We start from the raw sequence: 56,615 nt of genomic DNA on the forward strand, positions 1-56,615 counted from the left end.
TTGATGAATTTAGATTATCTGTTCACCCTGTTATTTTGGGAGAAGGAAAACCGTTATTTATTGATATAAAGCAAAGCTTGAATTTAAAAATGGTTAATACAAGAACGTTCTCCTCTGGCGTTGTGCAACTAATCTATCGTTTGAATAGAAATTAATAATATTTCACATTCCAAAGATAAAATACAATATATATCATTAAAGATGGTATCATTAACACTTCATCCCCGATGGAATTTGGTTGGGTTAATAAAAAACACTCATGACCATACCAACTAAAAGCATTTTATGTGGACAAAAATAGGGACAAAGTGAAAGAACTTCCGAAAATAATCTTCCTTTAATTATCATCTTTTATATAACCACTCAATCCTTCACGGAACTGTAAAGTAAATATGCGGATGTTTAAAAAATTATGATATTCCCTTTTTAATAATCGGGCGCTTTAATTGAGCAAGGATCACAAAGTTATCAAACTTTTTTAAAAAAAGATAATTCAATTGAATGTAGAAAAAGCGTGTTTTGATCAATCTTTTTTCAAAACACGCTTTTTCTATTTGTTCCTTTATCAAGGTTTATTAAGTAAATTTAATCAAACTTATTTTAAATCTACACTTGAAATATTTACCAAGAGGTGTTATACTCTTATATAACACCAGTATACAATAACACTATAAATGAAAGGAGGGCGTCATGAAGTCAGATCTGGATAGTAACCGTCCCATTTATCTGCAAATCAAAGAGGCCATTGAGGAGGATATTCTTAACGGGCGGCTGGCACCTGAAGAACAGATACCCTCAAACAGCCAGCTTGTCAGCCATTACAACATAAATCCCGTCACCGTACTGAAAGGGATTAACCTTCTGGTGGATGAGGGAATAATTTTTAAAAAGCGCGGGCTTGGAATGTATGTGAGCCCCGATGCACCTGAAAAGCTTAAAAGACGATTTTCACAGGCATTTTTCCAGGAACAGGTAGAGCCTCTTACGGCCCTGGCAAAGCCCCTGGGTTTTACCCTTCGGGAGATTCATGAAATGATCGATAGTGCGTGGAAAGGAGAAAAAAAATGATTAATCTTGAAAATGTATCACTTAAATACGGAAATACCCTTGCATTGAATAATATAAGTTTAAACCTTCCCGAGCAGGCAATCTGCGGGCTGATTGGCAGGAACGGTGCAGGAAAGACCTCACTTTTGTCGCTGCTCAGCGCCTACCGCAGACCAACCTCAGGAACAATAACCATATCCGGCGAAAATCCTTATGAAAACAGGAACATAATGCCACAAATCGCCTATATTTATGACAATCAGAATGAAACAGAAAATGCCTTACATGTAAAAGACCTGTTTAAAATAACGGCTGCGCTCCGTCCTAACTGGGATGCCGCCTATGCAGAAAAACTTATAAAGCTGTTTGAAATACCGATGAAGAAAACAATGGGAGCCTTAAGTCACGGTATGCGTTCAGCAGTACATGTGATTATCGGGCTAGCCGGACAGACGCCGATTACCATTTATGACGAAGCATATCTCGGCATGGATGCCGCCGTACGCAAGTTGTTTATTAGCGAACTTTTATCAGACTATACCCAGAGGCCAAAGCTTATTTTGTTTTCAACACATTTTATCAATGAGATGGAGGGGCTTTTCAGCGAAGCTATAATTATTAATAAGGGACAGGTAATTGCCCACGACGACTGTGATACCCTGCGTTCAAAAGGAACAGCCGTAACAGGATTTAGCGAAGCCGTAGACAGCTTCGTTAACGGTCGTGAAAGCTTGTTGCAGCGAACCTTAGGCCGGCAGAAAGAGGCTGTATTGTTCGGGGAATTGTCAGAACAGGACCGTCTTGACGCCGCAAAAGTAGGTCTTGAATTCTCTCAGCCCTCGCTGCAGGATTTATTCATCTACATGACCGAAAAAGGAGGAAAAGAGTAATGATGAAAAAAGCTTTGAAGCTTCTACTATCAACACAGGCTAAGGCCACATGTTGGTTTATAGGCATCTATGCCTTGACAATGGCTATAGTTCTTATAGTATTTTCTTATGTAAAAATCGATGATACTTTATGGATACGGGATTCCATCATATATGCCCCTAAAATATACCTTCTGGTAATGGGAATTGTATATCCACTGGTTGCAACAAAACTATATGTGTCACGGGGCCTGACCAGAAAACAGTTCTTTTGGGCCTATACTGGAGCCATAAGCATTACATCACTGTTTCTGCTCATACCGATTTTAGCTTCAATCATATACTTTGAAAACATTTCACTGTTGTCTGCAATTACACATTATCTGCATATGCCGCTGTTTTTTCTCATAGGCTGGAGTTCTGTGGTGGGTTTTCAACTCCGAAAATGGCACATGGCGATATTTGGGATTTTAGGTGCTGTAGTGATGTTTCATGCCATGACTACTGTACCTGGAATTCTTGCCTTATCGGAACTGGCAGTATTAGGCTCTGAGTTACTGTTATTAGCTGCAGTGTTACTAATTCTGCCGCGCATCATTTCTCAAATTCCGTTGAAAGTCTGAGCGGTCTTGAGTCAGCCATATAATTCAGAATAAAATGAGACGGAAGATGCCACCCGCCTCGTGGAAACGTGCCAAAAAAACGCTAACGTTCGCCGCTTCGCGTTGAACGTTTAGGTGTCTGCCCATACTCATATTGTATGCCGTGGACACCTCTATATTTTCAGGACTTTTGTGTCACTTTTATGGTTACGTCGCCTCTTAAGTCTCAGTTGCTGGTTCTACCGCCTATCAAAGAATAATTGTTAACCATCCATATTCCAAAAAAGAAAAAATTATGAAATAATGATTTATTAGCCTTGACCATTACGCAACGTAATGGTTTATTATGGAAATACCGGTAATAAATGCGCGCGAAACGAGGTGATGATTATTTCTAAGAACAATAACTGGAAAGTTGGAGAACTTGCTAAGTTGACAGGATTAACGATTCGGACTTTGCGTTATTATGACCAAATTGGTTTGTATTCTCCGTCAGACTATTCAAATGGAGGATACAGGCTATATAATGAGTCAGATCTTTCACGATTGCAGCAAATTCTTGCCTTAAAGGAATTAGGATTATCATTAGAGGAAGTCAAATTTGTTTTAGATAATCAGGATTATAATCCAACAGAAGTGATATCTCTTCAAATAAGTCGTTTGAAGGAAAATATCAGTATGCAGCAAAAATTATTAAAAGAACTACAAAATATCTCAAGTCTTATGCAAATAAATAAACCTGTAACGGTTGAAGATTTTACAAAGTTGCTTGGTATGATGAAAAAGAGTCATCAATCCTATTTTATTGGAAGACAAAAGAACGTAGAGCACCATTTAGACAGACTCGGCAATTTTCTTGTCAGATATCCGAATGATTCGGAAAAAGGAGGAACAAATAATGAATAATCGATTTGCTACGCATGATACCTTTGTTGTGGAAAGAGTATATTATACCAATCGTGATCGTGTTTTTGAGGCATGGTCCGACCCAACTATTAAGTCCCAATGGTTTCAGAAGGCCGAAGAATTTGACTTTCGTGTAGGAGGACGGGAGAGTAACCAAGGAGGGCCACCAGGGGGACCTGTTTACAGATTTAACGCACGATATGAAGAAATTGTACCGAATCAACGCATTGTCTATACTTACACCATGGATATGGGTGAAACACGTATCTCTGTATCGGTGGCCACTGTTGAATTTAAACAAGAGGAATCAGAGACTCGGTTGATATTTACTGAACAGGGCGCTTTCCTCGATGGTCATGATTCGCCAGAAGCCCGAGAACATGGTACGAAGATCATGTTGGATAAGCTGGGTGAAGTGTTGAAACACGAGTCTATGACGGAGCAAAATCAATGACAGTGATTCAAAAGAAGGCAGACGCAAAGGATTGGCTTGGTCTTGCTGTCTTGGTCTTTGCCAGTTTGCTTGTGTCCATCGATTTATTTGTACTTGTTCTAGCGCTACCATACCTTAGTATAGACTTAAAGGCTAGCAGCGTTGAACAAATTTGGATCATGGATATATATGGATTCATGCTTGCAGGATTCCTAATTACAATGGGCACACTTGGAGACCGCATCGGCAGGCGCAAGTTGCTATTGATTGGGGCATCGGCATTCGGTTTGGCCTCCGTTCTGTCAGCTTTTTCAATAAATCCTGTGATGTTAATTATGTCTAGAGCTTTGCTCGGAATTGCTGGGGCTACCATTGCTCCTTCCACGTTAGCTCTGATTAGCACCATGTTCTCCGATTCTAAACAACGTGGAATTGCTATTAGTATCTGGATGGCCGGATTCATGGGAGGGGCCGCAATAGGGCCGTTGATTGGAGGCGTTCTACTGGCGAAATATTGGTGGGGGTCGGTATTTTTGCTTGGTGTACCTGCTATGATCGTGTTAGTTTTGCTAGGTCCAGTACTTCTACCTGAATACCGAAATACAAATGCAGGTCGGCTTGACTTATTTAGCGTTTTTCTATCTTTGGCTTCTATTTTACCTTTAATTTATGGTTTCAAGGAGATAGCTAATTATGGGTGGAATCTGTTGAACTTCTTGTTAATCATGGCAGGATTGGGGATCATTGTCGTTTTTGTAAAGCGACAACGTACGTTAACAAACCCATTGCTCGATCTGAGACTATTTTCAGATCGAACCTTAAGCACAGCGGTTGGAGGACAACTGGCGGGGACCATGCTCATGGGTATCATTATGCTGCTTGTCACGCAGTACCTTCAATTAGTTAAAGGGCTTCCTCCCTTACAAACAGCTTTATGGATGCTTCCTGCAGTGAGCTCACAAATGATTAGTTTTCTTGTATCCCCTATAATTGCACAAAAAATTCGTCCTGCCTATCTGATTGGGGGAGGACTTGCGGCTTCTGTAACAGGTCTCTTATTGCTTTCCCAGGTGGAAATGAATACTGGCTTGACTTTATTAGTAGTCGGTTATGCTCTCACCAGCTTTGGCTCAGGTCCATTGATGACCTTATCTCCTAATATGATTATTGGATCAGCGCCACCTGAGAGGGCAGGATCAGCTGGTGGGCTGTCGCAGACTAGCGCCGAATTTGGTTTTGCCTTGGGACTCGCTGTTTTAGGTAGTATCAGTACTGCAGTATATAGAAATCGAATGGCCGACTTAATTCCACAAGAACTACCGAATAGAGCATCACAAATAGCACGGGACAACATCGCAGGAGCAATAGAAGTTGCACAAGATATTCCAAATTCATTAGGCCATTCACTGCTGACCATAGCACGGGAAGCCTTCACAATTGGTATGAATACTGTTGCAGGAGTAAGTGCAGTCCTACTGCTTGTTGTAGCAGTAATCATTGTGACCATGCTTAGACACGTAAATCTAAGCAAAGGATCTACGGATAACTAGAATAGCAGTTAATAAATTAACTAAAGCCTAATTTCTCGAGAAATTAGGCTTTTAAATATATTTGGATTTCCATAACGTTGTTAATCGCGTTTTCCTGACACTACCCCTTAATGAAAATAGTGAAATATGGATGTTGAAAAAAGTAAATGACCGAGAGGAAGGAAGGGTAAATACAAGCGATCATTCTTGACCGCTTGTATTTCGCTTATTTATCTATTTTAATTTTCTACTCTTTGACCACTCTTTTCGCACCGACATAACGATCCTTCCAATATTTTGTGTTTAATGATTGGATCGAAACGCCTTTGCTAACGGTAACGGCAAGAAATTGATTTTTATTTAGGTAGATTCCTACAAATGATACTCCTTTTCCATCCGTGTTAAAGAAAACTAAATCGCCTTCTTTGAGATTTTTCTTTCCTATAGCTTTACCAAGTTTATATTGTTCTTTAGAGGAATGAGGAAGATTCATTTTTGCAGGAGAGTTTTTAAAAACATATTGGGTATAACCAGATGCGTCGAAGCCCTTAGGAGTATTTCCACCCCATTTATAATCTTTCCCTATGAATCGCTCGGCCACGGTAGTTACTTCCTGACCCCAGGACACGGATGCTTCAGCTCTTTGTAAAAATGGTGAAAACAACAATGCAATTGCCAATGCCAAAGTAATAAGACCTGCCAAAAATCCTTTTGATAACCGTAAACTTTGATTCATTTTATTACCCCCTAAAAATGAATTTTATTTTGTAATAACATAATAGTCGTATGGAGGAGAGTATTAGTTTCAGTTATTGGCTTAAATTAAATCGACAATATATTCTTGTTTGATTCGACAAAATCATAGACCAAATGGAAGTGTTTAAGAAATTTTTTGAAGAAATCAAAAAAGAATTAAGCGAAGATTTTTCATCTATCTAAGAGGCATATTAAATAGCAAAAAAAATCATTCTTTGCCCCATTGTTTTTACCAATCCATCATTTGAATTATTAGTTATTGATTGAGAACCTTGATTCAGTTTTAGTGGATGTTTTTTGTTCATATATTCGAGAGCATTACATACATTTAGAATAGGTGATTGAATAAGTAAGCAACTTGTAGTTGGAAATTAAAGGGGACAAGCTGTACTAGTGTAACAGATCAGGAAATTTTTTTAGGTAGATTGTGCACATTGGTTAGATGGTTTTTCTTACTTTGGCTCCGATGTTAATGGATACATCGAAATGAAAATTCACTAGACGTGGAAGAGGAGGTGAGTAAAGAGAAGTTAATAACCAATTGAAGGGAAGAAAGAAGAACCGATGGAATTCCTCCAAGAAATCATAAGAAGCTATAGTACATTTTTTTCACTGGAAACTTTAGAAAATGTTGTGACTAACCCTGCTAACTGGGGAGTGATTGGTACCCTTATTATTCTAGAAGGATTATTATCTGCAGATAATGCTCTCGTTTTGGCTGTTATGGTGAAGCATTTACCAAAGCAACAACGGAAGAAAGCTCTCTTCTATGGAATTATTGGTGCCTATTTTTTTCGGATTTTGGCCATTGGTTTAGGGGTCTCGTTAATCAACATTCCTTGGATTAAAATTGTGTGTGGTCATTATCTTCTTTGGATTGTCTTTCAAAACTTTATTAAGAAAAATGAAGACGAAGATGAAGTGTCATCCAAGAAAATGGGATTTTGGAGAACCGTTTTAACTGTAGAGCTGATGGATATTGCTTTTAGCTTTGATAGTGTCATCGCGGCATTTGGTGTGTCTAATCAAGAATGGGTCTTATTTCTAGGGGGAGTGTTAGGTATTTTAATGATGCGTGGGGTAGCCCAATTATTCCTAACATTAATTGAAAAAGTCCCTGAATTTGAAATAACGGCGTTTGTCCTAATTGCTATTATTGGAGTAAAAATGATTATCTCTGCTTTCGGATTCCGTATGGATGAATTACTATTCTTTAGTATTTTAATTGCTGTATTCTTGGGAACGTTCATTGTTCATTTATTTAAGGGGAATTCTGGTAAGAAAACTCCGATATAGAACTACTACTTCAAATCTTTCATAAACGATCAGACGGCGAAAAAACGACACATAAAATGGCATCAAAAAAGCTTGAGGAAAAATGTCCTCAAGCTTTTTGGTTATATTAGATTCTATTATCCAATTTATATAACCTAACTGTTTAAATTGGAAGTTTTTATCATTGGAGAATATTACTGCTTTAATAAAGGAAATCCGCCGTAATAAAGCGGGGAAATCAATCAAATGCCTTTCTATTTAATAGGTAGAGTCATAAGGAATGAATGTTTTCTGAGAACATGGTATAACATGAAGGAAAGAAAAAGAATTTGCCTGAAAGGAATCCTTTACCTACTATGAATATCCTATTATCTTTTTTACATATCCTGCTTGTAAGCTTGATTGAGTTGTTGTACCTTTTTGGTATTTTGATGGCAGTCGGCTTCATTTTGGGAGTCCTTGAACGATACGCTAGTACTTTCTTAGTCCGAACGTTTGGACCGCGTGCGGTATTAGTAACCGCGTGGATAGGTACTCCCATCCACGAAATCGGCCATCTTATCCAATGTTTTATTTGGGGGCATCGGGTAACAAGGGTAAAGTTGCTACAAGTTAACAGCCCTACTGGTGTGCTTGGGTATGTCGAGCACTCTTATAACAGAAATAGTATGTTTCAGAAGATGGGGAATTTTTTTATCGGAATGGGGCCTATTTTTAGTGGCATCGGGGCGTTGGTCTTAGGAATGTATTTACTGGTGCCCAAATCCTATATAGTTTTTAACGCCTACATTCATCAACATGTTTCTTTAGAAATACTGGATGTGAATGTAGTTAAGATGGCTGGGGGAGCTGTGTTTGCGTTAACCAAAGGTCTCTTTACCGTTGAAAATCTAATCAATCCACTTTTTTGGCTTTTTTTGGTGCTGGCCATCAGTATTTCTTCCCATATTGCCTTAAGCAAAGCGGATATTCAAGGGTCTGCCCGTGGGCTTCTAATGATTTTCTTCGTGCTGGTGTTATTTAACATCGTTTCGGGGGTTCTTCAGTTGGATAGTTATCGGATGATTGTAAAACTCGCCGAATATAATGCCTATATCCTAGCTTTTTCAAGCATTGCGTTATTCTTTTCGCTGATTAATCTTGCGTTAAGTTTTCTTTTTTACCTAATGAAAAAATACATCAACCCGAGGATTTAATTTAACAGAGTGAGTGATTAAAGTGGATAAGAAACGGATGAATGAGCAGCCATATTCAAATAGTGGACCTATTTGAGGGAGCTATACTTCCGGACCCAACATGTTGTAGGATGTTGGGTCTTTTTTATTCATTGACAACATGCAAACTTTAAATTAACATATTTATAAATATACAAACAAATTAAAAATACGTTTGTAAAAGAACAAACGAAAATGGCAGGTGTTTGAAGTATGGAGCTTTCGGAAATATTTTGGAATGCTTCAATTGAAGAACTTAAGCGTGGGTATATGGACAACTCAGATTCGTTTATATGCCTTCTATGCGGCGAGATAATAGAAAAGGGGATTGTTTATCCTAATGACGGGATTCTATACGAAGCTGAACGTTTTATGAGGGTCCATATTAACCATACTCATCATTCGGTTTTTGCCTATTTGCTCGAACTTGATAAGAAATTAACAGGGCTCACGGATCATCAGAATCAGCTTCTTCGTTTGTTTTATCAGGGAAAAAACGATACAGAAGTTCAAGAAGAAATGGGTATTGGCAGTGCCTCGACCATAAGGCATCATCGGTTCTCCTTAAAAGAAAAAGAACGTCAGGCCCGGACTTTTCTAACGATAATGGAATTGTTAAAGGAAAAAGACAAACATGCCCCAGCTTTTGTTTCGATTCCGAAAACAGCTAGGTTGTTGGATGAGCGCTATAATCTTACAAAAGAAGAACAAGAGGAAATTGTGAAGAAATTTTTTCCGGAAGGATTAGAAGGTCGGGTAAAAAAGTTCCCACTGAAAGAAAAGCAAAAACTCGTTGTACTTAGAGAGATTGTTAACCAGCTAGATAGGGAAAGAACGTATGATGAACAGGAAATAAATCAGATTTTGAACTTCTTTTATGATGATTATGTCCTTATAAGAAGATATTTAATAGAGTACGGATTTTTAGACCGAAAACCTGACGGCAGCCAATATTGGGTAAAAAAATAATGAGTGAAAGGTGGTAAATAAAATGGATCGAAAAAAAGAATTAAAGCAGCAGTATAAGGAAACGGCAATTGAAGCAGGAATCTTTCAAATCAAGAATACCAAAAATCAAAAGATTTATATTGGAAGCACCAGGAATTTGAAAACCCTAAATGGAGTTAAGTTCATGCTGGATATGGACGGATACAAGAATAAAGAGTTGCAAAAAGAATGGTTGGAATATGGTAAGGACTCCTTTGAATTTGAGGTGCTGGAAATTCTTAAAAAGAAAGAAACAGCATATTTCAACGAGAAAGAAGAGTTACAAAAGCTAGAAGAAAAGTGGCTAGATCATCTTCAGCCATATGGAGAAAGTGGCTATCATTCCCGAAAATAAAAGAAAGTTGCTGATCTTTACTATAAGAATCGATATATTACCTTCATATTCGCTTTTTGTGTGAAGTGTTAAAAAAAGGGAGGTTGCCATGCGGAGGAGAATCATTGTCGCTGGTTATGGGACTGTACCGTACCGGCGGTGCTTCCAATACGGTAGGGGCTGCTGCAGCTAGTTAAAAGATGTCATTAATCTTTATCGAACATAAGAACGATCATCCAGATTTGATTCAAGCTGGATGATTTTTTTAGTTAGAATACTTTGATTTCTTTCGATTTTATGGTCATTAAGTTTTGGCACTATACGATTGGTTTCCAACAAAGGAAAGAATGGAAGAAAGTATTTCATTAATTCCAAAAAAACTGTATATTAAATGAAGATTAAGTCCAAACCAAAAGGATTGAACTACCGATTGAATGCATTTCAATATCACTTGGACAAAAAATTTACATAAGGGAGAAATCATTATGCATGTGGATGGCTACATCGAGGTAACCGGGGGTAAGGTTTGGTATCAAAAATTTGATAACGGGACAGGGGAGACTCCTGTTATTATTTTGCACGGAGGACCGGGTTCGTCCGGTTATTCTCTACAAGGACTGAAGGAGCTTGCAGCGGAGCGCCCGGTTATCCTTTATGATCAGTTAGGGTGTGGGAAGTCGGAAAGGCCAACCGATAAATCGTTGTGGCGGATTGAGCGGTTTGTGGAGGAATTAGCTCAGGTAAGACAAGCACTGAACCTTGATGAAGTACATATTCTCGGCCATTCATGGGGGACAACGCTTGCGGCTGCCTATTGCTTAACAAGGCCAAGCGGGGTGAAAAGTGTTATTTTTTCAAGCCCATGCCTTAGCGCTCCTTTATGGGAACAAGACCAAAAACGCAATCTGCAAAAGCTACCCATCGAAATTCAAGAAACCATTCAAAGATGTGAAGAAAATGGTACAACCGATTCTGCGGAATTTACAGAGGCGATTGAGGTATTTAACAAACATTTCGTTTGTCGAATTCCAAAACCAGAACACTTGAGACAAGGGGCACAATTTAGAAATCCTGAAATTTACAATATTATGTGGGGTCCTTCGGAATTCATTGTGAAGGGTAATCTGAAGACTTTTGATTGTACCTCACGGTTAAAGGAAATCACTTGTCCAACTCTCTATACATGTGGGCGTTTTGATGAGGCTACTCCGGAAACAACCGAGTATTACAGCAATCAGACCCCTAATTCGCAATTACATGTGTTTGAGAATAGTGCCCATATGCCTTATTTAGAAGAAGAGGAAGAGTATTTGCGGGTAATTGGTAGCTTTTTAAGAGAAAATTGATTCCTAGCAATCTGGAAATAAAATTCGTACTCATTCGAGACTTAATAAGAAATAATCCACCCCTAGCGGTGGATTATTTCTTATTTAGTTGGATGGCACCGATAGGAAAAATTCCTAATTAAGGTTAGCAGCAAGGGTGATGCATTGGAAAGCAGCAAGGATTAGGCAGCGGCGGTGGACAACATGGGTTAAACATCGGTGGTGGACAACATGGGTTAAACATCGGTGGCGGACAACATGGGTCATGCATCAGCGGCGGACAACATGGGTCATGCATCAGCGGCGGACAACATGGGTCATGCATCAGCGGTGGACAACATGGGTCATGCATCAGCGGTGGACAACATGGGTCATGCATTGGATAACAACAATCATGATAAGCTGGGTAACAAGTTTGTTGCGGATAAACCTGTGGAGCTATATAGGGTATATTTGGTAAAACATTTGTTGGCATTGTTGGCTGGGTGGGCATTATATTCGCACTTACCATCGGTTGGTTGGGCATTAGATTTGAACTTACAAAGTGCTTTTTTTCCACAAATATCTCTCCTCGTCAATTTTTTAATACGAGATAGTGTATGTGTCTATAGGAATGTGTGTATAGACATTTCCCCATTCCTCCTCCACAATACCTCTATTCTATGCTTTCATCATTTATTTTCCATAAATTACAGAAAAATAGAAATGAGTGAAGGGAAATATAGGAACATGTCGAATTAATAAAAGTAACTATTCCTAATATGAGGACAAAGAAATGAAAAAATCAGGACAAATTATTCTTCTGGTCATTTCCATCCTATTTACTTCCTACCAGCTCTATTTTCATAAAAAGCCATTTTTTACGGTAGACTTTTTTATTTTTTCACTTATTGCTTGGGCGGTGGGATGGCAATTTGATAAGGCTCGCTACTATGAAAAAAAAGCACGTGCTAGTGAAGAAAGCTATAAGAAATTGATAGATTCATTGCCTGAGCCGGTTTATATCTCCGAGGAACATAAGATTATTTTTGCGAATAATGCAGCTGTTTTCATGGTTGGAGCTACCCAAAAAGATGAAGTAATCGGTAAATCTATTTTTGATTTTATTGTTCCTGAGTATGAAAATCGCTTATTGGAACGATTTAAGCAGATAAAGAAAGCAAAACAGCCGATAAACACGATTGAATACAAAGCCAAGCGTTTGGATGGAACATTGTGTTTCTATGAGGTTTCTTCTTTGTTTATCGTTTTTGGTGGAAAAGAGGCCATACTTTCCATCGGGAAGGATATAACGGAAAGAAGAGAACAAACGGAACGGCTGCTGCAAAAGTCTGAAAAACTGGCATTGTTGGGTCAAATGGCTGCAGGTATTGCCCATGAAATCCGTAATCCGCTAACTTCTATTAAAGGATTTATTCAGTTATTCAAGTCTAACCAGCTCCAGGATGAATATTATGATATTGTTCTGTCTGAGCTTGAAAGGATAAACGACATTGTTGGTGAATTCCTAGTTCTTGCCAAACCGACGGCTGCTGTGTTTGTAGAACAAGATGTAAAGGTATTAATAAAAGATGTAGTAACGTTAATTAATACCCAATCTATATTGAACAATGTACAGATTTTCGTCGAATATGAAAGTGATTTACCAATGATAAGCTGCGAAGAAAATCAGCTAAAACAGGTTTTTCTAAACCTTCTTAAGAATGCGATTGAGGCTATGCCGGGCGGAGGAAATATAGAGGTTAAGGTAATGGCAAAGCGAGAAGGGAATGTTTCTATTCAAATTGTCGATCAGGGCGTGGGGATTCCGAAAGAACGTATTCACACACTTGGGGAGCCATTCTATACCACGAAGGAAAAGGGGACGGGTCTCGGTCTTATGACCTGCTTTAAAATTATCGAAAGTCATAACGGTGAGTTAACCATTCACAGTAAGGAAAAGGAAGGAACCACCGTAGAAATTATGCTGCCAACGATTACTCAGAAGTTATTGAGTAAGGAATTGAGCTTTAAACATTAAAAAAAAATAATAATTGAGGACTCTAACGCATTGTTGGGGTCTTTTGTTGTTGGGGCTTACTTAAGATTTCATAAATAGTTAAATATATTTTGAGAAATTTTGTTATAATGGTTGAAGTGTAAAAAAATTTATGTAAAAAAGAGGAAATAATCATCTTGTTTTATCTACTTAGGAGGTTTCTATGGGGAAAAATAAATTTGTATTTTGGGGGCTTGTGATTACAACCCTCATTTCGGCACTGGATGCCAATATTATGCAAACGGCGAGTCCAACAATTGTAAAACAACTTGGAGGAATGGAGCTATTTGCCTGGATTTTTGTTGTCTATATGTTAGCAAGTACGGTGACGGTCCCGCTTTATGGGAAACTATCTGATATGTATGGACGAAAAAGGCTATTAATAATATCTGTTGGAATTTTCACTGTTGGCTCGATCCTTTGTGGAATGGCGAACTCAATGGTTATGCTCGTTATTTACAGGGGCGTTCAAGGGTTGGGAGCAGGTGGCATGGTTCCGCTCTCGATGATCATCGTAGGTGACTTGTTTACGATTGAAAAGCGCGGCAGGATCCAAGCAGTATTTAGCAGTATTTGGGCCCTATCTTCGATTGTCGGTCCTGTATTGGGCTCGTTTTTTGTAGAAGCATTGACATGGAGATGGATTTTCTTTATCAATATTCCGATTGGCATTGCCACTGTGCTTTGCTTGCTTCCATATAAGGAACAAATTGAATTTAAAAAGACTCATATCGATTTTAAAGGTTTCTTCTTATTCGGAGCTTCCATTACGCTCTTATTGTTAGCAACGAACATGAGTAATTCCATTTGGTACGTTATCATTGGTTTTATTGGTTTGATTGTATTTGCATTAGTGGAAAGGAAAGAAGCACATCCATTCCTTCCAGTAGCGCTGTTTAAAAATAAAGGTATTCTGATGACCAACCTTTTCATGTTAGTTTATTGCCTGTCCTTTTTCGGAACGTCGAATTTTATTCCGTTGTTTCTTCAGGAAGGCGCTCATATGAGTATTTATAAAAGCGGCTTGATTCTCTTAAGTATTGCCGTGGGGTGGATGTTTGGCAGTACTCCTGCAGGAAATTGGATTCTCCGTTTTGGTTATAAACCTTTGTTTATCACTGGAAGCTTAATTACAGCTATTTCCGGACTGGCATTATTTATATTCATAAAGGATCTATCCTATACTAATTTGTTTATCATTTTGACTATACAGGGATTTTCCTTTGGTTTATTATTTGCGGTTGGAACGATTGCTTCTCAAGAATTTGCTGATTCTTCCATCAAAGGGGTGTCGACTTCACTGCAAATGTTCTTGAGAAATATTGGAACCTCTATCGGTGTTACGGTAATGGGACTGATTCTTAACCATGCAGCGAACATTGTCATCGGGATGCAAAACGTGTTTCTTTACGCACTATGTTTGAGTCTCGTTACCGTAGTGTTGAGTTTCCTCATCCCGGCTAAAACGGGGGCTTTGAGTGAAAGTCCATCCTAGATCATAAATCAGAAAACAGACCGGACGAGTGTTCGGTCTGTTTTATTTGGTGCCTGACACCGTTACATATACTCACCGAACCTTTTATCTTTCTTTCGTTTTCCAGCCATCGGCTTTCTTGCGACTAAGAATAATGAAAAAATAAAGGAAATGCTTAAGAGCGATAATAGGATCCAAATAAAGATTTCAAGTGCATCCAACATAATAACCCCCTAATTTTAGGTTATTAAATAGCTTTATGCTCTGAAGTCCTTATTTATTCGTATAACCTGAATCCATTCGAAGGTTCAAGTGAAATATAAAGTGTTAATCTAATAGTGATTTTTTTAACGACTCTAGATTTTTTTTCATCACATCTATATAGTTCATCCCTTTTTGTTGCTCTTCTTTCGTTAAGCCCTCCAATGGATTTAAGACTTCTGTTTTTGCTCCAATTTCATTGGCTAATGTCTGAGCCACTTTAGACGAAGTAAGTCCTTCAAAATAAATAATCTTTACATTTTTCTTCTTTGTTAAATCCGTTAATTCTTTCAATTTTCCAAGAGATGGTTCAACGTCAGGGGATAGTCCAGCAATCGCAATTTGCGTTAAGCCATATTGTTTCGCCAAATAGCCAAATGCAGCGTGTTGTGTAACAAATTCCTTGTTCTTTGCCTGAACAACGGTTGCTTTGTATAAGCGATCTAATTCAGAAAGTTGAGACTTAAAAGCTTCGGCATTCTTTTGATACAATTCCTTATTTTTGGGGTCTCTCTTTTCTAATGCTTGAGCAATAGTATCAACTTCTTGCCCTGCCAATACAGGAGACAGCCAGACATGAGGATCTTTAGAAGCGCTTTGTTCGGAATGATGGTCTTGCTCTTCCGAGTCTGAATTTATCAATTCTATCCCTTTGGAAGCCTCAATAACCTTTAAGTTTGATTGATTAATACTTTTTAGTACTTTTTCCGCCCATGTTTCAAAGTACCGACTGTTATAGATAAATAGATCTGCGTCTTGGATTTTAGCCAAATCCTTTGCAGTTGGATCCCAGTCGTGGGGTTCAACACCATTTGGGATTAATAATTCAACGTTTGCAGCGCTGCCAGCCACTTGTTGGGTAAAATAATAAATTGGATAGAAGGTGGTTACGATATGTAGTTTTTTTGTTTTTTCATTCGCATTTTCTCCTTTAGTCTGAACAGCATTGGAGCAGCCGCTTAAGATTAATACAAAAATTATCAATGGAAAAAAAAGTCTTTTCAATTGTCTACATCCCTTTCTTTCATTTTTATAAATTAGAATAGTTACGATTTAGTGTAGATATTTATTGGTAAAGTAAAAGATTGATAGATTCTTTAAATCGTAATTGTTACGTTTTGTATCTTATAATGATTCTTTACTTTTGTCAATCCCCATGAATGTTCCATTTATTTTTTTGGTGATTCCTTTTATTATCTTAGGGATATACTTGCAGCATGTTTTGACCCTTTTAAACGGAAATATTTTGTTGTTATTTCAAGTACTGTGAAATTGCATATACTGGTTGAAATGTAGTCAGAGGTGAGGAAATGGATTTTAAATTTTCAAAGACAAAAATGACCGAAGCAGAAGCGTTGTTAAAAATCCAAAAGGAAGCATTTCAATCTGATTTGAAAAAGTATCGGGATTATGATACTAGCCCAGCTGCCGAATCCTTGGATTTTTTCAAGTATAAAATCAACCATTCCTTTCATTACACCATATTTGTTGATGGTAAAATAGCTGGTGGTGCCTGCATAGTGAAAATATCGGATACCCATTATCGATTGTTTCGGATTTTTCTAAGTCCAGGCTGTCAAAATAGGGGTTTAGGGAGCACAATTGTTTCAACCATCGAAAAGAAATTTCCACAAGTAAAGAATTGGAGTCTTGACACGCCAAAGGATAATGCTCGAAATCGTCATTTTTATGAAAAATTTGGTTATAAAAAAACCAGGGAATATGTCATTAATGATCGATTAACTCTTATTGAATATGAAAAGAAGATTTATTAAAAAGTGATACCCTTCAATAGAGAACAACGTTTATAGGGGAAGATGCATTAGCCCTCCATTAATTTTGGCTATTATTAAAAATAAAAGTACAATATAATAATGGATGTAAATAATTTAATGAGTGGGGAAAAACGATGATTGCAAAAACAGAAGCAGATTTTAATGGTTTAAAGGAAATTGGCAGGATTGTTGCCTCTATAAGGGATGAGTTGGTTCAAAGGGCGATACCTGGCGTAACGACTAAAGAACTTGATACACTTGCTGGAGAGCTTTTTGAAAAGGCTGGGGCCGTTTCAGCTCCTATGGGTGAATACGATTTTCCAGGGTACACTTGCATTAGTGTGAATGAAGAAGTGGCCCATGGAATTCCGGGAGACCGGGTTATCCAGGAAGGGGATTTAGTAAATATTGATGTTTCAGGGTCCAAGAATGGCTATTTCGCAGATACAGGGATCTCTATCGTTGTCGGTGAAGGAGATGAATTGTTAACCAAAATATGCGAAGTTGCTAAATTGGCCTTTGAAGAAGGGCTTAAGAAATGCAAGCCGGGTTCTAAGAAAAGCGGGATCGGAAAAGTCGTATACCAAACGGCAAAGCAGCATGGATTAACAGTAATCAAGAACCTAACAGGGCATGGGATTGGCCGTTCCATCCATGAATCACCTGATTATGTATATAATTATTTTGAGCCATGGGATGATGAATTGCTTAAGGAGGGTATGGTTATCGCTTTTGAACCATTTATCTCAACACTTGAAGAGGAAGTAATTCAATTGGATGACGAATGGACCTATGCTACTGAAAAAAGCTTTGTCGCCCAGTATGAACATACTATGATTCTCACTAAAGAAGGCCCGATTATTGTGACACTATAAATACTGGATGAATTCTTTGGAAAAAGAGGTGCTTCGTTCAGCATCTCTTTTTCCTGTTATATAGATGGTTTTAGGTGTGCTGTTATTTTAGCAATTCTTTAAATTCTCGTCCTTTTTGGACATAATGATCACTGGACATTTGCAGCATTTGTAAGTCTTTTTCGGTCAATTCACGCACGACTTTCCCCGGTGAACCAAGAACGAGAGAGCGGGGCGGGATTTTGATTCCTCCGGCAAGCAGAGTATTTGCCCCAATGATACATTCCATACCAACTTCTACATTGTCTAAAAGTGTTGATCCCATACCAATAATGGATCTCCTGCCAATTTTACAACCATGTAAAATGACATTATGACCGACTGTCACATCATCTTCTATGATACATGCTTCAAACATATGTATCGTGGTATTATCCTGAATACTGCATCTTTCCCCAATAACAATTGGTCCATCATCGGCCCGCAAAACCGCATTAAACCAGACTGACGAATCCTTCCCGATTTTAACATCACCAATGATATAAGCACCTGGGGCCACAAATACTGATTCATGGATGGAGGGGGAAATGCCATTGTAAGGAATAATCATTTCTTTCACTCCTTCTAAATTTCCGAATTATTACTCTATTTAAAGTGATTATAACACAAATGGTGTCAGGCACCATTTGATGAAAGCGCTTTATAATTTACAAAATAGTTAAAATAATCAAAAAATATTGACGACTAACTTTTCTCGTGTTACCCTTATTTTTATAATTTAAGATGAATCGATGACGAGAAGAGTAGGGTATGTCCGTGTACCAAAGAGAGTCGACGTTGGTGGGAGTCGATGGCAGGAATATCTGAAGATCAGCTCCGAGATGCTTAGCCGAGAGTAAAGGTAAGCTAGGCCGGTAAAGTCCGCCGTTAAAATGGAACGCGTACAATTTATTTGTGCGTCGATCGAGAGCCGCAGCGAATTATTTGTTGCGGAAGTAGGGTGGTATCGCGAGTTAACTCGTCCCTATACACTGGGGCGGGTTTTTTGTCGTTTAAAAAGGACATTGCTATAATTTATTCGTTTTTTCAATCAACTGGAACTACAAAAACTGGGAGGGAAAAAGGAAAATGAATCAAAAAGTCGAAAAAAAACCATTTAATGTGGAGAATATTATCATTGCCAGTCATATGATTAAGGATGTAATTTCGCCAACTCCCCTGCAATATAATCATTTATTGTCCGAACGATATGGCTGCCATGTCTATTTAAAGCGAGAGGACATGCAAAGCGTTCGTTCGTTTAAAATTCGCGGGGCCTATAACCGAATCAAAAAACTTAGTTCAGAAGAGCTAGAAAACGGTATTATTTGTGCAAGTGCCGGTAATCATGCCCAAGGGGTGGCCTATTCTTGCCAGCTGTTAAATATTAATGGAAAAATCTTCATGCCAAGTACCACTCCAAAGCAAAAGGTAAATCAGGTCAAATTTTGGGGTAAAGACAGTGTCGAGATTGTCTTAGTAGGCGACACCTTTGACGATGCTTATGAAAATGCTATGGTTTGTAGCCAGGCCGAAAACCGTACATTTATTCACCCTTTTGATGATTTTGATGTGATTGCCGGACAAGGGACAGTAGCCGTGGAGCTGCTCTCTGATTGTCCTGAAAGAATTGATTATCTGTTTGCGGCAATTGGCGGTGGCGGCCTCCTCGCTGGGGTCGGAACTTACTTAAGACACTTTTCTCCGCAAACGCTATTAATTGGTGTCGAGCCTGAAGGGGCAGCAGGGATGAAGGAATCGATTTTAAAAGGAGAAGTAACTTCGCTTGAAAAAATTGATCCATTTGTTGATGGTGCCGCCGTAAAAACAGTCGGCTCAAAGACCTTTAGCATCTGTAAGGAAATCGTTGACGATATTATTGTTGTACCAGAAGGTAAGGTGTGCACCACGCTTTTATCGCTATACAATGAAAATGCCATAGTTGTTGAGCCGACGGGAGCCCTCTCCGTTGCTGCTTTGGATACATATGCAGATGAAATTAAGGGCAAAACAATCGTTTGTATCGTAAGCGGCGGTAATAATGATATTGGCAGAATGCAGGAAATTAAAGAGCGTTCCAAGCTTTATGAAGGACTACAGCATTATTTTATTGTTCAATTCCCACAGCGGCCTGGGGCCCTACGTGAATTTTTATTTGACGTCCTAGGTCCAAATGATGATATTAGTCATTTCGAATATACGAAAAAAAATAATCGAGAAACAGGACCAGCATTAGTTGGTATCGAACTGAAGGATAAAGAGGACTACTTTTCATTAATTGATCGGATTAAGACGAAAGGCTTCATATATAGGGAGGTAAATAAGGATAGCACCTTGTTTCAGATGCTAGTGTAATAAAATAAAGTCTAAATGGACGGCGATATGAAGGATTTCGTCCTCCTATCCTTGTCGATTTGTCCTTTTTGTTTCTAACTCTAGAATTTCTTGTCCTTTTTGAATTATTACACACTTAACAAATGATGCAATTAAGGTATAATATTATCTGTGAAAGTTTGCAACGTCTTCAACAATAGAATTATGCAACGAACTCCTGATTGTTATTTTGAAAAAGTATTGAAATGGAAGCTTTTTTCATTATAATTATTTTGTGTAGATTCAAAGCGGAAAGAGAGTGTTCATATGGGACGTAAATGGAACAATATTAAGGAAAAGAAAGCTTCAAAGGATGCAAATACAAGTCGTATCTATGCAAAATTTGGTGTTGAAATTTATGTAGCCGCTAAGCAGGGTGAACCAAATCCTGAATCAAATCAGGCTCTAAGATTCGTTCTAGAGCGGGCAAAAACGTACAATGTACCAAGACACATTATTGACCGGGCGATCGAAAAAGCCAAGGGTGGTTCAGAAGAGAGCTATACTGAACTTCGTTATGAAGGCTTCGGTCCCAATGGATCCATGGTTATTGTTGACGCACTGACGAACAACGTGAATCGTACTGCCTCTGATGTACGAGCTGCCTTTGGCAAAAACGGCGGGAACATGGGTGTGAGTGGTTCCGTTGCTTATATGTTTGATGCAACGGCGGTTATCGGTGTGGAAGGGAAAACAGCCGATGAGGTGCTTGAACTATTAATGGAAGCAGATGTGGACGTACGCGACATTTTAGAGGAGGAAGATTCAGTTATCGTTTATGCTGAGCCTGACCAGTTCCATGCCGTGCAGGAAGCATTTAGGAATGCGGGTGTTACTGAATTTACCGTTGCTGAATTAACGATGCTTGCGCAAAATGAAATCACACTTCCAGAAGATGCACTAGCAAAATTTGAAAGAATGATTGATGTCATCGAAGATCTTGATGATGTGCAGCAAGTGTACCACAATGTCGATTTAGGTGAATAATCATCTTGGAAAGCAGACCTTTGATTCATCAAAAAGGGTCTGCTTTTTGTAAAAAATAAGATTGTACAAAAATTTGAACTTTGAAATTTGTCTAGCACCTGCGTTCACAGTTAGGGGATATCAAGCAACTCCCTAGGATAAGTTATCCTCAAATCACTCTCCGCATTTTCAATAATCAATCCAAGCTCTCCAGTCCATACGAGGTGTAAATCAAGCTGCCGCTGTTATTTCGTAACTGTTTTGTGGGTTAAACAATAGATCATATAAATAAAACAAAAATAATAGTATTATTGAGGAATTGTTTTTTAAGTAATTATCAATAGAACAGAGAAAGTCCTAATTTTAATGAGATTATATCTTTGGAGGTTTTTTAGAAGCAATATGAAAGAGCTAGATTAATTGGCGCTCGTGGTTATCACTTATATATCACTTTGCTAGCTTTTTGATAGCTAGCGATATCTTTATCATTTTTTTATAATGGAATAGGTTTCTAATTAAAAAGCAAAACGCTTGGGGTCAATATCCCAAGCGTTTTATTGAACAATTTAGTGGCTACAGGAACATTGATTACCATTTATCTTGGCGTTAACGGTTTTACCAAAATTGCGGGTGAGTAAGTCGTAATGATGCATCCTTCCAGATGATTGGGATTTAATAATCCGAGATTAAGAGCAGATTTAATTTTTACATCATCCGGCTTTTTAACTACTTGAATTAGGTCATTCATCTGTAACTCTTCTAATCTTTTAATCGTTTCGTCATCATTATATTTTTCTGATTTTCGAATTTGTCTTTGGAGCTTGTAGCCGCTGATCGTAATTTCCCCTTTCTGTTCAGAACCAACCAAGTTATTAAAATAAGTTTGAAAAACATCCTTTAATTGATTCATCTCAACTTCAATTTCCTTTTTCTTCTTATTCAGTTCGTAATACTTGACCAACATTTCACCTGTAATGAAGGACTCATTATTTTTTATCAAAATCCTCGCCTCCTTACGAACGTATATTCCATTTTATGTTGGTTAATCTAAAATAGTACATTTTTTATCCGTAATAAGGATATAATAATTTGTTGTTTTTGTTGTTTATTTTAAAATCCGCAAATTACCATAATTTACAAATTCGTGTCAGGCACCATGAATTTTAAAAAAAAATTTGCTTTCTTCCTTATTTACTGGCAATCTTAAGAAGATAAAAAATCTTCTAATGAAAGAATTTATAGGTGATTAACATGATTGAGGTAAAGACTTCGAAATTGAGTGATGGAGAGTTAAATAGAGGGGTATTTGCAACTCGTGATATTGCAAAAGGTGAGCTAATTCATGAGGCTCCTGTTATTCCTTATCCCAATCGGGAACATGTTCATATTGAGAAAACATTACTAGCTGATTATGCTTTTGAGTATGGCCAAAACCATACAGCGTTCCTCTTAGGCTATGGAATGTTGTTTAATCATTCCTATCAGCCCAATGCTATTTATGAAATTAACTTTCCGAACCACACGTTTGACTTCTTTGCTTATAAGGATATTAAAGCAGGGGAAGAGATTCTAATCAACTATAATGGAGAAGTCGATGACGAAGAACCACTATGGTTCAATAAAGATAAAATGGAGAACGAATAATTCTTTAATATCAATCCATATGAAAAAATATAGGGTAGACGGAAGCTGTAGTTGCGGCTTCCATCTATCCTTTTTTATGTTTTCTGAGTAACGATGCATTAATATTTAACAAGATAATCTGCTCCTCTGTACAGTGATTCTTACGACGAGATTGATTCATGAATGATTGAGGAACCTTAACATTTAATCGAGAAAAAAACATATAGTCGGTACCAGGATTGCTCAACAAGGTTGTAGGACAATGTGAACATTCAATTCCATACCTGAAGCCACCCAATTTGTTTCGTAAAAACAGGACATCTGCCTATGCCTTTTCGTAGTTTCAACATAGTCTAGACTGTAACCTAAATAAAGGAGAGATGCTTGAATGAATGATATGAGACAATTAATGGGTGGCTATGGTGGCATGGGAGGATACCCAGGAATGGGTGGCTACGGAGGAATGGGTGGCTATGGTGGTATGGGAGGATACCCAGGAATGGGTGGCTATGGTGGCATGGGAGGATACCCAGGAATGGGTGGCTATGGTGGCATGGGAGGATACCCGGGAATGGGTGGCTATGGTGGTATGGGAGGATACCTAGGACATGGCTGGCACGGGGGCTGGCATGGAGGATGTCACGGAGGCTGGCACGGATATCACGGTCATGGAGGAATGGGCGGTTTTCCAGGCCAGTATTGATGGAGGCTTTAAGTTTCCTCAGTTACAATAAATAATATTCTAATCAAACAGTTTGTAAATCTGACCTCTTTTATGATTTCAACAGTAATGAAAAAACCTTGAATAAAATCAAGGTTTTTTCATTGATAACGTATAAGTATCAACTCCTTTTAGTAAAACGAAAAGTACTTTTCGCATAGTCTGGTTATGAGTATGAATCAAGTTCTTATAGAAAATGGACACAGGCAATATTTTGAAAATAATAGAGGAATATGGAATGTGCAGAACAGTTTGCTATGTGATTTTTTATAATATCAATAATTATAAATATATAAAATGGCCGTTATGGAATTTATTCCTAATAAACTTGGTTTAAGAAGGAATTTAATGAAAGATAAAGAATATAAAATGTAGAATACTGAATTTTGGATGTTGATCTCAATTATATGTAGTGATGCTATTTAAATGATTATCATTCAAAAATTGGTTAAATGGATAATTTCATAGGAAAAGCCAAATAAAAAGGGAGATTTTCAAAATGATTATACATAAAGCAACATTAAATGACCTTGATTCTTTAACGGAATTATTTGATTTGTACAGAATCTTTTATGAACAACCGTCTGACATGGAGGGGGCAAAGGAGTTTTTGAAAGCTAGGTTCGCAAACAAAGAATCGGTAGTATTCATTGCCTATGATGATGTTAATCCGGTTGGTTTTGTTCAGCTATATCCATCGTTTTCCTCAGTGAGTATGAAGCGGTCTTGGGTATTAAACGATTTATATGTAAAGGAACATGTCCGTGGAAAGGGTTTAGGAGAGAAATTAATAAAAAACGCGATTCACTTTGCAGAAGAAACGTGCGCAAAAGGAGTTTTGCTTGAAACAGCCATCGATAACATAACAGCCCAAAGATTATATGAAAAAATGGGATTCATAAAAGTTTCCAATTCCTTTTATTATTTTTCCATTTGAATAAATGGCGGGATGCCATCGCTGCATCCCATTATTGGATAGAATTTGAGTTTAATGATGGATGGTTTCTTTATGGAGTGTAGTCACCGAAACCAACCGTAGCAAGTGTTGTCAAAACCCAATAAACAGAGGTTAGATATGATTCAAACGTTTTTGGCTTTATTAAATAAACACCCAACACGACCATTTAAATGTACAATATAGCAAACGGAGTAAAGACCTTGTCCCTAAGTTATAACAGGTAATAGAGCCATTTTTTTACCTTCATCCCCACGAGCAATCGTTCCTACCTTCCAAATTTTCGATTATGCTTATATTTCCTAAATTTTGCTGATTAATGAACTTCTGTTTAATGATGGTGTCAGTCACCTTGAGTATTTTTATTTTTCGGGGGTTGTTATTTATCAATGAATTCGTGCATAAATGAACAATTAGTAAGGATCCGAGTGAAGCTGATAGAAAGGGGGCTAAACACATGAGGAAGAGCACAGTATATTTAGTCTTTTGTATTATGTTAATGGTTTTAAGTATTATGGGATTTATTTTGATTGACATGAGTACGATTGAACCCTCTCAAATTTCGGGAAATGGAAATATTGCCATCCTGTTCATGATGCCAACTGTTTTATTTTATCTCCTATTTCTCTTTAATCTTTTTCGATGGTTTATCGTGGTAGCATGTAAGATAAAACTCAAGCACCGTCTTCATCTGATAATATTATTGGTTATTGTCCTTATTATTTTAATCTTCGTTGAAGTGGACTTTATTAACAATCTGGTCCATCTGTTGGGTGGAGGACCAGAGGAACCTAAATCGAGAATTTATCGTTTTGGCTGGTACAACCAGTATACGAATACGATTTATTTTAATTGGATTACTTTCTGTATGGGAATGGTACTAAGTGCATTCTTTGCACTTTGCTTTGGTCTCTTAAAAAAACAAATAGCCGCGAAATCCAATCTACGGAAGCTGTCGAAATGACTGCTTCATATTATCTTTTAATAGATCGAAAGTTGTCCTTTTCAAATAAAGATGAAGGAAGGATAATAATAGGTGATGATTATCGATTTTTTTGGAAGTAGAGTTATACCCGTTAGGTTAACCTGTAAATTTATTAATTTTCAAAATCCGTTCAAATTTTTTTCAGTCCTGAAGGTTGAAATCTGTTAATGTGATAATAAAGTAGTTTAAGGGGATGATTGTCTATGAAAAATTTGCGGCTAACTAATGAGGTTTTGAGTGGAAAGGTATATATGGTTGAAATGCAGGATGGGGAAATCAGTTCCTTTCGGATTCTAAGTGAAACACCGTCCCATTATATTCTTTCCTATTCGACTGATGAAACAGTAGAAGTATTTGAAAAAGCAAAAAGGGAAGTAAGTGGTATTTTTGAAGTAAGAGATTGGTGGGATACTCATAAAGAGAGTTGAAATCGATAGGAAAAAAAGGAGGACATAAATGGATAGATCTTTTATTTCAAACGAAATCACCCGTTTAGAATTTTATCATTCTGAGATTCGTCCTCAATTAAAACATTATTTTTTATCAGACGAGCAACTACAATATACTGCACACCCTTTGGATGCTATTGCAGCATGTGAAAATGTTACTGACCGCTTCCCGGTAATGATTCTTTATGATGAAAAACCAGCGGGCTTTTTTGTCCTGCATGGATGGGAAGGTGTTAAAGAGTATACAGATAATAAAAAGGCTCTTCTTCTTAGGGCCTATTCAGTAGATTCATCTTTTCAGGGGAAAGGGATCGCACAAAGGTCATTACAATTGCTGCCCGATTTTGTAAACAAACATTTTCCAGAAATAAATGAAGTTATATTAACTGTAAATCAACAAAATACATTGGCACAGCATGTATATAAAAAAGGAGGATTTATCGATAAAGGGGCGCGGGAGATGGGGAGTAAGGGGCTGTTGTTCATTTATCATTTGAATTTGTGAGCATTTCAAGCCAGATTGTTCAAGCCAAAAAATATTAATTAATTTTAGCCTGTTAATAGCCTTGGTCTATTGAAGGAGAAGGAATTCTAAAATGCAGTATTTGTTTGAAATAATCGTTGATTTCATCGTTGAAGTGGTTTTTGAAGGATTTTTTCACTTTCTTGGTTCTGTATTTAAGCTTTTTAAAAGATTTTTTCAAAAGTTGTTTAAGATTTTTACCGGGAAAATTAAATGAGCATTTTTTACATAACATAACTCCATTTCACAGAAATGGGGTATTTTTTCGTACGGCTTTTCTTTAAAAGATAGGTGCTTTTGGAATTAGCTGACACTCAATTTTAGATTCGCTGAAAAACATTTAAAAATCCGCTGATAAAAGCGACATATTCGTTGATAAACAATAAAAAATCGCTGATAAGTTGCATTTTATCAGATTTTTCCACCTGATTGTTGAAGTACACCACAATGAAGGGAGTACAAAAAAAAAGCGGCCAGAGCCACTTTTGAAAGAAGGAAAATCTTTATGGGTTAGTACAGCATATGATGTAGCTTGTACCTGCATGTAGTTAACTTGTCCATGTTGAAAAAGTATTTTTAACAAATCTTTTGAATAAGATTAACTGAGTTATTCTTAGGTGAGTTCACAAGAGAAGATACTTCGTACGTCTCCATTAAATTGTCATCGAAAGGGACAAGGAATTGATGTAGAAAATTGGTATCAGAAATGGATGGATCTAGCCAAATTTTTTCATCCTCCGGCTTTAAAATGACTGGCATTCGATCATGTATACCTTTCATCAGGTCATTGGGACCGGTTGTGATTACCGAGCATGTGTAAAGCGTTTTTCCCTCCGGTGATTTCCATCCCTCCCAAATGCCGGCCATGGCAAACATTTCATCTGACTTTAGTTTAATGCGCATGGGGGTTTTCGTTTTATCCTCATGGCGTTTCCACTCATAAAAGCTATCGGCAATGACTAAACAACGTTTCTTTTTGAATGCATTACGGAAGCTGGGCTTTTCAGTTAATGACTCGGACCGGGCGTTGATCATTTTATTGCCAATGGCCCTATCTTTTGCCCAAGGGGGAACGAGACCCCAATTTAGAAACCCCATTCGGTTCGATTTTCCGTCATTAATAACGGCTAGGACTGCTTGAGACGGGGCAATATTATAGCTGGGCGAATAAAGTTCTTCCTCCATAAAGGATTGAATATCGAAACGATCGATTATTTCTTCGAATGTTGCTGTTAAAGTAAATCGGCCACACATAGAAATCACCTCAATCATTGGTATTCTCATTGTAGCAAAATTCCCTACGTTTTTCCTCAAGACTAGATGGGAAAATTTCCAAAATGATAGACATAAGTGAATAAATTAGAGAAATAACTCCTGAAGTATTAGTAAAGTAAATAGTTTTTGCACAGATTGCAATGGTTGAAAATGTTCAAAATAAAACATTTAACGTAAAAAGATTGGTTGAATATTACGACGGACATGAACAGATGGATCGCGCATTTAACTGGGGGATGAGTTGGAGAGCAGGAAGTAAATAGGTATTTTGAAGATAGAAAAGAGGGGACCCAAAATCAACGTGAAAATAGGTCTCCTCTTTTTTTGGGCATTGATGAAGTTAGCGTGTTCTCCGTGCAAAGTCGACAAAGCGAAACTTATCAGGACGATGCCTCGATTCTGTATATTGGAAGAGGGTAGCATCATCTAAATATACATAATTTTTGATAACCACTACATTGTGAAATCCCTCCAGATCCAGCAGGGTCCGGTCTTCTTCAGAAGGTTCCTCTACAACAATTTCCTTTTTAGCGAAGCTAATCGTCAGATTTAATTCATTTTCAAGGTACTGATAAATCGAATCGGCACAAATTTCTTCTGTTAGGTTTGGAACGTATTTTTTATATAAGAAATCCTTATCTAAAATAATTTTTTCTCCGCCCATTTCCCGTGTGCGAATAACCTTCCAGACGAGGTCTTTACTAGAAAGTTGTAGCTGCTTTCTAATAACGACATCTGGTTTGATTAACTCAAGCTCGGTGACAATCGTTTTTGGTTTGCTGCCCATTTTTTTCGCTAATTCTTTAAAGCTGACCAGTCCGGAAACAGGAAAATCAAATTTACTGATGTCAATGACTATCGAACCTTTTCCTCTAACTTTTTGAATATAGCCATTTTGTGAGAGCAGGTTTAGCGCCTTACGTATCGTTTCCCTCGAGGTATCGAATTGATCCTTTAACTCGTTTTCGGAGGGGAGAAGCGTCTGAGGTAGAATTTCTCCGCTTTTAATTTGCTCGACAATGTTGTTATAGATCGTTAGGTACTTGTTTGTCATAAAGACAACTCCGTTCATTTTTTCAGGTGATACACAATCGACTCATATGGCCGTAAGAGAATTTCCTGTTCAATTGGAGCAGAATCCTCATAGTTAGAGATTAACACCTTACTATCATAATCATCAAGACGTAAATGAGCAGGGAGGACAAATACCTTGTCTTTTTCATAAAAATTATTGATGACAAGCAATTTTTCCTTTTCGCTCGTCCGTAAATAGGCGAATACTTCCGCATCATTTTCTAAAATAAGTTCGAAATCACCGGCTGTAATGATATCATAGTCTTTCCTTAATTGGATTAACTTTTGATAGTAATAAAAAATAGAGTCTACATCCTGAGTGGCTTTTTCAGCATTAATTTCCTTATAATTCGCAGCTGTGCCAATCCAAGGGGTTCCGGTTGTGAATCCTGCGTTTTTTCCCGCATTCCATTGTACAGGTGTCCTGGAATTGTCCCGCGATTTTTGTTTCAGTATTTCAATAATCTCTTGCTCGTCCAACCCGTCATTTTTCTTGATGTTAAAAATATTCAATGTCTCGACATCGCGATACTCATCAATCGAATCGAATTTCGGATTGGTCATCCCGATTTCTTCCCCTTGGTAAATATATGGAGTGCCCTGCATCAAATGCATTGCTGTTGCTAGCATTTTTCCAGATTCCTTATGATACTTTATATCGTTTCCGAAACGGGAGACTACACGGGGCTGGTCATGATTACACCAAAAAAGGGCATTCCAGCCGCCTCCTTGATTCATTTCCACCTGCCATTGAGACAAAATCTGTTTCAAGGATGGAAAATCAAAATCTGCTTTGGTCCATTTATCGCCATTAGGATAATCAACTTTCAGGTGATGGAAGCTGAAGGTCATATTTAACTCTTCTTGGCTAGGGTTGGTGTATTTAATACAGTTATTAATGGATGTAGACGACATTTCGCCGACAGTCATGATATCGTATTTTGAAAAAACCTTTTCATTCATCTCATGTAGAAACTCATGGATGCGCGGCCCATCTGTATAATATTTGCGTCCGTCACTATTATCCTGAGGGAACTGCTGATGTTTGGAAATGAGATTAATAACATCAAGACGGAAACCGTCCACACCTTTATTTAGCCAGAAATGCATCATTTCATATAAAGCCGCACGGACCTTTTCATTCTCCCAGTTTAAGTCTGCTTGACTGACATCGAACAAATGAAGGTAATATTGTTCAGTGGTTTCATCATATTCCCAAGCAGAACCACTAAACTTGGATTCCCAGTTTGTCGGAGGTTCGCCATTTCTGCCATCCTTCCAGATATAAAAGTCACGGTAGGGATTCTCTTTAGAAGACCTGGCTTGCTTAAACCACTCGTGTTCTGTTGAAGTGTGGTTGATGACGATGTCCATGATGATTTTCATGTCCCGTTTATGTGCTTCATCCAAAAGCATTTTAAAGTCATTCATGGTCCCATACTCTTCATGAATAGAATAATAATCACTTATATCGTACCCGTTATCACGTTGAGGAGATTGATAGATCGGAGTGAGCCAGAGGACATCAACACCGAGTTTTTTTAAATAGTCGAGTTTTTCAATAATACCTTGAATGTCGCCAATCCCATTTCCCGTCGTGTCATTAAAGCTTTTTGGATAGATTTGATAGACGACTGCTTTTTTCCACCATGCGTTTTTCAATTAATAACACCTGCCTGATTTTTTTGCTATTTTCGTAAACATTGTTGTTTTTAACCAAGTTTATAAGCTAAAAAGTCTTTTTTTAATGAAAAAATAAACTTTATCAGCGATTTTTAGTGATATATCAGCGAATAATTAGTTTTATCAGCGAGTTCAAGTCATTTATCAGCGAATTTACGTGTTATATCAGCGTTTCAAAGATAGCAACAATCTTTTAGAATTGAGTCTTTTATTTTAATGAGAAAAAAGGAGGGAGGCATCTCCCTCCATTACTGGAGTTTTATTTATTTTTTAAAAGAAAATTTATTCATTCCTGTTTTTGCAAATACAATGGTCAAAATGAAGGGAACGGCTATCGCAACGACCATGCAAATGGCGAACATCATCATATGCTGCGGCTGAATCGATAGGAATCCAGGAAGACCGCCGACCCCGATGGAGTTAGCCATCACATTGCTCCCCACTGAAATAACGGCAGCAATCATTGAACCAATCATTGCTGCTAAGAATGGGAATCCATATTTTAAGTTGATTCCAAACATGGCTGGTTCTGTAACGCCAAGGTAACAAGAGATAGCAGCCGGAATCGATACTTGCTTTTCTTCTTCATTTTTTCGATTAATAAAAATCATCGCTAGAACCGCAGAACCTTGGGCAATATTTGATAGGGCAATCATTGGCCATAGGTTAGTTCCATCTAGCTCACTCATAAGCTGAAGGTCAATCGCATTTGTCATATGGTGCAACCCTGTAATAACCAGGGGGGCATAAGCAAAACCAAAGATTGCTGCAAATAACCAGCCAAATGAAGATGTTAAGCTAGAATAAACAACATCTGAAATTCCAGAACCAATGCTCCAGCCGATAGGACCTAATACAGTATGAGCGATTAATACTGTTGGAAGTAAGGCAAAGAACGGTACAACAATCATCGAAATTGAATTTGGAACAATTTTACGAAGTCTGGTTTCTAAGAAAGCTAACAGTAATCCGGCTAAAATGGCAGGAATAACCTGTGCTTGATAACCAATCATCTTTATTTGGGCAAAACCGAAATCCCAAACTGGAATATCCTTTGCATCCGCAACACCATAGGCATTTAGCAATTGTGGAGAAACGAGTGTGATACCCAGAACGATACCAAGAATTTGTGAACCACCCATTTTCTTCGTCACCGACCAGGTAATTCCGACTGGAAGGAAGTGGAATACCGCTTCACCAATCAGCCAAAGGAATGAATGAACACCCGCCCAAAACTGGGATACTTCAATTATCGTTTTAGTCCCATCATCAAGTAATTTGATGTCCCCAATAACATTTCTGAAACCGAGGATCAAACCTCCGACAACAAGGGCAGGGATTAATGGTGTGAAGATATCAGCAAGATGGGCAATCATTCTTTGCAGCCAGTTCATATTTTGCTTCGCTGCTACTTTGGCTTCTTCTTTGGAGGTCCCGTCTACACCGGCAATTTTGACAAAGTCGTTGTAAAAGCTTGAGACTTCATTGCCGATGATTACTTGAAATTGTCCCGCTTGGGTAAAGGTACCTTTTACAAGTTTTATTGATTCAATTTCTTTAATATCTGCCTTGGATGGATCGTTTAAAACAAACCGCATTCTCGTCACACAATGGGTAACGGCTGCAATGTTTTCTTTACCGCCAATGTGCTTCAGTAACTCTTTTGAAGTATCTGCGTACTTACTCATTTGTCTTTCCCCCTGTTTTAATGGGTTAACCCCAATTTTCTATCTCTTTTTTTTATCCTTTTTATATACAGGCATGTGTGAGTTTTTAAAATCCAATTAGCTTGTATATACAAGTTTTGATTACGTTTTCATTTTAACTTGTATATACATGTATGTCAACAACGAAATTTTTTAAGCATTTGGCTTGTAACAATTGTAAACCATTCGAACTAACTTTTACTCTTTACAGCTTTAAACTATTGAATGAATATTCCGATAATGATAAAATGAAGGTGTTTAAATTCTTCTGAGTTTAGACCTCCTATTTGGGAACTTAGTCATGACTACTTAGTTCTCCTTTGAACCTTTGACTATTGATCAAAGGTTCTTTTTTCTGATATATGAACCTTGCTATATGCTTTAGTGGTACAATTTGGTTTTATTGTGAAAATGGAAAGATTATTGGAGGAATGAGGATGGGTTGGGCAGAATTCAAGAGTGTACGAAATGACTATAATGATACTATTAAAGGTATGGAGATTATTTAATTGTTCAGACATTCAATCGTTTGTGAAGGCATGTTTATTCAACAGAATCAAGAAATACCAATCCCAAAAAGAGGGTGAAACTACTAATTCCCCCCTTTTTTTTATGAGCAAAATGGAACAAATCTACATTGCCATTTTCTCAGGATCCATTGTTTGTAAAGCTTTTATCTGATACTTATTTATTAATCGAATTAGAATTTTATAAATAAGGTATCCGATACTAGCACCTATAACATTACAAATTACATCATCCACATCAACTGTACGACCATAACCGCCTGCAACTATTTCAATAAACTGAATAGATTCAATGCTGATTGATATCAAAAAACCTAGTTTCACGATATTTTTAAAATGTATATACTTATTAGATATTAGGGGTGCTAATACACCTAAAGGCATTAATAATAAAATATTTCCGCCTACATTTCTAATGATTAGTCCAATCATAAACGCAGCATCACCATCATAAGCTGTGCCAATATTACTGATATCTTTTATGATTGAAACAAGAGGAATCAGATTTAATCCAAATTTAATATGCTCGATATTAAAATCTATCCATAATGCCAGTGGAAATAGTGTCACTGACACAACCAAAAGTAGGTATAAAACAAAAAGAAAGTTGATGACTTCCATTAACCAATATATCGGATTATTGTTTTTAAGCTTTACTCCAATAAGAATACTTCTTACAACAAGATAACCTATTATTCCGAGAATAATAAGTAATCTTCCATTAATCAAGTACAATGTATTATTCACATCTCTTCCCAAGGTTCTCTGTTTGCCATTATGAGGAACATGGTGAATTATTGGGGAAAACAGTCTAGTTACAAATCAAATTCTTCCTCCGATAAATGCTCAGTGCTATTCCGATTACCAAACTGTTTATCAAGATCGGGACGGTGCCATAGCTAATAAATGGCAGCGACATACGGATAATTGGCAGGAATCCAAATATCATGCCAATGTTGTAAAGCAGCTGGGCTGAATAGATGGTTAGACCGCCGATGATTAGCAGCTTACCAAACTCGTCCTTTATCTTTGCCGTCATAAGGGCCATTTTTATAAAGATTACTGTTAATATTGCTAAAAGGAACAGCGAGAAACCCCAGCCATAAGAATAAGTTAATGTTAGAAAAACAAAATCCGTATGGAGTTCAGGATATAGCGCGTTTTTCGGTATCGCTTGAAATCCCCATGTCACTTCCTTGAGAATTTTTTCAATTTGAATGGGAATATACCCAGTAGTTGAAGAGTAGCTTTGTGGATCCAAAAAAGCGTAAATTCGTTCTTTTTGAAAAGGGTACATTCTTTGCCATATTACAGTTAACCCTATTAGCCCCGCAATACTGGTTAGAATGGTTGTTTTAAAAATATGTTTTCTGCCGCTAAAACAATACATAGTCAGCACCATTATGAGATAAATGCTAACTGCAGGAAAATTTATGGTGCCAAAAAACAAGAGTAAAGTACCAATAAATAGAATCCCAAGCAGCCATATTTTCAGTTTGTGATTCTTAAAAAATGAGGCCCAGGCTACAAGATAAAAGGGAAGTACTATAGTTGTGTCGGTTATAAATGGCCCAATGTGAAAATGGGGACGACCATTAATACTAACTAGTAAAGGAGGCGTAATGGCATTACCGGCAATGAAAAGAATTATAGTTCCAATTGTAAATAAGATCCAGCCTTTTCGTTCCCATTTTTTATAATCAAAACATAGTAATATAGCGACGATTAGGATTCCAAGTGAAATGCCATATACTTTTGGCCCCCAGTATATTGGTAAGTCTGTGTTTTTAAGGGCGATTAATGGAAGGGTTCCAAGTCCTAAAACAGTTAAAAATAAAAGAACTAATCCCCAGTCCAGCTTAGGTTTGTATATCTTATTAAATTTTGTCCCGATTGCCAGCGGACTGCCCATTTGCTCGACAGCTTTTTGTTCTGCCACTTCCTCTGAGTATCCTTCCTTTATGTAATGTTCTATGTTTACTTTAATATGCTGTTCAAGCTCTTTGGTAACTATTTTTTTGATATCTTTTGAACGAACGTGGGTCATAACTGAATCGAGGAATTCTTTTTTCATCATGAGCTTTCACCTTCAACTAGTTTTTTGAGAGAAGGCAGTTCAAAACCCCTTTTTTCTTCGAGCTTTTTCAATGATTTTCTACCCTTTTGAGTTATGACATAATACTTAAAAGGTTCATTCCAGCGGCTTGTTAACAAGGCATCCTGTTCCAATTGGTGCAGCATCGTGTAGATCAATCCTTCTTGACCCTCAAATTTTGAAAGATTTCTTGCTCTTAATAGCTGGACCAATTCTATTCCTGTTTTTTCAGTACCGAGAAGCTGAAGGACGGCTTCGATTACATTTTCCTGTTTTTTATTTCGTTGAATAGTTTCTTGGTGCTTTTCGGTAAACACTAAATCTTTAAAAACAGTGTTCTTCATCGATTGTTTAAGATTTCTTAGTTTATTTTCCACCATCTAAGTCCTCCAGTTCTTCTTTTAATAAGGATTTTGCCCGCTTTAATCTTGATTTAACCGTATTTTGATTCACATCCAAGACGGATTCAATTTCTTTCAACGACATATCTTCAAAATAGAAAAGGTAGATGACTTCACGATACTTCATTGGTAATTTCAAAACGGCATTAGCAATTGTTTGTTCCTCTTCATGTTCAAGGACAGCTTGTTCAACATTTTGGCCGGATGAAACCGTCATTTCAGCCATCTTTTCGGTTGCGATTACTTTTCGGAAATACCAGCTTCGTAAATAATCCTTGCAATGATTAGAGGCAATTTTAAATAGCCAGGTTTTCAGTTTGGCGTTTTGTTTGTATGTATGAAGCGCTTTGTAGCATTTTACAAATATATCCTGCGTCAAATCCTCGGCCAATTGTTTATTTCGTACATATGAAAATACAAGCTGTAAAATATCTTGACCGTATCTTGTCATGATTTCATTAAAAAGTATTTCGTCATCTTCCAATTTGATTAAGTCGGCAACAAACTCTTCCAGGATGAGCCACTCCTTTCTAGTCTTAATAATAGACGAGGCACCATAGTTAAAAGTTTATTTTTTCTTTATTATTGTCACATTTTGCGGGGAAGAGAGGAAGAGTAAAAATATCTAATAACTTCTTAAACTAGAAAAAGGAGATAGGACTTAACTTAAGATGGGTTTGCGATAGCACTCATCTTTTTTGTTCTTCAACTAAAGGTCAGGTTAGTAAAACAAAGAATATTGTAAATAACATTAATTTTTGAAATAATTGTTATTAAATTAATAAGGAGAATAGTTGATTTACCAATATATTATTGTTGGGGTGTAGTCTAAAATAAGCATATACGGGGGGATTAATTTTGATTTATGATAGCCAAAATAAAACAATTACTACTAAAAGGTTATTGTTAAGACTGTTTCAAACATCAGATGCATCAGATGTTACTAAACTTTGTAATAATTATAATATTTTTAAGAATACTTTATATCTACCATATCCGTATTCCAAAGAGGATGCTTTATCCTGGATAGAAAATCATCTTGATAATTTTAATAATAATAAGTCATATGAATTTGCTATTACAGATAAGGTTACAGGGAAATTATATGGAGCAATCGCATTATCTAACAATCAAAATTTTAATAATGGTGAAATTGCTTATTGGATTGGAGAAGAACTTTGGGGAAATGGTTATGCCACAGAGGCTGGCGAAGCTATACTCGAATTTGCCTTTATTGAAAAGCAATATCATAAAGTATATGCTCGTCATTTTAAGTCAAATTCGCCTTCTGGCAGAGTGATACAGAAAATAGGCATGAAAAAAGAAGGTGTCTTAAGAGATCATGTCATGAAGGAAAACCAATATGAAGATCTTGTTTATCATGCAATTATCAAATAAAAGAAGGCGAAGCATATAAACAATAAAGCTGATTTTCAACTAACTGGTTGCTTGAGTTAAAGACCAGAGCTGTCATTTAGGCAGCTTTCTTGTGTTACTTACAGACAGATTAGCGACATAAGCTCCCTGTACCTTTCCAAGCCAGGTCTGCTTGACACGACACCAATTAATATCCAATTATAAATCAGACACCAATCGGAGTCTTTTTATAATACGAAAGTAAGGGGATGGTGATTTTGACCAATACAAATAATATGAGGGATGTGTTTGTTCCTGTTGCCGATCCAACTCGACGTGAACTGATTAGTCTATTGGCAGACGTAGAAGAATTATCTCTTCACGTCCGCCTTAACCGATTCAAGTAAGCTTGCCAAGTGGGTTATGGAAAATGATTCAAGGTTGGTGAATATTCAAGTAATGCCATTAAAGTGACAGAAAGAATTGGAGAAATTGAGAATGATCATTCTTGACTGTCAGCTGATCGAAAAATTGAAGAGGGGTGTTCCTTGATGACAGATAGGAGAATGAATCCTAAGGTTGATGAATTTTTAAGTAAAGCTAAAAAGTGGAAGGAAGAATATGAGAAGTTGAGAAATATCGTTCTTGACTGTGAGCTGACCGAAAAATTTAAGTGGATGCATCCTTGTTACACGTTTGAGAAAAAAAACATAGTTTTAATACATGGATTTAAAGAATATTGTGCGCTTCTGTTTCACAAAGGTGCCTTGTTAAAGGATGCCAATGGGATTCTAATCCAACAAACGGAGAATGTACAGGCGGCGCGCCAGATTCGGTTCACCAATGTTCAAGAAATAGTTGAAATGGAAACCATTTTGAAAGCCTATATTTATGAAGCCATTGAAGTTGAAAAAGCCGGTTTGGAAGTGAATTTTAAAAAGAATACAGAAATCATAATTCCTGAAGAACTTCAAAATAAATTAGATGAAATCCCTGCCTTGAAAACTGCTTTTGAAGAATTGACGCCGGGACGGCAAAGAGCATACATTCTTTATTTTTCTCAACCCAAACAATCCAAAACTCGACAGTCAAGGGTTGAAAAATGTATACAGCAAATTCTCAATGGAAAGGGATTAAATGATTAGAGGGCACTTATTTACTTGATGAAAGGAGAATAAAACTAATGCTATTATGGAAAATAAAGAATTTAACAGGACACCAATTAGTGTTATATAATAAAGACACTAATTGGTGTCCAATCTAAAGGTGGAGTGATTTTGACCGATAAAATTCAAAAACGTGATGTTTATGTAGCCATCGCTGACCCAACAAGACGTAAATTGCTACGTTTGTTGGCAGATGCAGAAGAGTTACCTCTTCACGAATTAACCGCTCAATTTCAAATGGGTCGTACTGCTGTTTCTAAACATTTGGCAATCCTTAAAGAAGCTGGTCTAATTGCCGACCGTAAAGTTGGTAGAGAAACAAGGTATCGGCTGAATGCTGCCCCGTTAAGAGAAATTGAGGATTGGGTATCGTTTTACAGCAAATTCTGGAGTGAAAAAATATTACTTTTAAACCAAATATTACAAGAGGAATAAAAAATGAATTAAACAGTATTACAAGATATTAATTTTAAGAGCCCGATCAATAAGGTGTGGAACGCATTAACAGATTCGGATACTCTTGCAAAATGGATAATGGAAAATAACTTTAAACCAATCGTAGGACATAAATGTCAATTCCGAAATCAGCAGTGGAATTTAATTGTAGATTGTGAAGTATTAGTAGTGGATGAGCCTTATAAGTTATCTTACACATGGGTAGGTGGTCCGATAAACACTATAGTCACATGGACATTGAAGCAAGAGGATGAAACAACCTATTTACATCTTGAACAAACAGGATTCGAAAAAGAAGATCAGGCGTTCAATGGTGCGAAATATGGTTGGGCGAAAATGGGCGAAGAACTTAAAAAAGTGTTAGAGGAAATGTAAGACTAAACCTCTGGACCTGTTTTTTTAGTATTAAGTTAATGTATAGGAAAAAGCAAACGGCTCAGTATAGGACTGATCTGTTTGCTTTTTTAGTAAAAATATTGATACAAAACACATTACAAATTCAGATGCAACTTTTGTTGGAACGACGCTGAAAGAAGTTAATCGAATTTGGAATAAGTAATAATTGGTTTGAGTAAGTTTTAAAAACTAAGCATTCTTATTTTATAAACAGCGACATCAATGTAGGCTTTTTTTCATACTATATTTTGGGGGTGAAAAAATGCCAAGAGTAAATTACCGAAGTTCAGACGTTGACTTAATGGCAAGGATGATGAGAGCAGAAGCCGAAGGTGAAGGAAAACAAGGAATGTTATATGTTGGAAATGTAATTGTTAATCGTCTTAAAGCAAATTGTTTAGACTTTTTAAATTTAAGAGCAATTCCACATGTCATTTATCAAGTACAAGGAGGTAATTTTTCTTTTGAAGCTGTTCAAAAAGGTAATGTATTTTATCAAAGAGCGAGAACTGCTGAAAAAAGATTAGCCAAACTGAATTTGGATTATTGGAGAGAACACCCAGGGAAATATGCCCTTTGGTATTTTAATCCATATGCTCCATGCCCTCCAACATGGTACGATCAACCTCAATCTGGTCAATATAAAAATCATTGTTATTATGAACCAAAACCTGGAACATGTGATAGTGTTTATACGGGAAGTTGAGCTTACTCTTTGAGTAAGCTTTTTTACATATTTTCGCAATATTTACACAAACTAAAATATATATCATTTTTTAATAAGTAAAGTGGTCAAAAAACTAAAAAAGCATCTTAATAGGTGCCTTCAACCTAAATTTCATTTTTGATAAAAAACGCTCAGAAAACTATCATTTCTGAGCGTTACTATTACTTGAAAGGCATTTATTCGAAACTTACCTTCTTTTTTAATCTTCCTCATCTTGTACGAGGGCTAATTCGATGTCAGCACGTACTTCAGATAGTTTTTTCTTTTCACCATTTGGATAGACGATGCTCCAGAATTCAAATCCGTTGTAACGGTCTGCATGGTTTTCACCTCTGATGGAATTAATCGCCGCAATCGCCGCACTTGAAAGGCTGCTATATTCTTTGCCTTGGAAAAGTATATGACCGCTTGTTAGATCGATTTCTGCTTTTGTAATGGTGTTTCCATAAGTAGACTCTAAATATTTCTCGTTTTCATTTAGACGAGCATAGATTTCATTCCAAGGTATTCTCGATGTACGAACTGTAGAAGAGGTTTTGACTTTTCGTTTTTCAGGTGTCTCATTTTTTACGGCGTCAAAGATTTCATCTAATACATCCTTATATTTATTGTATATTGCGATACATAATTCATCGTTTACTTTTGCCATGGGTTTATTCACTCCTTTATATACCATGCGTAAGTTATGGACATATTGTTCTAAGAGGTTTTTATTCGCAATTGAAAGTTTTGGATGGTTTAAGCAAGGCACAATGACAAAATCATATAGTCCTTGATAGTCGACTTGAATAAACTCAGGACATTTTGGTTTAACCGTAGTATCAGGAGATAAAAATACCTTTAAATCATATGTGTACGAGTCATCCAAGTTGTTTAAAATTTTTGTATATGTTTCGGTTTGGTCTTTATTTTCACGTGATAATACTTTATTTTCCACAATAATTCTTACAAAGTCGTTTGTTAAATATAAATCAAATCGGGCATTTAATTTCGTATTTGTATCTGGATCAACCGCAGAGGCTGTTACTTCAGTAGCGACCTCCATTTTTTCTAACTCAAGTGCATCCGATTCAATCAAATCAAAATCAATAGTTGTTTTCACATTCGAAACGTTCTCCTCACAAATATAATATAGAAAACGCTTTAGTGGGAATGAGCCTAAATTTAACGACGAAATAGGCGAGAGTAGCCAACTAATAAATGCGCTATGCATTGTTTCGCGGTGTCCAAAACCTAATAATTGAAACAAACTTTCTTTTTCAAAGGATTCCTGTAATCGTAAAAAATCGGGGTCACTAATTATCTTATTCAGTTGGGATTTCAATTCTTTTGTATTTGTAATCATCATGAACCTCACATTCTAGACGGTGTCAAAATCTAACTTGTAATCTATCATAACATGATATAGAGATAGGGGGGAAAAGGTAATTGCTTATTAAACTAAGAGGCATGGTGAATAAGTGGGATAAAGGGTATAATTCCCATTACTCTGTTGCAGTCCTTATATGAACCTATATATGTTGAAGGTGTAACTGGAGAAATTGCTTGGTTCCACTGATTTTCGTCAAGACAATAGGTATGTGACATGTATATGAAGATGTAAATTTCAAAATGACAGAACCTAAAATTACTTCTGGAGTTGGTGCATAAATGGACCAATAAACAGGGATGTTGATATGTTTCTCCTTGATTTTACAAGAAATTCAGAATTTTCATGTTAAAATAAATATAGAGATTGTGAAGGATTGTTCTTAAACTAACGGTCAATTTAGTGGAAGAAGAAATATATTTTGGAGGGTAAAATGGACAATATCGATAAAAGAAATCGTTTAGACGAAACCCCTTTTAGTTATCGGGTTAATAAGAATAATACAGTTTTTTTAGATTATTATGGGAAACAAGTGAAAATCTTAAACGGGAAAGATGCTGAACAATTTTTTAAAAAAATTAATGCTGCTGAAAATGAAAAGGCATTACAATTAATAATGGCAAAGATAACAGGGAATTTCAAAAGGGGAAATGAACGTAATCCTAACTCAGGAAGTTCCTAACAAATTTTTCAGAATTTGTTATTTTCTTATTGCTAATGGGTAGTTAGTTAAACACGCAAATGAAAATAAATATAAGAAATGGCTCTGTACAATTTGAACTGAGCCATTTAATTTTAATTACAAAAACCGCCACTAAATATGGAGCAAATTGTAGAACAATTTTAGTTGCACTTTTGCCTATTATTTTAGGTAGCATGGAGGAGTCACTTGGTATAACATGAGTAAAAAATTGTAGTGAAATGATTTATTAGTCTTAAATAAGAAGATGAGGATGTCTTAAAACTAAGGTGTTGACACTTTTAAGACATCCTCTTTGTTTATCTCCGCAGTAAAAATAACGAATACGGTATTCTAACAATAGTTCTCCAAGTTCTCTCCGGCCGGTATCTTTAAAGCCGAATGTTTGATAAAACCGTAAGGCATTTGTATTTGATTCCTTTACTCCCAAGATGATGGTTTGGCTGCAAACAGGGAGCGCTGCTTAAAAGTTTATGGCTTGAGTCAGAGCCATCTTGCCATAGCCCTTACCTTACTGTGTTTAATCTATCATGAAACGGATAATCCAATACGTTCTATCCTCCGGTTCCTTCCCTTACAAAAGAAATCCTATCATATTCTAGTAAACACCCATAGGTACAAATGATAGCTCAAATTTTTATCGGAACGATTTTTTTTTGGGCGAATAGCCGTTGACGTAACGGTTCTTTTGTTATATGGTTAATTACATAAGTAACTAACCGATGTGGTGGTGTGTATTATGTTTTTCACGATGGACGACAGCCGCCCGATTTTTATGCAAATTGCTGAGCATATCGAAGACGATATTATCCAAGGCCGGTTGCCGGAGGAATCGCAAGTGCCGTCAACGACTCAATTTGCGTCGTTTTTTCAAATCAATCCGGCAACGGCGGCCAAAGGCGTTAATTTGCTGGTGGACGAGAACATTTTGTACAAAAAGCGGGGGATCGGCATGTTTGTGGCAATAGGCGCAAAAGTAAGGCTGATGGAGAAGCGGAAGGAGAGTTTCTACGAACAGTATGTCGTGGCGATGATTCGCGAGGCGGAAAAGCTTGGTATTTCTAAAGAACAATTGACGGATATGATCCGGAGAGGGGAAGGAACGAAATGAAGAACATTGTTGAAGTCCAAGGGCTGACCAAAACGTATGGCGGCGTCAATGCGGTGGACGATGTCAGCTTTACGATGGAATCGGGCAAAATTTACGGATTGCTGGGCCGAAACGGCGCAGGAAAAACAACGATCATGCACATGCTGACGGCGCAGATGTTTCCGACAAGCGGGAAGCTACGCGTGTTCGGAGATGCTCCTTATGAGAACAATCGCGTATTGAGCCAGGTTTGTTTTATTAAAGAAAGCCAGAAGTATCCCGACCATTTTCGAGTGATCGACGTGCTGGAGTTGTGTCCGGTTATTTTTCCTAATTGGGACCAGCGATTTGCCGATCAATTGCTGAATGATTTCCGTCTGCCGCTGAAACGGGGAATTAAGAAGCTGTCGCGAGGCATGCTCTCTTCCGTCGGCGTCATCATCGGTTTGGCGAGCCGCGCGCCGCTGACGATGTTCGACGAGCCTTACCTGGGGCTGGACGCTGTAGCGCGGGAGTTGTTCTATAATCGGCTGATCGAGGATTACGCGGAACACCAACGGACGATCGTTTTATCTACGCATTTAATCGACGAGGTGAGCCGGATTTTGGAACATGTGATCGTCATCGACAGCGGCAAACTTATTCTAAACGAGGATGCAGATGCCATTCGCGGGCAAGCTTATACCGCCGTAGGCCAGGCGGAGAAAGTAGAGGCCTTCATTTCCGGGCAGGAGACGATCGACCGAAAGCCACTCGGCGGCCTATTGTCGGTGACAGTGCTTGGTAGTCTAGATCCAGGAAGACGGATGCAGGCCGAAATACTAGGGCTGGAGCTTACACCGGTGTCACTTCAACAGCTAATCGTTCATTTAACCAAACAAAAATCTAATCCCAGGGCGGTGGACATCCAATGAATAGAATTTCAACCGTAATGAAAATTCATGCCAAAGATAAACTTATGTGGTTTATCGTTCCATGGTGTTTTGCATTAATTCCTGCTTTTTTGATCAACCTCTTGGGTGGCTTGATTCTTCGGCCGGAAAACGGGTTTTATACCGGCGGTTTGTCTTCTATATTCTTTTTGATGATGCTTGTCGGCATATCTACACTGACGAAAAGCTTTCCGTTTGCGCTTGGCCTGAGCATCCGGAGAACTGACTTTTTCCTGGGGACCGTCATGATGGTCGCCATCGTTTGCTTGGGTAATTCTGTCGTGCTTTCGGCGCTATCGTTCGTGGAGGGTGATTGGGGTTGGGGAGTCGGGCTGCATTTTTTCAACCTGCCTTATTTGAGTGATGGGTCCCTGGCGGAACGGTGGTGGACCTTGTTCGCGACAGCGTTTCATATCACCTTCCTTGGCTTCTTTAATACCGCCATATTCAGACGTTTCGGGAGGACGGGGCTGTTTGTCCTGTTTCCGGTTATTCTTATTGCGGGGTCCGTGATTGGGTTTCTGTGCACGTATTTCGGCTGGTGGACGGACATTGTCAATTGGCTAAGCGGACATTCCGCCGCCCAATTAGCCTCGTGGTTGTTTGTTGTCGCGGTCATCTATGTCCTGCTGTCGTTCCTCATGATCCGCAAAGCAACCGTTTAGCCGGTAACACGCCGTGTGGCCGTCCGATCATTAGTCGGGCGGCCTTCGCCGTATTTATACGGACACGTGCGGATGAGAGTACCCGGCTAAATGCCCCTCACTTGCCGATTACGGCTCACGATGCATGAGCCGATATTGGTTCGTAGTAAAGCCGGTTTTTCGCTTGAGTGGAAAAATTCGGGTGGTTGTAACCGGACAGCTCGGTGACATAAGGAACTTTAAATGTTGTTTCGTGCAGCTCGGCATTTTACGATTTTACCCAATGAAATGGAACTGGTTGCAGCTCACATTTACTGTGGAGTTGGGAGGGAATGGAGTTACTGTACATAAATAAAACAGAAGCAAAATACGTTGCAAATTCGGTTACATTTTCGATTACAATTTCAAGTTTTGCGATAGGGAAAGGAACCCGGAGGATTTTTCCAAGCTCCATTTTCAATATAAAAAACTTTTTATAAATAAAGTCCCGCTAAGAAAATACCTAGAGTATTTTGGTAGATTTTATCAAACTGTGATAGTGGCAGTGGATTAATTCCATGACCAAGTTCCACCGTGAAGCCTGGCCGCCGCCAATCCTGAATAAACCAGTCCTTATAACCGGCATAGCTATCGATCGTTTTGACAGGTTCATAACCACTGACTCTACTAAATTCTTTCACGAATATCATTGACTCAGGTGGTTCGAGATTTTCAAATCCCCAATAGATGACTTCACCTTGAGTATGAAATGCAAGTACGCGAGCAAAATCCCTCTTTCTCGTTAGGTCTGCCATTGCGATTACCTCAGGCTCAGATAACGGTTTTTCCCCTCCATAATCCCTTGGTCCAGGCTGATTAGGATTTCTTGATTTCTCTAACTCCCATCTGGCTGGAAATTGATCATTAAGGTCTACCCCTCGAATATTAGCTTTCCACCCCGTAAAGTCTGTGCTGCCCTTATTGTATTCCGTTACTCTATTCCTCCAGATTTCACTTTTTGGTGGCCCGTGTAAAACGAGATCAACTCCATCTGGATTAACCATTGGAACAATCGATAAAGTGGTTTGGTCGTAAAAACTGGAGGTAGATAGTCCCCGAATTATATTGTCATTAGTAAGAGATAATAAATAATCGTTTAAAAAGATCATGATGATAAGTGTGGTAATCCATTCATTGGCATGAAACGAACCGTTATAATGAACTCTTTTCCTTCCGTTGCCAATGAGAATTTCTGGAATATTTTTTCCGAGAACTGTATTTCCGATGGATGGAACCTGCAGAAAGGGGTACACAGCTTGTAATCCCGTGATATCATTTATCAATTTAGCATAATCGTATGGTTGCCCGCCATCCACTAATCTCCATTTTATCCGCAATGGAACTTTTATGATTTGATTTATTTTGAGATTATTCGGGTTAATTCCAGGATTCACCAGATAGATTGTTTCAAGAGGGAGATTTCGGCTTTGGGCAATACTCCATAATGTGTCCCCGTTACGAATCTGATATTCTTGGGTAACAAAGCCTGGGATTTGAATTCGCTGGCCAACTGAAAGACTTTTTGGCTGTATAGACGGATTGGAATCATTAATGAGTTGCAAATTTATTTTAAACAACTGGCTGTAGTTCCATAAAGAATCTCCTTGCCTAACAACAATCTCCATTTTGCACCTCCAGCTGAAAAACCAGTTTTAATAAAATGTATGCCTAATGGAATGAAATATTAGTTGGTTTTGGTGTTAGGCACGATCCAAGCTTTCTGTTTATAATAAATCTTTCAATGCGTTGATATCCTTTACTTTCGAGGAAATGAGCTAAGGATTGACCTAGGAATCCTGTTCCAGCAGCTAAGACAACTTTTCTATTCATATGTTCCTGTCTCCTTTAATCTAAAAATCTATTTTTCCATTCCGGCAAAGGGAGCATGCAGGTTTCTTTTTTCCCAAACCATTTATAACGGTTTTTGACGATGATTTCGTAAAAGAAGTCGCGAATGAATCGGGGTAAGACAAGGAAGGCTGAAAGCATTTTCCAAGACCCATTTAAATTCCTGCAGACGCGCAGTGCTCCAGTTGATTTAACAAATATTCTTTCATTTTCTATAAAAACAAAGCTGTTGATGTCAGTGTTCAATCCATATTTTTCAAGTAGTTTTTGACCGGTGGCTCCTTGAAGGGAGGCAAATTTAAAATTGCCCTTCGTGTCTCTTTTTATGATAAATTGGACGCTACTGTTACAAAGGTTGCAGACACCATCAAATAAGATAATTCGTTCCATTTATATCACCATCTTAAAGTTTTACTATTTAGGTATGGTTTAAGCTTAGCATATTTTCATTAGGTGTACCCTTTGGTTGCTTCCATTAATGTTATTTTCTGCAAAAAAATCTTGTTGGGTTTGGAATCAATCGGTATATTTGAGATAGGGACTATCTAACTTAAATATAAAATTATGAAACCAAGTGATATTCGAAACCATTTTCATTTGGACCAAGGGGGAAGACTTGATGGACTTTGACCAAGGATTTGATATGCTTTCTATTATGCAAACCATTTTTCCGATATTTTTTATTTTGGTTATAGGAATTATTCTTTTTACCATTTTCAGAGGAATTAGGGAATGGAGCAATAATAACAAGCAACCTCGCTTAAACGTTGATGCGGCTGTTGTTTCGAAGAGGACTTCAATAAGTGGGGGTGGAAATGACTCTCATGCCAGTACGTGGTACCATGTAACGTTTCAAGTAGAGAGCGGTGACAGGATGGAATTTAGTGTAGGTGGGAGAGAGTATGGCCAATTGGCAGAAGGTGATATCGGTGAACTCGTATTCCAGGGCACAAGATACCACAGATTCACACGAAGACAACAAACAGGATCATAACCAACAAAAAAGAAAAGAGAAACCAATTTGGTTTCTCTTTTCTTTCAGAAGAAGTGTCCACCGATGGAGGACAAATGTCCACGGATGGTGCCTGACACCAAAGCGGTGGTAATGTAAATATATATTTGGAACCTCAACCTAAATAAAGAGGTTTATAATGATGAATATAGAATAAAAAAATAAGGGTGGTGATGAGTATGTGGGAAAATGAGTTAACAAGAGAATTAATAATAAAATATCCAATCATCCAAGCTCCCATGGCGGGAGGGATTACATCGCCTGAATTAGTAGCAGCCGTTTCAAATGCAGGAGGACTCGGTATGATTGGCGCCGGCTATATGAGTCCAAGCCAGCTAAGAAAACAAATTAGCGAAGTACGACAGTTAACGGATTATCCATTTGGAATTAATATATTTATTCCTTCAGAATTTAGAGTTGACTCAGAGAAACTAAATTTAACTAAAGCGATTTTACAGCCGTTTAAGGAAGATTTATTTGTTAAAGAAGAGCCAATCCTCCCAACTTATGAAGGGGATTTAAGCACCTTCCATGAACAGCTGAGTATATTAGTAGAAGAAAAAGTTCCTATTTGTTCATTTACGTTTGGTCTGCCGTCACCAGAAGTGATTGCAAAATTAAAAGAGAAATCGATGGTTTTAATTGGCACCGCTACCACGGTTCAGGAAGCAATCATGAATGAAAATGCCGGAATGGATGCTGTCGTTGTCCAAGGGTCAGAAGCAGGAGGCCATCGAGGTACTTTCCAAGGAGAAGAAAAACAATCTCTAATTGGTTTGATGTCTCTTATTCCTCAAGTTGCCGATGCTATTCGAATACCGATAATTGCTGCAGGGGGAATAATGGACGGAAGAGGAATTATCGCCGCAAAATGCCTTGGAGCCACTGGGGTACAGATGGGGACCGCCTTCCTTGTATGTGAAGAAAGTGGGGCAAACATCCTTCATAAAAACGCCATCATAAAATCATCCGAAAACCAGGTGGTATTAACCAAGGCTTTTTCAGGAAAAATGGCCAGGGGCATAAATAATCGCTTTATTACAGAAATGAGACGATATGAAGAAGACCTCCCCGTTTATCCGTTGCAAAATGAATTGACAAAAGCAATAAGGAAAGCCTCGGCAGCAATAGGAATACCTGAATACATGTCACTTTGGTCAGGCCAAAGCCCAAGAATAGCGAAAAAACTACCTGCCAGTGAACTTGTGAAAAGAATTGTTACCGAGGCCGAAACGTTGCGAGAAAAACTTTAAAACTAATTCCAACAAAACGTTAAGGATATTAGTAAAAAAGATCAAGGGCTGAATCAAAAGTTAAAAAAAACTTAGATTCGGCCCCTACCTTTGCCCCATATGTCCACCGCTCGTGGACAATTCGGGCACACTGTCCACGAGCGGTGCCTGACACCACAATTGTGACACCACTTTTGACAATCAAAAACTTTGGGAAATTTATGTATTCTCAACGTATTTATGGTATTATGAAACGAGTTCGACATTCTTTTCATCTAGTACACTGTCAATATAGGTTTTTTTGTTTTTGAAAAAGGGAGGGACACATGTGAAAAATCTATTAAAAAAGGCTCCCTACTTATTACTTTTGTTGGTGCTTCCGCCTCTGGGTAAAATCTATGAGCTGTTAAATAATCGTTCAGGTAACGCTGTTGATATTTCATCTACAATCGATCAAATCATTCCTTTTTTGTCGATTTTTATCATTCCGTATATCCTTTGGTATGCTTATTTGTTTGTTTATTTAGTATATTTTTGTTTTAAGGATACTAAGGTATATATGAAAACATTATTTTTAATCGTGATAGCCGAGCTAATTTGCTTTGTTATTTACTTCTTTTTTCAGACTACCGTTCCAAGGCCAGCACTTACCGGTAACAATTTCTTAACTGGACTTGTTCAGTGGATTTATCTGAACGACCGCCCAGTTAACTGTTTTCCAAGTATTCATGTGCTTACGACCTTTGCGATCATGCTGGCATCCTTTCATATTAAAAATAAACATCTTGTTACTAATTTTTGTATCCATATTTTTGGGACCTTAATTATCATTTCCACTCTTTTTGTCAAGCAACATGTTATTTTAGATATGATTGGCTCCATGTTTCTTATTACCTTCCTTTATGGCCTTTCATTCGGATTCATTTCATTTCGTGTGGGTGAAAAATCTGATCCAGTTTATTTTAAAAACAAATAGGTTAGTAGTTTAAAGGGTATTCGGGCAACTTTTGTCCGTTTATCCTTTTTTATACTCTTACCCGCAATTTCATTTTTACTTTATGTTCTCAAAATTGAAAAATAAATGGGCATATTAAAAGAGTGTCAATTTTGACACTCTGATTTTGTTTGCTAATAAAAAGCTTGTTTAAAAATCAACTATAAAAATCGTATCATTTATGTCATATGAACAGTTTTGATATTCTGTAAATTAATATAAACAGGATCCTCTTTAGCACTGATTAATTCTACAAAATTATTCTTAATTCCTTGGATTTTACCAATCATATCCTCATTTTCACCTATGTTAAAAATGATTAACTCGCCTATTAATTTTTCGATTTGGACTTCAAATGATCGTGCAAAAGTAATATTACTGGGGTTAACTGGCAGACTGGCGTTGCTTAAACCGTAAGGTCGTTGATGATTTGTGTATGGAATTAACCATTTTAGATGGTTTAGCGAGATAAACATTGTCTTGTAAATAGGGGAGTAAAACACAAAGTAATTGTTCATGATACTAATGATATAACCATGCAGTGCTTGTTTACTAGTTACATAGATTTCTGTAAAAATACCCTTTGCAGATGTTAGGGTTTTCCTTAATGAGATTTCTTCATTATGATTATAAATAGGCGTTGGTTCGTCGTTATTATTAATTTCAGCGATTTCATTCTGTTTTAAAAATATCCAGTTTTGGATATGAACAATGGGGATATAAAGGTAATCATTTCCGTTAAAGACTACCCATATATCACTGCCAATATCAACCAGTAATCCACTAATTAATTTTTTTCCTGAAATGTTTAGTTTAATATATTTCCCTTTCATATTTTTCAAATTCATTTACTACATCCTTTCCTGGCTATTTCTATGTGCAAATAGAGAAGGGCTTAAGTGATTCATTCCTATAAGTATATTAAAATAATAAGGCTTTCTCGGCTCATATTTATAGAGATCTCGTTTCAGAAGGTAAAAAGTGATATGCTTGAACGAATCACAATAATTTCAGCATTAATTTGTAGATATTTCAATTACGATCTAAAAGTTTTTTTAGTTCTGTTTGGCCACCCGGCAAATGGAAAAGTTGGATCGCTTTCACGGGAAACTGGTTCACCAGCAAAGCGGAAACCCCTGGACTCATGCTCTTTTTGTTTCGATAAGCTCTGATTATTTAAGCTACTTTCTTCACTTACAGCTTTTACCTCCTTATTTGTTGTGGGGATTATTGAAGGAGGTGCAGTTTCCATTTTTATTGGCCTGGCTACTTCATTGACTGGTTTTGTTTCCTTCGTTTTCTCGATTGTTTTGTTTATTTTTGGTTCTTCGTTCTTTTCCTCTCTATGTTTCCTTTCATGGTTTGATTTTTTCTTTTCTTTGCTTGATTTTTTCGTTTTGTTGTTCGATATTTTCATATCATTGCTGTTTTTTTTCTTTTCATCAGTAGCTTTTGGGAGTGTCACATCAGTCTTTTGTTTTTTACTTTCTATGTTATTGGTAATGGCTTCAATCGTTGGCTGTGTTACAGCAGTTTCGGTTATTAGTGGCTGTGACCATTCCATATGATCATTATGCTCTTTCACTTTTGCTTGAACCTCCATTTCTTGTTGATATTCAGTTTTTTCAATTTGTGAGGCAGTTTTTGTTTTGTTTTCGGAAGCGTTAAAGGCTTCTTTTATGGATGATTTTACTTTGTTTTCAATTTTATCTTCGGTTTTATGGGTAGAAAAAGTTCCCTTTCCTTTAGCTTCGTTTTCCTTTTTCGTATGTTCTTTTGATACTTCCGACTTTTTTTCCTCTTCTTTAATAACTCCCTTTAAGATGTTAGACACATGTGATAGTTTTATTAATATCCGTTCTTCACCATTTATTAACGTAGCAAAATCAGCATCAATCTCACTTAAAACACCGCTAAACTTCTGTTTATTAACGCTCAATATGCGAACCCAGGAATGTTGAAAGGAATGTAATAGTTCTAATAGGCTCTGGGTTGTTTGAAAATTTGTTTTTGCTTTCTCGGGCTGGAACTGTTTTGTATTTTTGGTGATGGCTTGTATTTGATCAATATTATAATAAAAAATGTATTTATTATCGGTTTCGAGTACGACATGATCTGCTTCCACACCAATCAGTTTCCCATTAAATACTTCTTCACCTACATAAAGATTTACATTAAAGCCTTTTAATAAATCTAAGGCAGCTGAAAATTTATCTCCCCCCATGTAATAACCCTCCTTAAGCGATTATGGGTTGCTCCTCTTATGGAGAAGCGACATATTAGTTATTCGTAATCGTCCTCATAATAATCATTTTCGTAATCATTGTTGTCATCGGAATCTTTTTTTTCAACCTTTAAGCCGTAGCTTATGTTGCGAACGTGTTTCATGGAAAAACGAACCACTTCTTCCTGTACGATGAGAGAAGCGAAATGATTGTTTACATCACTGAGTACACCTTCTAATGATTCCGGTCCGCCGCGATTTATTTTCACCCATTGAAATCTGACCGCTTCTAGAAGCTTCACAAAGTTTTCTGCTGTTTTATAATCAAATTTTTCCGGAACCTTTAATCCGAACTTCATTAGGTCTTTAGAACTTTCCGTAATACTTCTGATATGATTTGTCTTATAGTAAACGACTCCATCGCTTTCTGTTAAAAGGACAAAATAATCTTCAAATACAGCAAGAAGTTTTCCAAGTCTTGATTCTGGGCCTCCCCGATCTACTCTGATTGTTTTGTCCACTAGTTGGTTCATCATCTCTCTATTCATAAAAGTGTATTTACCTCCTTCAATTAAATAAATATATACACTGCATCTATATGTATCATGGGGTGATGTGTACTAATAAAGAAGCGTTTTTTGATGCAATTGGTGAAAAATAGGCACAAATAAGTATATGATAATGAACCATATACTTCGTCTTTCCTTAAATATTCATCAATTGTCGTTTTATATATGCATTTCTATTTTGAATAAATTGAATCATCATATCCTTCTCATGATTCATGACCTCCTCGGTTGTTCAATCCCCCTAAAATTTCATGTTTTTTTAGAATAATATGCGTACAAAGAGTTAAATGTGCAGTATTTAAGATTTTAGAGTTAATTTTAAAAAAATGTATGTCTTTATTAAATCCTGCTCAATTCCCATGAATTAACAAAGCAAAAAATAAATGGAAAGTAGTGGAATTTCGTTATAAGGATTGTCATGGGAGAATTGCTGTCACAAGCACATGAAAATGGCGTTGTTGGATTTCTGGACAATAATTCAGTTGAGTTCAAACTTGGCAAGAAGGGGAGGAAAGGAAAGTGGCTCACAAGGCAGCAGGAGTGAACGTGCAAGCAAAGTAAAAGGATTCATCCGATGATGAGTCCTTTTCTTATTTAGCATGGATTGTTACTGCTTTTTTAAATAAAGGAAAAAATAAATAACCAAGGAAAACTCCTGCTAGATTTAAGATCAGGTCATCAATATCCAAACTACCTCGATGTGTTATTAATTGCATGATTTCAATGAAAGCAATCAGAACCATAGGAATAAATATAAGCTTTAAAGGAGAATAATTCTTCAACAGCAAATAAATACCGTAGGGAATAAATAATCCTACATTGGCAGCTAAATTATAAAACGCAATTAACCAATTTACTTTTCCAGAAAGATAAAAAGAGATTGTAGAAAATGGAATTAGATTCATAGAGTTGTAGCTCTGGTCGTTTGGGCGCAAAAATAACAAAATTAACAGTCCAATCGAGTAAAGAATGAAAAGAGACAAAAATAGCCTATAGGAAATACGAATCGATTCTTTTCTGATTAGTAAAACAAAGAAATAGACCAAAAAGAAGATACAAAACAGCAGAACAGCTAAAACAATTGGGTGGAGGTAAGAAGTTAATCTCCAAAATATTGGGGATAAAGCTAGATAAGTACCCACAGATATGAACAAACTAATCATGATTGATTTTTTCATATTTGTTTTCTCCTCTACAATTTGGATATATCCAGTTTAACACAAATATAGATGAATCAATGTTTATGTATTTGCGTTAAACCAACACGTTGACTGTACGGTTTTATTTATGATATGATATTTTAATAGAGAAGGGGGGGAGTAAGTTGGGAAGTTGTATCGAATTGGTGAAATAGCGAAGTTAATGAATATATCCAAAAGAACAATCGATTATTACACCCTAATGGGCTTACTTAACCCGATTAGAACGGATGCAAATTATCGATTATACGGAGAAGAGTCAATTCAGATATTGGCCTTAATTGAACATTACAAAAATCTGAATATGCCGCTTGAGGAAATTAAGTCTTCTATCGAATTGATCAAATCAGAAAATGGCATTGATAAACAGAAAGCAGAGAAGCATTTTGAGCAAATTGCGATGATCATGAAACATCTTAAAGAGGAAATAAAGGTAATCGAACCAATTTTGCAAAAATTAAGCAATCAACAAAAAGAAATGCTAGTAAACAATTTATCGTCACAAGGAGTTTCATTAGCACAAACATTATTATTACTTTTTAGATAACTAACATGTAAAAAACAGGAGGTGTATTCCTTACTTGAATTATTGAGTAAGGAGACCATTGATCATTATTAATTTGATAACAATAGCAATCTTATTAGCTTTTACAGCATTTTTCGTATCTTACGAATTTGCTATTGTTAAAATCCGCAGTACACGAATTGATCAGCTTATAGCAGAAGGCAACAAGAGTGCAATCGTAGCGAAAACGATTGTGACAAACCTTGATGAATATTTGTCTGCATGTCAATTAGGTATTACGGTTACAGCATTAGGGTTAGGTTGGCTTGGTGAACCAACAGTTGAACACATTCTACACCCGCTTTTGGTTCACATTAACCTGCCAGAATCAGTTTCAAGTGTAGCATCATTTATCCTAGCATTTGCATCGGTAACGTTCATTCACGTTGTGGTTGGGGAACTTGCACCAAAAACGTTCGCAATCCAAAAAGCTGAAACGATAACGTTGATTTTTGCTCGACCGATGATGCTATTTTATAAAATCATGTATCCTTTTATTAAAGCATTAAATGGCTCCGCTCGAATGATTACAGGACTATTTGGTTTGAAGCCTGCTTCTGAACATGAAGTGGCTCACTCTGAAGAAGAACTTCAAATCATTATTTCCGAAAGCTATAAAAGTGGCGAGATCAATCAATCTGAATACAAATATGTGAATAATATCTTTGAATTCGATGATCGAAATGCTAACGAAATTATGGTGCCTCGGACAGAAATTGTCGCTTTTGATATCTCGCAATCATTAGATGAATGTCTGAAAATCGTGACGGAAGAAAATTATACTAGGTACCCTGTCATTGATGGTGAAAAAGATAACATTGTCGGTATGGTTAATATGAAAGAAGTATTTACAGAATATATCAAAGGTAAAAATGTCGAAACCAACATTGAGGAATATGTTCGTCCAGTCGTCCAAGTCATTGAAACGATTCCTATTCATGATTTGTTAGTCAAAATGCAAAAAGATCGTGTTCATATGGCCATTTTAATTGACGAGTATGGCGGAACTGCAGGGTTAGTAACGGTCGAAGATATTTTGGAAGAGATTGTTGGAGAAATTCGTGATGAATTTGATGCGGATGAAGTTCCAGAAATAAATAAAATAGGGCCAAATAAAACGATTGTTGATGGAAAAGTCCTGATTGAAGAAATTAATGATTTGTTAGGATTGGATCTAGACGATTCAGATATAGACACAATCGGTGGATGGATCTTGTCAGAAAAAATGGAAGTTGTCGAAGGCGATAAAATTCAGTACGATGATTATGAGTTTAAGGTTCTTGAAGTCGATGGTTATCATATTATATCGTTAGAAATTGTGAAAATAATGAAACAAGAATCCTGTGCATAATGATACACAAAAAGGATATGGACCTTTTCTCAAATGAAAAGGGCCATATCCTTTTTTTAGTTTATACCACTTTAAGATAAGACAAGACCGTAAACTTACCGAAGATTTGAAATGAAAGTATTGGTGAATCCCATCTTTCGTTAATAAATTCCCGAAGAAGGGATGTGTAAATATTGGACTTTTTAGACAAAATATTATAAAGACCAACTAAGGAGGAAGAAGCAATGGCAAATGAAAAATTAACTATTGGTATTATCTTAGGAAGCACACGTCAAGGCCGTGTAAGTCCACAAGTCGGTGATTGGGTAAAAGGAATTGCTGACAAACGCGGAGATGCAAATTATGAAATCGTTGATATTGCAGAATACAATTTACCGTTCGTATTTACAACGGATGGTTCAGAACCAGGAATTAAAGCTTGGTCAGAAAAACTAACTAGCTTGGATGGATTTGTTTTCATAGCTCAAGAATATAACCACAGTATCACAGGAGCATTAAAAAATGCCCTAGATACAGCACGTGATGAATGGAACAATAAAGCAGCCGGGATTGTAAGCTACGGCTCAACTGGCGGAGCCCGTGCAGCCGAACACTTACGCGGAATTTTTGGTGAGTTACAAGTTGCAGATGTTCGAGTACATCCAACACTATCCCTATTTACTGACTTTGAAAATGGGACAGTTTTCAAACCAGCTGAATTACACCTAAATAATGTGAATGCAATGCTCGATCAAGTGATTGCTTGGAGTGGTGCATTAAAAACGTTGCGATAGATCCAATTTTACGAAAGAAAATGAGAGGAAGTAATAACCCCATCTTTTATTGTGGACTTGATTTATCCATGACAATCTAGTCAATAAATGTATCAAAAAGAGGAAGATTAGGCGAGCAAATTATTTGCTCGCCTTTTAATGAAGTGATAATGGAATAAAATGCAAAATACATCACATTGGAGAACCAGCTATTCCTGTTTTTGTTTCATTGTATCATTGAGATTAAGAGCTTAATAATTCATTCATGGAATTTATTATTTGTTCTATAGTTTCTTCACCAGCTATTTTCCATCTGCTTTTATCTCTTATAAATCCATCTGTATCCAATGGTTCTTGAAATTGATTAATTCCTGTCGTAGCGGTCAGTAATGAGTTTTCATCATAGTCTAACCCAATATTCACTACATGCTTGATAACATAAGGTGTTCCAAACTCAATATAGGCATTAGAATGATCTAAAACACCATCCAAAACATTAAAAGGAATTCTTAAATATATGGTTTCTCCACCTTCCCGCCATAAAACCGCATCGAATTTCCCTTGATCATATTCAAAATTACTACAAAAACTACACCCATAGGAGTTAAACATTTTCCGAACTAGACCAAAATGAGATTTTTTCCCTGTGATATTTGATTGTAATTTGATCATTAGCTTTCACTCCAGTTAGAATTATTTGTTACTATTCTTTACAAAAAAGTGGAAGAAAATACGATAATGATTGTTAATGACAAGAGAGGATGGTGACATACTTGATAGATCTTCTTTTTTAAAAAAGTAAATGGAAAGTAGAGTAATCTTATATGTATTACTCTTCAGGAAAAGAAGTAAAATGCTTTGCAAACTCGGGCATTTTTTGAGTTAACATTCCAATTCCTTCTTTATATTTATTAAGTGCA

The 56,615-nt window shown here is 37.1% G+C and carries 64 protein-coding genes, 2 pseudogenes and 1 other annotated feature (1 of these 67 running past the window's edge); of the genes and pseudogenes, 41 read left to right on the top strand and 25 right to left on the bottom strand.

Going from position 1 to position 56,615, the window contains the following annotated elements:
• From RTR43_RS15215 to RTR43_RS15245, 7 genes and pseudogenes are all read left to right on the top strand, one after another.
• Positions 1–155 (top strand): annotated as a pseudogene (locus RTR43_RS15215) (dihydrofolate reductase family protein); the annotation flags it as partial.
• A 535-nt stretch (positions 156–690) separates the two neighbouring features.
• The gene (locus RTR43_RS15220) at positions 691–1,068 is read left to right on the top strand and encodes a GntR family transcriptional regulator (protein WP_312473086.1); all 378 of its coding nucleotides are present in this window, start codon (positions 691–693) and stop codon (positions 1,066–1,068) included.
• The gene (locus tag RTR43_RS15225; RefSeq protein WP_312473087.1) at positions 1,065–1,937 is read left to right on the top strand and encodes an ABC transporter ATP-binding protein; all 873 of its coding nucleotides are present in this window, start codon (positions 1,065–1,067) and stop codon (positions 1,935–1,937) included. The genes RTR43_RS15220 and RTR43_RS15225 overlap by 4 nt, the downstream gene beginning before the upstream one ends.
• Positions 1,937–2,539 carry a hypothetical protein gene (locus RTR43_RS15230; protein WP_312473088.1) on the top strand — a complete coding sequence of 201 codons (603 nt, stop codon included), beginning with the start codon at positions 1,937–1,939 and terminating at the stop codon, positions 2,537–2,539. Before RTR43_RS15225 ends, RTR43_RS15230 begins: the two co-directional genes overlap by 1 nt.
• A gap of 363 nt (positions 2,540–2,902) precedes the next feature.
• Positions 2,903–3,424, top strand: a complete 522-nt coding sequence (locus RTR43_RS15235) for a MerR family transcriptional regulator (protein WP_312473089.1) — start codon at positions 2,903–2,905, stop codon at positions 3,422–3,424.
• Positions 3,417–3,878, top strand: a complete 462-nt coding sequence (locus RTR43_RS15240; protein ID WP_312473090.1) for an SRPBCC family protein — start codon at positions 3,417–3,419, stop codon at positions 3,876–3,878. Before RTR43_RS15235 ends, RTR43_RS15240 begins: the two co-directional genes overlap by 8 nt.
• On the top strand, positions 3,875–5,407 hold the full coding sequence (locus RTR43_RS15245; protein WP_312473091.1) for an MFS transporter: 1,533 nt from the start codon (positions 3,875–3,877) through the stop codon (positions 5,405–5,407). The genes RTR43_RS15240 and RTR43_RS15245 overlap by 4 nt, the downstream gene beginning before the upstream one ends.
• 226 nt (positions 5,408–5,633) lie before the next feature.
• Here the strand turns inward: RTR43_RS15245 and RTR43_RS15250 are convergent, their stop codons facing one another.
• Positions 5,634–6,122, bottom strand: a complete 489-nt coding sequence (locus RTR43_RS15250) for a C40 family peptidase (protein ID WP_312473092.1) — start codon at positions 6,120–6,122, stop codon at positions 5,634–5,636.
• A gap of 584 nt (positions 6,123–6,706) precedes the next feature.
• Between RTR43_RS15250 and RTR43_RS15255 the strand changes: the two genes are divergently transcribed.
• The 8 genes from RTR43_RS15255 (at position 6,707) to RTR43_RS15290 (ending at position 14,810) form a co-directional block, all read left to right on the top strand.
• Positions 6,707–7,438, top strand: coding sequence for a TerC family protein (locus tag RTR43_RS15255; protein ID WP_312473093.1), 732 nt, complete (start codon positions 6,707–6,709; stop codon positions 7,436–7,438).
• A 335-nt stretch (positions 7,439–7,773) separates the two neighbouring features.
• Complete coding sequence (locus RTR43_RS15260) at positions 7,774–8,613, top strand: hypothetical protein (protein WP_312473094.1); 840 nt, start codon at positions 7,774–7,776, stop codon at positions 8,611–8,613.
• A 231-nt stretch (positions 8,614–8,844) separates the two neighbouring features.
• Entirely contained in the window at positions 8,845–9,600 is a 756-nt protein-coding gene (locus RTR43_RS15265) for a DUF2087 domain-containing protein (RefSeq protein ID WP_312473095.1), read from the top strand.
• A 22-nt stretch (positions 9,601–9,622) separates the two neighbouring features.
• Entirely contained in the window at positions 9,623–9,973 is a 351-nt protein-coding gene (locus RTR43_RS15270; protein ID WP_312473096.1) for a GIY-YIG nuclease family protein, read from the top strand.
• Positions 9,974–10,437: 464 nt separating this feature from the next.
• A complete protein-coding gene (locus RTR43_RS15275) occupies positions 10,438–11,298 on the top strand; it encodes a proline iminopeptidase-family hydrolase (RefSeq protein ID WP_312473097.1) in 861 nt (286 codons plus the stop codon).
• A gap of 237 nt (positions 11,299–11,535) precedes the next feature.
• On the top strand, positions 11,536–12,018 hold the full coding sequence (locus tag RTR43_RS15280) for a hypothetical protein (protein ID WP_312473098.1): 483 nt from the start codon (positions 11,536–11,538) through the stop codon (positions 12,016–12,018).
• A 34-nt stretch (positions 12,019–12,052) separates the two neighbouring features.
• Entirely contained in the window at positions 12,053–13,297 is a 1,245-nt protein-coding gene (locus tag RTR43_RS15285; protein WP_312473099.1) for an ATP-binding protein, read from the top strand.
• Between the two features lie 181 nt (positions 13,298–13,478).
• Complete coding sequence (locus RTR43_RS15290) at positions 13,479–14,810, top strand: MDR family MFS transporter (protein WP_312473100.1); 1,332 nt, start codon at positions 13,479–13,481, stop codon at positions 14,808–14,810.
• Between the two features lie 62 nt (positions 14,811–14,872).
• Here the strand turns inward: RTR43_RS15290 and RTR43_RS15295 are convergent, their stop codons facing one another.
• Positions 14,873–15,013, bottom strand: coding sequence for a hypothetical protein (locus RTR43_RS15295; RefSeq protein WP_312473101.1), 141 nt, complete (start codon positions 15,011–15,013; stop codon positions 14,873–14,875).
• Between the two features lie 103 nt (positions 15,014–15,116).
• The gene (locus RTR43_RS15300; RefSeq protein ID WP_312473102.1) at positions 15,117–16,055 is read right to left on the bottom strand and encodes a metal ABC transporter substrate-binding protein; all 939 of its coding nucleotides are present in this window, start codon (positions 16,053–16,055) and stop codon (positions 15,117–15,119) included.
• Positions 16,056–16,360: 305 nt separating this feature from the next.
• On the opposite strand from RTR43_RS15300, the gene RTR43_RS15305 reads away from it, so the two are divergent.
• Complete coding sequence (locus tag RTR43_RS15305; protein ID WP_312473103.1) at positions 16,361–16,825, top strand: GNAT family N-acetyltransferase; 465 nt, start codon at positions 16,361–16,363, stop codon at positions 16,823–16,825.
• 134 nt (positions 16,826–16,959) lie between these two features.
• The gene (gene map, locus RTR43_RS15310; protein WP_312473104.1) at positions 16,960–17,700 is read left to right on the top strand and encodes a type I methionyl aminopeptidase; all 741 of its coding nucleotides are present in this window, start codon (positions 16,960–16,962) and stop codon (positions 17,698–17,700) included.
• An 82-nt stretch (positions 17,701–17,782) separates the two neighbouring features.
• Here the strand turns inward: map and RTR43_RS15315 are convergent, their stop codons facing one another.
• Positions 17,783–18,289, bottom strand: coding sequence for a gamma carbonic anhydrase family protein (locus tag RTR43_RS15315; protein ID WP_312473105.1), 507 nt, complete (start codon positions 18,287–18,289; stop codon positions 17,783–17,785).
• 172 nt (positions 18,290–18,461) lie between these two features.
• Positions 18,462–18,708: a binding site (T-box leader), on the top strand.
• 99 nt (positions 18,709–18,807) lie between these two features.
• Here RTR43_RS15315 and ilvA point away from each other — a divergent pair.
• Positions 18,808–20,073, top strand: coding sequence for a threonine ammonia-lyase IlvA (gene ilvA / locus RTR43_RS15320; protein ID WP_312473106.1), 1,266 nt, complete (start codon positions 18,808–18,810; stop codon positions 20,071–20,073).
• A 285-nt stretch (positions 20,074–20,358) separates the two neighbouring features.
• Entirely contained in the window at positions 20,359–21,078 is a 720-nt protein-coding gene (locus tag RTR43_RS15325) for a YebC/PmpR family DNA-binding transcriptional regulator (RefSeq protein ID WP_312473107.1), read from the top strand.
• A gap of 574 nt (positions 21,079–21,652) precedes the next feature.
• On the opposite strand, the gene RTR43_RS15330 is transcribed toward RTR43_RS15325, so the two are convergent.
• Complete coding sequence (locus RTR43_RS15330) at positions 21,653–22,057, bottom strand: hypothetical protein (RefSeq protein ID WP_312473108.1); 405 nt, start codon at positions 22,055–22,057, stop codon at positions 21,653–21,655.
• Between the two features lie 251 nt (positions 22,058–22,308).
• On the opposite strand from RTR43_RS15330, the gene RTR43_RS15335 reads away from it, so the two are divergent.
• The 3 genes from RTR43_RS15335 to RTR43_RS15345 all read left to right on the top strand — a co-directional run bounded on the left by RTR43_RS15335 (position 22,309) and on the right by RTR43_RS15345 (position 24,338).
• Entirely contained in the window at positions 22,309–22,701 is a 393-nt protein-coding gene (locus tag RTR43_RS15335) for an SET domain-containing protein (RefSeq protein ID WP_312473109.1), read from the top strand.
• A gap of 367 nt (positions 22,702–23,068) precedes the next feature.
• Positions 23,069–23,383: a hypothetical protein gene (locus RTR43_RS15340; RefSeq protein ID WP_312473110.1), complete on the top strand. Its 315-nt coding sequence runs from the start codon at positions 23,069–23,071 to the stop codon at positions 23,381–23,383.
• Positions 23,384–23,900: 517 nt separating this feature from the next.
• Positions 23,901–24,338 (top strand): GNAT family N-acetyltransferase, encoded by a 438-nt coding sequence (locus tag RTR43_RS15345; RefSeq protein ID WP_312473111.1) that lies wholly within the window; start codon positions 23,901–23,903, stop codon positions 24,336–24,338.
• Positions 24,339–24,408: 70 nt separating this feature from the next.
• On the opposite strand, the gene RTR43_RS15350 is transcribed toward RTR43_RS15345, so the two are convergent.
• The gene (locus RTR43_RS15350; RefSeq protein ID WP_312473112.1) at positions 24,409–24,525 is read right to left on the bottom strand and encodes an ion channel; all 117 of its coding nucleotides are present in this window, start codon (positions 24,523–24,525) and stop codon (positions 24,409–24,411) included.
• Positions 24,526–24,813: 288 nt separating this feature from the next.
• Between RTR43_RS15350 and RTR43_RS15355 the strand changes: the two genes are divergently transcribed.
• The 3 genes from RTR43_RS15355 to RTR43_RS15365 all read left to right on the top strand — a co-directional run bounded on the left by RTR43_RS15355 (position 24,814) and on the right by RTR43_RS15365 (position 26,295).
• Positions 24,814–25,320, top strand: a complete 507-nt coding sequence (locus RTR43_RS15355) for a hypothetical protein (RefSeq protein WP_312473113.1) — start codon at positions 24,814–24,816, stop codon at positions 25,318–25,320.
• A 224-nt stretch (positions 25,321–25,544) separates the two neighbouring features.
• Complete coding sequence (locus tag RTR43_RS15360; RefSeq protein WP_312473114.1) at positions 25,545–25,769, top strand: hypothetical protein; 225 nt, start codon at positions 25,545–25,547, stop codon at positions 25,767–25,769.
• A gap of 28 nt (positions 25,770–25,797) precedes the next feature.
• Positions 25,798–26,295 (top strand): GNAT family N-acetyltransferase, encoded by a 498-nt coding sequence (locus RTR43_RS15365; protein ID WP_312473115.1) that lies wholly within the window; start codon positions 25,798–25,800, stop codon positions 26,293–26,295.
• 594 nt (positions 26,296–26,889) lie between these two features.
• Here the strand turns inward: RTR43_RS15365 and RTR43_RS15370 are convergent.
• The 8 genes from RTR43_RS15370 to RTR43_RS15405 all read right to left on the bottom strand — a co-directional run bounded on the left by RTR43_RS15370 (position 26,890) and on the right by RTR43_RS15405 (position 35,588).
• Entirely contained in the window at positions 26,890–27,567 is a 678-nt protein-coding gene (locus RTR43_RS15370) for an SOS response-associated peptidase (RefSeq protein WP_312473167.1), read from the bottom strand.
• Positions 27,568–27,928: 361 nt separating this feature from the next.
• Positions 27,929–28,642 (bottom strand): trehalose operon repressor, encoded by a 714-nt coding sequence (gene treR / locus RTR43_RS15375; protein ID WP_312473116.1) that lies wholly within the window; start codon positions 28,640–28,642, stop codon positions 27,929–27,931.
• A 14-nt stretch (positions 28,643–28,656) separates the two neighbouring features.
• Positions 28,657–30,324, bottom strand: a complete 1,668-nt coding sequence (treC, locus tag RTR43_RS15380; RefSeq protein ID WP_312473117.1) for an alpha,alpha-phosphotrehalase — start codon at positions 30,322–30,324, stop codon at positions 28,657–28,659.
• A gap of 284 nt (positions 30,325–30,608) precedes the next feature.
• On the bottom strand, positions 30,609–32,033 hold the full coding sequence (gene treP / locus RTR43_RS15385) for a PTS system trehalose-specific EIIBC component (RefSeq protein WP_312473118.1): 1,425 nt from the start codon (positions 32,031–32,033) through the stop codon (positions 30,609–30,611).
• 650 nt (positions 32,034–32,683) lie between these two features.
• Positions 32,684–33,313, bottom strand: a complete 630-nt coding sequence (locus tag RTR43_RS15390) for a VanZ family protein (protein WP_312473168.1) — start codon at positions 33,311–33,313, stop codon at positions 32,684–32,686.
• A 76-nt stretch (positions 33,314–33,389) separates the two neighbouring features.
• Positions 33,390–34,655: an FtsW/RodA/SpoVE family cell cycle protein gene (locus RTR43_RS15395; RefSeq protein WP_312473119.1), complete on the bottom strand. Its 1,266-nt coding sequence runs from the start codon at positions 34,653–34,655 to the stop codon at positions 33,390–33,392.
• Complete coding sequence (locus RTR43_RS15400; protein WP_396954591.1) at positions 34,652–35,050, bottom strand: PadR family transcriptional regulator; 399 nt, start codon at positions 35,048–35,050, stop codon at positions 34,652–34,654. The genes RTR43_RS15395 and RTR43_RS15400 overlap by 4 nt, the downstream gene beginning before the upstream one ends.
• Positions 35,040–35,588 carry a sigma-70 family RNA polymerase sigma factor gene (locus RTR43_RS15405; RefSeq protein WP_248736323.1) on the bottom strand — a complete coding sequence of 183 codons (549 nt, stop codon included), beginning with the start codon at positions 35,586–35,588 and terminating at the stop codon, positions 35,040–35,042. The genes RTR43_RS15400 and RTR43_RS15405 overlap by 11 nt, the downstream gene beginning before the upstream one ends.
• Before the next feature lie 344 nt (positions 35,589–35,932).
• Here RTR43_RS15405 and RTR43_RS15410 point away from each other — a divergent pair, with 344 nt between their 5' ends.
• The 6 genes from RTR43_RS15410 to RTR43_RS15435 all read left to right on the top strand — a co-directional run bounded on the left by RTR43_RS15410 (position 35,933) and on the right by RTR43_RS15435 (position 39,154).
• Positions 35,933–36,472 (top strand): GNAT family N-acetyltransferase, encoded by a 540-nt coding sequence (locus tag RTR43_RS15410; RefSeq protein WP_312473121.1) that lies wholly within the window; start codon positions 35,933–35,935, stop codon positions 36,470–36,472.
• A 236-nt stretch (positions 36,473–36,708) separates the two neighbouring features.
• Complete coding sequence (locus RTR43_RS15415) at positions 36,709–36,837, top strand: hypothetical protein (RefSeq protein ID WP_396954587.1); 129 nt, start codon at positions 36,709–36,711, stop codon at positions 36,835–36,837.
• 144 nt (positions 36,838–36,981) lie between these two features.
• Positions 36,982–37,575, top strand: coding sequence for a YdeI/OmpD-associated family protein (locus tag RTR43_RS15420; RefSeq protein ID WP_312473122.1), 594 nt, complete (start codon positions 36,982–36,984; stop codon positions 37,573–37,575).
• Positions 37,576–37,707: 132 nt separating this feature from the next.
• Complete coding sequence (locus tag RTR43_RS15425) at positions 37,708–38,031, top strand: ArsR/SmtB family transcription factor (RefSeq protein WP_312473123.1); 324 nt, start codon at positions 37,708–37,710, stop codon at positions 38,029–38,031.
• Between the two features lie 27 nt (positions 38,032–38,058).
• Positions 38,059–38,427: an SRPBCC family protein gene (locus RTR43_RS15430; RefSeq protein ID WP_312473169.1), complete on the top strand. Its 369-nt coding sequence runs from the start codon at positions 38,059–38,061 to the stop codon at positions 38,425–38,427.
• A gap of 283 nt (positions 38,428–38,710) precedes the next feature.
• Entirely contained in the window at positions 38,711–39,154 is a 444-nt protein-coding gene (locus RTR43_RS15435; protein WP_312473124.1) for a cell wall hydrolase, read from the top strand.
• A gap of 220 nt (positions 39,155–39,374) precedes the next feature.
• On the opposite strand, the gene RTR43_RS15440 is transcribed toward RTR43_RS15435, so the two are convergent.
• A complete protein-coding gene (locus tag RTR43_RS15440; RefSeq protein WP_312473125.1) occupies positions 39,375–40,523 on the bottom strand; it encodes a PD-(D/E)XK nuclease family protein in 1,149 nt (382 codons plus the stop codon).
• A 140-nt stretch (positions 40,524–40,663) separates the two neighbouring features.
• Positions 40,664–40,821 (bottom strand): annotated as a pseudogene (locus tag RTR43_RS15445) (cupin domain-containing protein); the annotation flags it as partial.
• 156 nt (positions 40,822–40,977) lie between these two features.
• Between RTR43_RS15445 and RTR43_RS15450 the strand changes: the two are divergent.
• The 4 genes from RTR43_RS15450 to RTR43_RS15465 all read left to right on the top strand — a co-directional run bounded on the left by RTR43_RS15450 (position 40,978) and on the right by RTR43_RS15465 (position 43,931).
• Complete coding sequence (locus RTR43_RS15450) at positions 40,978–41,226, top strand: hypothetical protein (RefSeq protein WP_312473126.1); 249 nt, start codon at positions 40,978–40,980, stop codon at positions 41,224–41,226.
• A 757-nt stretch (positions 41,227–41,983) separates the two neighbouring features.
• Entirely contained in the window at positions 41,984–42,355 is a 372-nt protein-coding gene (locus tag RTR43_RS15455; RefSeq protein WP_312473127.1) for a GntR family transcriptional regulator, read from the top strand.
• Complete coding sequence (locus tag RTR43_RS15460; RefSeq protein ID WP_312473128.1) at positions 42,352–43,248, top strand: ABC transporter ATP-binding protein; 897 nt, start codon at positions 42,352–42,354, stop codon at positions 43,246–43,248. Before RTR43_RS15455 ends, RTR43_RS15460 begins: the two co-directional genes overlap by 4 nt.
• Positions 43,245–43,931: a hypothetical protein gene (locus RTR43_RS15465; protein WP_312473129.1), complete on the top strand. Its 687-nt coding sequence runs from the start codon at positions 43,245–43,247 to the stop codon at positions 43,929–43,931. The genes RTR43_RS15460 and RTR43_RS15465 overlap by 4 nt, the downstream gene beginning before the upstream one ends.
• Positions 43,932–44,383: 452 nt before the next feature.
• On the opposite strand, the gene RTR43_RS15470 is transcribed toward RTR43_RS15465, so the two are convergent.
• From RTR43_RS15470 to RTR43_RS15480, 3 genes are read right to left on the bottom strand one after another with little or no spacing between them, the layout of a single operon-like run.
• Entirely contained in the window at positions 44,384–45,574 is a 1,191-nt protein-coding gene (locus tag RTR43_RS15470) for a M14 family metallopeptidase (protein WP_312473130.1), read from the bottom strand.
• Between the two features lie 43 nt (positions 45,575–45,617).
• Positions 45,618–45,779 (bottom strand): hypothetical protein, encoded by a 162-nt coding sequence (locus RTR43_RS15475; protein ID WP_312473131.1) that lies wholly within the window; start codon positions 45,777–45,779, stop codon positions 45,618–45,620.
• Positions 45,780–45,794: 15 nt separating this feature from the next.
• Complete coding sequence (locus RTR43_RS15480) at positions 45,795–46,187, bottom strand: thiol-disulfide oxidoreductase DCC family protein (RefSeq protein ID WP_312473132.1); 393 nt, start codon at positions 46,185–46,187, stop codon at positions 45,795–45,797.
• Positions 46,188–46,416: 229 nt separating this feature from the next.
• Between RTR43_RS15480 and RTR43_RS15485 the strand changes: the two genes are divergently transcribed.
• The 3 genes from RTR43_RS15485 to RTR43_RS15495 all read left to right on the top strand — a co-directional run bounded on the left by RTR43_RS15485 (position 46,417) and on the right by RTR43_RS15495 (position 49,017).
• Positions 46,417–46,791 (top strand): DUF2500 domain-containing protein, encoded by a 375-nt coding sequence (locus RTR43_RS15485; RefSeq protein WP_312473133.1) that lies wholly within the window; start codon positions 46,417–46,419, stop codon positions 46,789–46,791.
• Positions 46,792–46,988: 197 nt separating this feature from the next.
• Positions 46,989–48,062 carry an NAD(P)H-dependent flavin oxidoreductase gene (locus RTR43_RS15490; RefSeq protein WP_312473134.1) on the top strand — a complete coding sequence of 358 codons (1,074 nt, stop codon included), beginning with the start codon at positions 46,989–46,991 and terminating at the stop codon, positions 48,060–48,062.
• 307 nt (positions 48,063–48,369) lie between these two features.
• The gene (locus tag RTR43_RS15495; protein ID WP_312473135.1) at positions 48,370–49,017 is read left to right on the top strand and encodes a phosphatase PAP2 family protein; all 648 of its coding nucleotides are present in this window, start codon (positions 48,370–48,372) and stop codon (positions 49,015–49,017) included.
• Positions 49,018–49,214: 197 nt separating this feature from the next.
• Here the strand turns inward: RTR43_RS15495 and RTR43_RS15500 are convergent, their stop codons facing one another.
• The 4 genes from RTR43_RS15500 to RTR43_RS15515 all read right to left on the bottom strand — a co-directional run bounded on the left by RTR43_RS15500 (position 49,215) and on the right by RTR43_RS15515 (position 53,006).
• The gene (locus tag RTR43_RS15500) at positions 49,215–49,883 is read right to left on the bottom strand and encodes a DUF2642 domain-containing protein (RefSeq protein WP_312473136.1); all 669 of its coding nucleotides are present in this window, start codon (positions 49,881–49,883) and stop codon (positions 49,215–49,217) included.
• A 188-nt stretch (positions 49,884–50,071) separates the two neighbouring features.
• Positions 50,072–51,259, bottom strand: a complete 1,188-nt coding sequence (locus tag RTR43_RS15505; protein ID WP_312473137.1) for a hypothetical protein — start codon at positions 51,257–51,259, stop codon at positions 50,072–50,074.
• Between the two features lie 59 nt (positions 51,260–51,318).
• A complete protein-coding gene (locus tag RTR43_RS15510; RefSeq protein ID WP_312473138.1) occupies positions 51,319–51,807 on the bottom strand; it encodes a hypothetical protein in 489 nt (162 codons plus the stop codon).
• 611 nt (positions 51,808–52,418) lie between these two features.
• A complete protein-coding gene (locus tag RTR43_RS15515) occupies positions 52,419–53,006 on the bottom strand; it encodes a VanZ family protein (RefSeq protein ID WP_312473139.1) in 588 nt (195 codons plus the stop codon).
• Between the two features lie 154 nt (positions 53,007–53,160).
• On the opposite strand from RTR43_RS15515, the gene RTR43_RS15520 reads away from it, so the two are divergent.
• From RTR43_RS15520 to RTR43_RS15530, 3 genes are all read left to right on the top strand, one after another.
• Positions 53,161–53,574, top strand: a complete 414-nt coding sequence (locus RTR43_RS15520) for a MerR family transcriptional regulator (protein WP_312473140.1) — start codon at positions 53,161–53,163, stop codon at positions 53,572–53,574.
• A gap of 58 nt (positions 53,575–53,632) precedes the next feature.
• Positions 53,633–54,943, top strand: a complete 1,311-nt coding sequence (locus RTR43_RS15525) for a hemolysin family protein (RefSeq protein ID WP_312473141.1) — start codon at positions 53,633–53,635, stop codon at positions 54,941–54,943.
• A gap of 224 nt (positions 54,944–55,167) precedes the next feature.
• Positions 55,168–55,716 (top strand): NADPH-dependent FMN reductase, encoded by a 549-nt coding sequence (locus RTR43_RS15530; protein ID WP_312473142.1) that lies wholly within the window; start codon positions 55,168–55,170, stop codon positions 55,714–55,716.
• Positions 55,717–55,938: 222 nt separating this feature from the next.
• Here the strand turns inward: RTR43_RS15530 and RTR43_RS15535 are convergent, their stop codons facing one another.
• Positions 55,939–56,367: a YugN family protein gene (locus RTR43_RS15535; protein WP_312473143.1), complete on the bottom strand. Its 429-nt coding sequence runs from the start codon at positions 56,365–56,367 to the stop codon at positions 55,939–55,941.
• Between the two features lie 157 nt (positions 56,368–56,524).
• On the bottom strand, positions 56,525–56,615 hold the 3' portion of the coding sequence (locus tag RTR43_RS15540; protein ID WP_312473144.1) for a hypothetical protein. 32 nt of this gene lie beyond the right edge of the window; the window shows 91 of its 123 coding nt (coding positions 33–123); the start codon falls outside the window, past its right edge; its stop codon occupies positions 56,525–56,527.

The sequence above is a fragment of the Neobacillus sp. genome (genome assembly GCF_031988165.1).
Taxonomy (GTDB): domain Bacteria; phylum Bacillota; class Bacilli; order Bacillales; family Cytobacillaceae; genus Neobacillus; species Neobacillus rhizosphaerae.

Excerpts from the sequence above, each read along its gene's own strand:
- RTR43_RS15220 (WP_312473086.1), top strand. The coding sequence starts at position 691 with ATGAAGTCAGATCTGGATAGTAACCGTCCCATTTATCTGCAAATCAAA.
- RTR43_RS15225 (WP_312473087.1), top strand. The coding sequence starts at position 1,065 with ATGATTAATCTTGAAAATGTATCACTTAAATACGGAAATACCCTTGCA.
- RTR43_RS15230 (WP_312473088.1), top strand. The coding sequence starts at position 1,937 with ATGATGAAAAAAGCTTTGAAGCTTCTACTATCAACACAGGCTAAGGCC.
- RTR43_RS15235 (WP_312473089.1), top strand. The coding sequence starts at position 2,903 with ATGATTATTTCTAAGAACAATAACTGGAAAGTTGGAGAACTTGCTAAG.
- RTR43_RS15240 (WP_312473090.1), top strand. The coding sequence starts at position 3,417 with ATGAATAATCGATTTGCTACGCATGATACCTTTGTTGTGGAAAGAGTA.
- RTR43_RS15245 (WP_312473091.1), top strand. The coding sequence starts at position 3,875 with ATGACAGTGATTCAAAAGAAGGCAGACGCAAAGGATTGGCTTGGTCTT.
- RTR43_RS15250 (WP_312473092.1), bottom strand. The coding sequence starts at position 6,122 with ATGAATCAAAGTTTACGGTTATCAAAAGGATTTTTGGCAGGTCTTATT.
- RTR43_RS15255 (WP_312473093.1), top strand. The coding sequence starts at position 6,707 with ATGGAATTCCTCCAAGAAATCATAAGAAGCTATAGTACATTTTTTTCA.
- RTR43_RS15260 (WP_312473094.1), top strand. The coding sequence starts at position 7,774 with ATGAATATCCTATTATCTTTTTTACATATCCTGCTTGTAAGCTTGATT.
- RTR43_RS15265 (WP_312473095.1), top strand. The coding sequence starts at position 8,845 with ATGGAGCTTTCGGAAATATTTTGGAATGCTTCAATTGAAGAACTTAAG.
- RTR43_RS15270 (WP_312473096.1), top strand. The coding sequence starts at position 9,623 with ATGGATCGAAAAAAAGAATTAAAGCAGCAGTATAAGGAAACGGCAATT.
- RTR43_RS15275 (WP_312473097.1), top strand. The coding sequence starts at position 10,438 with ATGCATGTGGATGGCTACATCGAGGTAACCGGGGGTAAGGTTTGGTAT.
- RTR43_RS15280 (WP_312473098.1), top strand. The coding sequence starts at position 11,536 with ATGGGTCATGCATCAGCGGCGGACAACATGGGTCATGCATCAGCGGCG.
- RTR43_RS15285 (WP_312473099.1), top strand. The coding sequence starts at position 12,053 with ATGAAAAAATCAGGACAAATTATTCTTCTGGTCATTTCCATCCTATTT.
- RTR43_RS15290 (WP_312473100.1), top strand. The coding sequence starts at position 13,479 with ATGGGGAAAAATAAATTTGTATTTTGGGGGCTTGTGATTACAACCCTC.
- RTR43_RS15295 (WP_312473101.1), bottom strand. The coding sequence starts at position 15,013 with ATGTTGGATGCACTTGAAATCTTTATTTGGATCCTATTATCGCTCTTA.
- RTR43_RS15305 (WP_312473103.1), top strand. The coding sequence starts at position 16,361 with ATGGATTTTAAATTTTCAAAGACAAAAATGACCGAAGCAGAAGCGTTG.
- map (WP_312473104.1), top strand. The coding sequence starts at position 16,960 with ATGATTGCAAAAACAGAAGCAGATTTTAATGGTTTAAAGGAAATTGGC.
- RTR43_RS15315 (WP_312473105.1), bottom strand. The coding sequence starts at position 18,289 with ATGATTATTCCTTACAATGGCATTTCCCCCTCCATCCATGAATCAGTA.
- ilvA (WP_312473106.1), top strand. The coding sequence starts at position 18,808 with ATGAATCAAAAAGTCGAAAAAAAACCATTTAATGTGGAGAATATTATC.
- RTR43_RS15325 (WP_312473107.1), top strand. The coding sequence starts at position 20,359 with ATGGGACGTAAATGGAACAATATTAAGGAAAAGAAAGCTTCAAAGGAT.
- RTR43_RS15335 (WP_312473109.1), top strand. The coding sequence starts at position 22,309 with ATGATTGAGGTAAAGACTTCGAAATTGAGTGATGGAGAGTTAAATAGA.
- RTR43_RS15340 (WP_312473110.1), top strand. The coding sequence starts at position 23,069 with ATGAATGATATGAGACAATTAATGGGTGGCTATGGTGGCATGGGAGGA.
- RTR43_RS15345 (WP_312473111.1), top strand. The coding sequence starts at position 23,901 with ATGATTATACATAAAGCAACATTAAATGACCTTGATTCTTTAACGGAA.
- RTR43_RS15350 (WP_312473112.1), bottom strand. The coding sequence starts at position 24,525 with ATGGTCGTGTTGGGTGTTTATTTAATAAAGCCAAAAACGTTTGAATCA.
- RTR43_RS15355 (WP_312473113.1), top strand. The coding sequence starts at position 24,814 with ATGAGGAAGAGCACAGTATATTTAGTCTTTTGTATTATGTTAATGGTT.
- RTR43_RS15360 (WP_312473114.1), top strand. The coding sequence starts at position 25,545 with ATGAAAAATTTGCGGCTAACTAATGAGGTTTTGAGTGGAAAGGTATAT.
- RTR43_RS15365 (WP_312473115.1), top strand. The coding sequence starts at position 25,798 with ATGGATAGATCTTTTATTTCAAACGAAATCACCCGTTTAGAATTTTAT.
- RTR43_RS15370 (WP_312473167.1), bottom strand. The coding sequence starts at position 27,567 with ATGTGTGGCCGATTTACTTTAACAGCAACATTCGAAGAAATAATCGAT.
- treR (WP_312473116.1), bottom strand. The coding sequence starts at position 28,642 with ATGACAAACAAGTACCTAACGATCTATAACAACATTGTCGAGCAAATT.
- treP (WP_312473118.1), bottom strand. The coding sequence starts at position 32,033 with ATGAGTAAGTACGCAGATACTTCAAAAGAGTTACTGAAGCACATTGGC.
- RTR43_RS15395 (WP_312473119.1), bottom strand. The coding sequence starts at position 34,655 with ATGATGAAAAAAGAATTCCTCGATTCAGTTATGACCCACGTTCGTTCA.
- RTR43_RS15420 (WP_312473122.1), top strand. The coding sequence starts at position 36,982 with ATGACAGATAGGAGAATGAATCCTAAGGTTGATGAATTTTTAAGTAAA.
- RTR43_RS15435 (WP_312473124.1), top strand. The coding sequence starts at position 38,711 with ATGCCAAGAGTAAATTACCGAAGTTCAGACGTTGACTTAATGGCAAGG.
- RTR43_RS15440 (WP_312473125.1), bottom strand. The coding sequence starts at position 40,523 with ATGATGATTACAAATACAAAAGAATTGAAATCCCAACTGAATAAGATA.
- RTR43_RS15450 (WP_312473126.1), top strand. The coding sequence starts at position 40,978 with ATGGACAATATCGATAAAAGAAATCGTTTAGACGAAACCCCTTTTAGT.
- RTR43_RS15455 (WP_312473127.1), top strand. The coding sequence starts at position 41,984 with ATGTTTTTCACGATGGACGACAGCCGCCCGATTTTTATGCAAATTGCT.
- RTR43_RS15460 (WP_312473128.1), top strand. The coding sequence starts at position 42,352 with ATGAAGAACATTGTTGAAGTCCAAGGGCTGACCAAAACGTATGGCGGC.
- RTR43_RS15465 (WP_312473129.1), top strand. The coding sequence starts at position 43,245 with ATGAATAGAATTTCAACCGTAATGAAAATTCATGCCAAAGATAAACTT.
- RTR43_RS15470 (WP_312473130.1), bottom strand. The coding sequence starts at position 45,574 with ATGGAGATTGTTGTTAGGCAAGGAGATTCTTTATGGAACTACAGCCAG.
- RTR43_RS15475 (WP_312473131.1), bottom strand. The coding sequence starts at position 45,779 with ATGAATAGAAAAGTTGTCTTAGCTGCTGGAACAGGATTCCTAGGTCAA.
- RTR43_RS15480 (WP_312473132.1), bottom strand. The coding sequence starts at position 46,187 with ATGGAACGAATTATCTTATTTGATGGTGTCTGCAACCTTTGTAACAGT.
- RTR43_RS15485 (WP_312473133.1), top strand. The coding sequence starts at position 46,417 with ATGGACTTTGACCAAGGATTTGATATGCTTTCTATTATGCAAACCATT.
- RTR43_RS15490 (WP_312473134.1), top strand. The coding sequence starts at position 46,989 with ATGTGGGAAAATGAGTTAACAAGAGAATTAATAATAAAATATCCAATC.
- RTR43_RS15500 (WP_312473136.1), bottom strand. The coding sequence starts at position 49,883 with ATGAATTTGAAAAATATGAAAGGGAAATATATTAAACTAAACATTTCA.
- RTR43_RS15505 (WP_312473137.1), bottom strand. The coding sequence starts at position 51,259 with ATGGGGGGAGATAAATTTTCAGCTGCCTTAGATTTATTAAAAGGCTTT.
- RTR43_RS15510 (WP_312473138.1), bottom strand. The coding sequence starts at position 51,807 with ATGAATAGAGAGATGATGAACCAACTAGTGGACAAAACAATCAGAGTA.
- RTR43_RS15515 (WP_312473139.1), bottom strand. The coding sequence starts at position 53,006 with ATGAAAAAATCAATCATGATTAGTTTGTTCATATCTGTGGGTACTTAT.
- RTR43_RS15530 (WP_312473142.1), top strand. The coding sequence starts at position 55,168 with ATGGCAAATGAAAAATTAACTATTGGTATTATCTTAGGAAGCACACGT.
- RTR43_RS15535 (WP_312473143.1), bottom strand. The coding sequence starts at position 56,367 with ATGATCAAATTACAATCAAATATCACAGGGAAAAAATCTCATTTTGGT.